This is a genomic window from Ferrovibrio sp., from assembly GCF_025869515.1.
In the GTDB taxonomy this organism is placed as follows: domain Bacteria; phylum Pseudomonadota; class Alphaproteobacteria; order Ferrovibrionales; family Ferrovibrionaceae; genus Ferrovibrio.
This window is the reverse complement of sequence record NZ_JAOZVR010000053.1, coordinates 1-56576: the sequence shown is the minus strand read 5'-3', so window position 1 is coordinate 56576 and position 56576 is coordinate 1. Positions and strand designations below refer to the sequence as shown.

Sequence of the window (56576 nt, the reverse complement as noted above, 5' to 3'; positions counted from 1 at the left end):
CCATCTCGACCGCCTGCTGCCGGCGGTGATGGCGCAATACGAAAGATGGAACCGCCGCATCCCGACCGCGCAGCTCAACCGCTGGCTCGAAGAGATGACCCAGCGCCTGGCGCCGCCGCTGGCCGGCGGACGCACGGTGCGCATCCGCTATGCCACCCAGGTGAAGGCGCGGCCGCCGACGATTGCACTGTTCGCGCCGCGCGCCGAATACATCCCGGAATCCTACCTGCGCTACCTGATCAACGGTATCCGCGAGGTCTTCGACATGCCGGGCGTGCCGGTGCGCATGCATCTGCGCAAGGGCAAGAATCCCTACGCGCCCGACGAGGACTGAGTCCGTCAGGCGAGCAGCAGCCCGGCCCAGGCGGCAAGCGTCACCAGCATCAGGCCGGGAATCACCCGCAGGGCATAGGCCATACCGCCGCCGACCCAGGCGAACACCGCCTTGCTGACCGAATTGGCGGTGAAGGCGGCCAGGATTGGTATGGCTGCCGCCCGGGCGTCGATCTGCAGCGAGGCGACCGAGATCGCCGCGGCATGGGTATCGGCAAAGCCGGCCAGCGCGGCTGCCGCCAGCACGCCGGCGGCACCGAAAGAATGCTGCAGGGCCGCCGAGGCGAACAGCACGATCGCCAGCATGCCGGCGAAGACCAGTGCACCGCTCAGCCGGAAGGCGCGGCCGGGTTCCTCGTCGGTTTCGTGCGCCTGACGCAGGGCGAAAAGCGTGAAGACCACACCATAGGCGACGGCCGCGATGCCGGCCAGGCCGAGCGGCAGCGCCAGATGCTGCAGCACCGGCAGGCTGGTGGCCGCCAGCACCAACGCCATCTGGATTACCGTGGCGACGGTGGAGAGCACCGCACCGGCGACGGCGCCGGCGACCGGGGCGCTGCGGGCCTCGGCATTTTTCGCGCGGTTGCCCATCGCGCCGATGGTGGCGGTGCTGGACACGAAGCCGCCGGCAAAGCCGGCCAGCGGCAGGCCGTAACGCGCACCGAGCGCGCGCACGGCGATATGGCCGAGGCCGCCGATCGCCATCACCAGGATCACCACGATCCACAGCTTGGCGGGATTGAAGGCGCCGAACGGCCCCATCGCGCGGTCGGGCAGCAGCGGCAGGATCACCAGCGTGGCGCCGGCGAACAGCAGCGCGTCGCGCACCTCGGCCTCGGTCAGCACCTGGCGCACGAAGACATGCATCGATGTGCGGGCCGCCAGCAGCATCGCGGCGGTGACGCCGATGCCCGCCGCCAGTGCCGGCTGCAGCATGCACAGCCCGCCCAGCAGCACGGTCAGCACCAGGGCGATTTCCGAGGTCAGGCCGTAATTGCCGTCTTCGACCCCATCCTCCGCTTCGCCGGCCTGCCGGTAATAGGCGACGGCGCAGAGCAGGGCGGTGCCGGCCACGGCGACGGCGAGCAGCAGCGCAGCGCCGATGCTCTGGGCAGCCGCGCCGGCCAGCGCCGCCAGGGTGAAGGTGCGGATGCCGGCCGCCGAACGGGCGTTCTTGCGCCTTTCGCGTTCGGCGCCGATCAGCAGGCCGATGCCCAGCGCGGCGGCGAAATGGATGATGACCGGATCGATCATGGCGGGTCCTGCAGGTTGACAGCGCAACGGTAGCGGCCGAGCCTTTGTTCCGCAAACGAAAGGACGCCGTCATGATGCTCGACTGGAACGATTACCGCCGCCAGCTCAAATCCACCACCGGCGACCTGGGCAAGCTCAGCCCGGGGACCATGGACGGCTACCGCGCGATGGCCACCGCCTACAAGGACAGCGGCCATCTCGATGCCAAGATGCGCGAGCTGATGTCGATCGCGGTGGCCGTGGCGCTGCGCTGCGACGGCTGCATCACCGTGCACACCGATGCGGCGATCCGCCATGGCGCCACCCGGGAAGAAATCGCCGAAGCCTGCAACGTGGCGATCTCGATCAGCGCCGGCGCGGCGGTGGTCTATTCCGCCCGCGTGCTGGATGCCCATGCGATGCATCCGAGCGTCGCCAAGCCCGCGACCTGACCGCCCGCCGATTGACAGGGAGCTAAGTCCGGCCTGAGACTGCGCCCATGGGCGACCGTTACTTCGATACCCGCCATCCCAACCTGGAGTTCATGCTCCGGCGGCCGGACTCGATCCTGCCCGGCATCGGCCATAACGGCGGCCCGCCGCTGCTCGACATGTCGTGGAATGCCTGGGTCTGGCGCAAGGCGGTGCAGAAGGCCTGGGCGACGCCGCCGCGCGAGGTGGCGCTGCGCCGTCTGCAGCGGGCGGAACGGCTCGGTGTCAGCTATCGCGACTATACCGCCGCTCTGCTCGATACCGGCGTCAATCTCTCCACGGCCCTGCTGCCGCTGCATCATCTTTACGACGGCGCCGGCTGCCACCCGGCGGTGGCCGCCGCCGTGCGACGTTTCGAGGGCCGGCTGCTGCTGCTGGCTGACGATGCCGTCTCCGGCCAGCTGGATGCGGCGACGCGCAAACGCCTGCTGGCACGGCTCAATGCGGATTTCGGCGGCAAGGCCGAGGCGCTGCTGGTGCTGCCGTTCCGGCCGCAGGACGGCGAGGCGGCGCGCGCGCTGCATCTGCGCCGGCTGCTGAAGAAACACAACGCGCCGCGCAGGGAATGTTTCTGGCTCGGCGCCACACCGGCGGAAAGCCGGCTCGCCGAACAGGCCGGGCTCGGCTGGTTCAAGCCGGTTGCGCACTGGTTTCTCGAAAAGGATACCGCATGACTCTGCCCGGCATCATCGTCACGGCGCTGGTGGCGGCGCTGCATGTCTGGATCCTGGTGCTGGAGATGTTTCTCTGGACCAGGCCCGCCGGCCTGCGCGCCTTCCGCAACACGCCCGAGAAAGCCCGCGACACTGCCGTGCTCGCCGCCAACCAGGGGCTTTACAACGGCTTCCTCGCGGCCGGGCTGGTCTTCGGCCTGCTGTATCCGGCCCAACCCGCCGCGCTGCACATCACCAGCTTCTTCCTCGCCTGCGTCGCGGTGGCGGGCGTCTACGGCGCGGCCACGGCGGCACGCAAGATTCTCTATATCCAGACCCTGCCGGCGGTCTTCGCGCTCGGCCTGCTCTGGCTGGGGTGAGGCAGAAAATGGGATTCCCGCTTTCGCGGGAGCGACGAGAATGAAGTGAAACACTTCGGCCGGCGCCGAAGCATCCGTGTCGCCTTTGCTGCCATGCTGCAGCCCCATCCCCCGACGCGGAGTTTTCTCAGTGATAGTCGACGACCATCTTCTGCTGCTGTGGATCGGCGCGGTGTTCCTGCTCGCCGGCACGGTGAAGGGCACCATCGGGCTCGGCCTGCCCAGCATCTCGCTCGGCCTGCTGGCGGCCACCATGGACCTGCGCGTGGCGATGATCCTGCTGCTGGCGCCCAATGTCGTCACCAATCTGTGGCAGGCCTGCACTGGCGGGCATCTGGCGCTGCTGCTGCGCCGGCTCTGGCCGTTCCTGCTCTGCGCCGCCGGCGCCATCTGGCTCGGTACCGCCGCGCTCAATACGGTGGATACGAAGACGCTGGCCGCGCTGCTCGGCTTGCTGCTGGCGCTCTATGCGGTGATCGGCCTGACCCGGCCACCGCTCAGCCTGCCGGCGCGGCATGAGATCTGGGCCGGACCGCTGCTCGGCCTGGCCAACGGCGTGCTGACCGGCCTGACCGGCAGCTTCGTGGTGCCCGGCGTGCCCTACCTGCAGGCGCTGGGCCTCAGCCGCGACCAGCTGGTGCAGGCGATGGGCCTGCTGTTCATGGCCTCGACGCTGGCGCTCGGCGCCAGCCTGGGCGGCCGCAGCCTGCTGACCGGCGAACTGCTCTGGCTGTCGCTCGCCGCCGTGCTGCCGGCGCTGGCCGGGATGGGGCTGGGCCGCCGCCTGCGCCACCGCCTGTCGGAAACCGGCTTCAAACGCGCCTTCTACGGCGCGCTGCTGCTTCTCGGCGGCTATATCGTCGCAAGATGGATCGTCAGTTAGGCAAACGATAGATCGCCTTCACATTGTCGACCGCCACGCGCTGCGCCAGTTGCGGCGGCAGCTGCGACAGCAGGGTCTGCGCCGCCGCGGTCATCGGCACGGTGCGTTCGAGGAAGATGCTGCCGGCCGAAGCCCGCTGGTTCGCGTTGCCGCCGCCGGCCTTCATCCCGGTGGCCGACGAGCCGTAGAAGCGGTCGGTGCCGATCACGAAGCGGGTCGGGAATTCGGCCACCAGCTTGCGCCAGTCCGGCCGCAGCCGGCCTTCGCGGGCCAGCGTCGCATTCGGCTCGGGCGACTGCGGCAGCGCCTTGATGCTCATGTACAGATTGGGATGCGTGGTCATCATGCGGCGGATCAGCTCGACGCTCAGCACGCCGGTATGGTCGACGCCGGCATGGGCCCAGACGATGCGTGCGCCGCGATCATGCGCCAGCAGCGCTTCGAACTGCGCCAGGTTCGGCGTCAGCACCGGCGGATTGCGTTGCGACATCTCCTTCATCTTCGGCGGCAGCGGGGTCGGTTCGATCACCGTATCCATGTGGAAATCGATCACCACGTTGCGCTTCGCCGCGATCTCGGCCAGCAGCAGGAACAGCGGATGGTCGGGGCGCGAGCGGTGATAGGAATGCGCGTCGTTGACCGACAGGTGATTGGCCGACATCTCGCCGAAGCCCAACGCGCCGGCATCGATGATGCCGTTGGCGATATTGGCGAACTTCTGCCGCGTCGCGTCGTCCACCTTCTCGGCATCGGGCTCGATGTGGATCATCGGATTCAGCGTGCCGCCGCCGCCCAGGAAGGCGAAGCGGCCGGGATGCTTGCGCAGCGCGTCGGTGAAGTCGGCGATATCGTAGAGTGACTTGCCCGGCGGCTGCGGCGTCGGCATCACGATGGCCAGGCCGATATTGTTCTTGTCCATGTCGGCAATCGCCGCGCGCACCGCGCCGGGCCAGTCGCCGGTGGTGTTGGTGACGCCGCTGACCAGATGCACATGGGTGTCGATCCAGCGCGGCACTTCGCCCCGCGGGCCTTCGCCGCCCTGGCCTTCTGCACGCGGGCTTTCGCCACGCTGGCCTTCGCCGCGCATGCCCTGGCCCTGCTGCGCAGCTCCACCGCCCTCGGGCCGCATCTCGGCGGGACCGCGCCGCTGCCCGGGCTGTGCCGCGGCCTGCGGCAGTATGGCCAGTGCGACGATACCGAGACCCAGCGCCGCCGCCAGCCCGGCGACGGCACGCGGCTTCACCAAACCGAACATGCAGCTTCCCCCTCGAAACCGGTCTGCCTCCCGGCGACTCAGGACCCACCCCGGCGCCGGCTGCGCCATGCTGGCGCAGCCAGGGCGGCCAAGGCAAGCTGCCGCGGCGTCATTTCGTCGGGCTGCACTGCCGACCGCTGCCTTCAGTAATAGCGCGCGATCGGCGGTCGACCGGAGGTAGCGGCAGCCGGCCGGGTTTCGGCCATGTCATGGCCGTGGTCGCGCAGCACCTGGCAGATCTGCACGCGATACCAGGCGAAGAACTCGGCGCGGCCGGCCGTCTTGGCCTGTGCATGCGCGGCATCGCGCGCCCAGATGCGCACGGCCGCCTCGGACTCGTATTCCACCAGGGTGACGCGTTCGCCGTCGGGCGCGGTATAGGCCTTGTGCGCGAGATAGCCGGGTACCGCCATGGCGAGCGGACCGATCTGCTGCGCCATCGCGGCATAGGCTTCGGTGGCTTCGGGCCGCAGGCGGCTGCGGAAGGCGACGAGGATGGTCATGGGGCGGGTCTTTCCGGCTGGGGAGGAGCGATGCATGCCATCTTGCGCCGGGCGGTATATCCCGTAAAATGAATAATAATGATCTGATTCATCTCGAAATGAGATATAGCCATGGACCTGTCCGACCTGCATGTCTTCCGCACCGTGGTGGAAGCCGGCGGCATCACGGCCGCCGCCGGCCGACTGCATCGCGTGCAGTCCAATGTCACGGCGCGCATCCGCAAGCTGGAAGACGATCTCGGCACGCCGCTGTTCGTCCGCGCCGGCAAGCGGCTGCAGATCACGCCGGCCGGCCGCACGCTGCTGGATTACGCCCGGCGCCTGCTGGCCCTGGCCGACGAGGCGCGCGCCGCCTTGAACGACAATGCGCCGCCGCGCGGTATTCTGCGCCTCGGCACCATGGAAAGCACCGCCGGCGTGCGGCTGCCGGCGCCGCTGGCCGAGTATCACCGGCGCCATCCCGCCGTGCGCGTCGAGCTGCATACCGGTTCGCCGCGCGACCTGATGGCCATGGTGCTGGCCGGCGAGAGCGACGCCGCCCTGGTGGCCCGGCGGGTCTGCGATGCGCGGCTTGCCGCGCTCGCCGTGTTCGACGAGGAACTGGTGCTGGTGACGGCGGCCGACCATCCGCCGGTGCGCCGCCCGGCCGACTTGCGCGAGGGCAGCATGCTGGCTTTCCATCCCGGCTGCCCGCATCGCGAAAGGTTGGAACGCTGGTTCGGCCAGGGCGGTCGCGAGATCGCCCGCACGGTGGAGCTGGCTTCCTATCACGTCATGCTGGGCTGCGTGGCGGCCGGCATGGGCGTGGCGCTGATGCCGCGCAGCGTGCTGGCCGGCTTCGTCGACCGCGACCGCCTGCGGGAGCACCGGCTGGCGCCGCCGTTCCGGCAGGTGAAGACGCTGCTGGTCTGGCGCCAGGATCAGCCGCAGGCCAAGGTGGCGGCGCTGGCGCAGATTCTGCGCCGGGGCGCGGCGAAGCTGCGGACGGCCTGAACGCGCCGCCGCCGTTCAGGCGAAGCCGAGATTGTAGCCGCGGAAGTCCATGTAGTAGAGCGGATAATGCGTCCAGCGGATGTTGCGCCGCTTGGCGAAATATTCGCGCACCGGATAGAGGATCAGCGCCGGCGCCTCGGCCTCGTATTCATCCAGCAGCGCCAGCCACAGCCGCCTGCGTTCGTCCCGGTCGGTGGCGGTGGCCAGCGCATCGCTGATGGCGTTGAACCGGTCGGGCTGCCAGAAGCCCTGCTTCTGCAGGAAATAGTCGCGCGACAGATGCACCATCAGTCCGCCGCCGAGCGGGTCGGGGAAGCGGAAGGCGATCGAGGTCGGCCGCACATCGGCGCCGGGCTGGGCCAGCAGCGACAGATTCTCGCGCGTTTCGATCCGGCTGTTGACGCCGACCGCCAGCCACATCTGCTGCACGATCTGCACCGCCTGCAGCATCTGCAGGTAATAGGCCGGCGCGATGCGGATCACGATCTCCTCGCCGCCATAGCCGGCCTCGCGCAGCAGCTGGCGCGCGCGTGCGGGGTCGTGCTCGAAGCCCTGGCGGCCGGCGTCGTAGAGGGCCCCGAAGGCCGGCACCTGCAACGCGGCCATGCGGCGATAGCCCGGACCCCAGAGCGAGCGGCCGAGCAGGTCGCAGTCGACCGCGTGATTCAGCGCGCGCCGCACCCGCACATCGCGCAGCACCGGCCGGCGCGTGTCGTAATAGAGGATATGGGCGAAATCGAGCGGCACATCGACGCCTTCCAGCTTCGGATGCCCGGCCAGGCTCTCGGCCTGCTCGGGCAGCAGGTTGGTCACCAGGTCGAAATCGCCGGCCTGCAGTCCGGCCAGCCGCGTCGAGGCTTCGGGCACCACGCTGAAGATGATCTGCTTCGCCGGCGGTCGGCCCATCCAGTAGTCGTCATGCGAGTCCAGCACCACGCGCTGGTCGCGCGCGAAACTGGCATGGCGATACGGCCCGCTGCCGACCGGCTGCTTGCGCATGCCCTCCAGGCCGCCGGCGGCACAGGCCTTCGCCGAATGAATCCAGCCGCCATAGGCGGCGAGGCGATGCGGCATCGCCACATCGGGACTCCGCGTGCGCAGCAGCACGGTATAGCGGTCCACCGCGTCCACGCCGGCGAGATGGCCGAAATTCACCTTGCCCTCGAAAGCCTGCACCTGCGGACCCCACATGCGTTCGGCCGAGAAGGTGGAGAGCACGTCGTCCGCCGTCAGCTCGCCGCCATCCTGCAGCCGCACGCCCGGACGCAGCGCCGCCTCCCAGGTCAGCGGATCGCGCTGGCGCAGGCTTGTGGCCAGATGCGGCACCAGGCTGGAGCCGCCGCCTTCGCCTTTCGCTTCCGCGAGGAAGTCGCGGCGCAGCAGGGTGTCGAACACATTGTAGGTCAGGCGCAGCCCGACATTGGAAATCGATTCCAGCGGCTCGAGCGTCGGCGGCAGGGCCTGCACGGCGATGCGCAGGCTCGGGCGGTCGTCGCTCTGGGCGCGCACGAGGCGCGGCAGCAGGGCGGGCGCGGCGACGGCGGCCGCGGCGGCCGGCGCGGCGGCAGCGAGCAGGGCGCGGCGGGAGAGGGACTTCGGCATGGCGGGACTCCGACAGCGGATGGGCCGCCAAGCCTGCGACCGCCGCGCAACAGTCCGATGACCGCCGGGTGACAGTTCGGGGTCGCCAGGCCATGCCGCACCGCTACACGGGGTGGCGAGGCTGTGGTAAAAGCGGAATCGTCGCGACGGCGCCCGGAGCGGGCATGAGGGAGACGACATGACGGAGACAGGCGAAACCACCGACAGCTGCCTGATCTGCCGGTCGCCGACCGATCCCTATTTCTCCAAATCCTACGACGGCTATCCCGGCAGCCCGTTTCCGCAGGGCCTGAAAGTCGACTACCGCCGCTGCGGCCAGTGCGGCTTCGTGCTGTCGCAGACCCACCGCGCCCTGACGCCGGCGCAGTGGGAACAGCTGAATGCCAGCTGGCACCACCATTTCGAAAGCGGGCCGGAGGCGCGTATCGTCAACCAGCCGCCCTATGCCGACCAGGCGCTGGCGCTGCGGCTGCTCGGCGCCAACGGCCTGGTCGATACCGGCGATGCGCTGGATTACGCGGCGGGCTACGGCACGCTGGCCAGGCTGCTGGCGAAATATTTCGCCACGCCGATCGCGATTTTCGACCGCTATGTGCAGAGCGCCGCGCCGGGCCTGACCTATGTGGCCGAGGCCGATCTGCGGCGCTACCGCCTGGTGATCAACAGCGCGATGTTCGAGCATGTGCTCACCCGCGCCGCGCTCGACGAGGTGAATGCCCTGGTGGCCGAGGACGGCGTGCTGATGCTGCACAGCGTGGTCTGCGAGCGCGTGCCGCCCGATCCCGACTGGTTCTACCTCAAACCCATCGTGCACACGGCGTTTCATACCAACCGCAGCATGGAGATTCTGATGCGGCAATGGGGCTATGCCGCCTCGCTCTACGCGCCGCAGGCGAAAAGCTGGTTCCTGTTCAAGGCCGGCCATCCGCTGCTGGCATCGCTGGCGCAGCGCGCCGCGGCGCTCAACGCCGAGCTGCAGACGCGCTACCTGCATCACAAACCCGGCTTCGTCGATTACTGGAAGGGCTTCTGAGGCGGCGGCGCTGTCTCGTCATCCACACCGACACCCCCAACACACGTCATCCTCGGGCTTGACCCGAGGATGACGATGGTGGGGTAGAGAGAGCCGGCCCTGAACGCCCGGGGATGACGAGTGCAGAGGTGGCGCCGGCGATGCGTGTTGGTGGGCGCGCCCTACGCCGCCGCCGCCTTCGCCGCCTGCACCACGCGGTCGGCGCGGGCCTGCGCCTCGGGCGCGTGGTCGGCATGGGTGAGGATGTAGAAATCGTCGCGCTCGATGCCGGCCAGCACGATCCCGGCCAGCTCGTCCGCCGGCATCGGATCGCGCATCAGCTGCTCGAAGGCGGCCTTGATTTTCGCCAGCAGCTCGGGCGGCGTGCGCGGCGCCACTTTCAGCTCGGCCGGCCGGTTGCGCTCCGACTGCATGATGCGCGTCTGCACGCCGCCGGGACAGACCACCGAGACGCGGATCTGCGGCCCCATATATTGCAGCTCGGCGGCCAGGCTCTCGCTCATGCCGACCACCGCATGCTTGGCCGCCACATAGGGCGACAGAAACGGCGGCGCGGTCAGCCCGGCGATGGAGGCGATGTTGACCACATGGCCGGCGCTGCCCTGCTGCTGCAGCATGGCGGGTACAAAGGCGCGGATGCCGTTGGCCACGCCGAAGACATTGACGTTCATCACCCACTGCCAGTCCTGCGGCTGGCTCAGCCATTGCGGCCCGAGCGCGCCGCCGACGCCGGCATTGTTGACCAGCAGGTCGACGCGGTTGCAGCGCGACAGGATTTCGTTCGCCGCCGCCTGCATGGCCTCGGCATCGCTCACGTCGCAGCACAGCGCCTCGACGCGCGGCGGCCCGAACGGCGTGTGCAGCGCGCGCAATCTTTCGGCGGCGGCATCCAGCGCCGGCTGCTCCACATCCAGCAGCGCCAGATGCAGGCCGCGCTGCGCCAGCGCGGCGGCGAGGGCAAAGCCGATGCCGCTGGCGCCGCCGGTGATGACGGCCACCTGGTGGGGTTCGAGTTTCATGGGGCTATCCTTGTCGTGAGTTAGTCGGTGAGGTCGCCGGGCAGCGCGGCGGTGAAGCGGCCGAGCAGGGACGACAGCTGCGCGATATCCTTGTCGCTCCAGCGGTCGCGGAAAATCTCGGCCGCCATACGGCTGAACGTGGCCTCGGCCTCGGCCGTGCGGGTGCGGCCGGTTTTGGTCAGCGTCACATAGGCGACGCGGGCATCGCGCGGATCGGCCTCGCGCTTGATGAGGCCGATCTTTTCCAGCGGCAGCGCCATGCGTGTGATGGTCGACTGGCTGGTATGCAGGCGCTGGGCGAGGTCGACGCGGCGCAGCCGCTGCAGCGGCGCGCGGCTCAGCTGCAGCAGGAACAGCAGTTCGTTCAGCGCCAGGCCATGCACCGAGCCGAGCCCGGGCGACAGGCGGGATTCGAGATAGGCGGTGCTGCGGAACAGCCGCAGCAGGGCGGAAAGGGGATGATCGGCGGAGGTCATGCGGCAGGATATATGCCGAAATGCTTCCTGACGCAAGTATAATCTTCTTGTTTTGAATAACATGCGACGATGCGCACGGCATTGCCATACACGAAACGGTGCAACCGCCTAGAAGTAAAAGGCTGCAGACACCTTCATCGCGCAGGAGCGCTGAAGGCGTGGCGCAACAAAGCGCCAATTCGAAGGTGGCATCTGGGCTGCAATATGAGGTGTTGTTAATGAGCGACCAAATATTTGAGCGCACGCATCCTGTTGGTCGGAATGATTGCGCAGCGTGAGACGCTGAATACGATGGTGTTCATCGACCGGGCGATATGGCGAGTATGCCGTATGCGAATAATGAAATTGGATCGCGATCCGCATATGCAGTCGACTTGTTCTAGATGAGGCGGTCCATGTGCGTTACGCTCTACATAATACTTGGGGAGCAAAAATGGCAGACGTGCCGGCAGACTACTTCGCCGAGCTTTGGGCCGCGCTTGATGCGGATCATGGTTTGCTTTCTTCGTCTCCGAGTGCCGACCGCATTAATTTGATTGCCGCCGCAAAGACCGCTCTTGGCAGTGCCGGGATCACATCGGATTTGCGAAAGTGGGTCGGAACGAATAAAGATCGCTTCATATTTGCAGCAATCGCAATCGATAATTGGTACGAGCCGATTGGGCGGTGCAAAGGCAATCGGGTCGGCCTGCCACTTCATATGAGCGAAGTGTTTGACGACTATATCGCGACAAGCAGGCTTAATGGTCCGGGGGGCGCGCGTGTCATTTTGCGCCGGCCATTCTGGGGCTCCTGGGCTGATTCAGCGGTGGATATTCCGCTTCCCGGCGAACTGTCGGCCTATTTTGTTTCGCTGATGTCCCTGCCGGATGAAATCGCTTCTACATGCCCGGACGATTCAACAGCTCCGAGCAGTGTGCGCCTCAAATTTCGAATTGGCAGGTCCGCTGATTCGAAGGCAATAGGCGGGGCGACCTGGAAAGTCGGTATAGCGCCGCTCGCACAGCTTTCTGGCGATATCAAGTTCGAAAGGAATCTTGATGGAACGCTTGCTTCTTATGACGCTCAAGTCGCGGATTTCTCAAACCGGATTCAGGAGGTCATCGACACATTATGCCGGGCAGGCTGCCATATTATTGCATTCCCCGAAATGGCCGTTCACGAAAATACATTTGCCTCCCTTGGCGCCATCATCCGTAAATTTGGTGCTGATTCTAATCTGTCTCTGGTTTTGGCCGGAACTACGAGAACAACGAATGGAAGCGGAAAACCATATAACAGATGCACGATATTCAATCACCGGGGCGACATCGTCCTTCAGCAGAATAAGCTGACGAGATGGAATCTCGATGCATCATTATGCAGCCGCTTCGGCTTCGACCCTGGTGGCGATGGTATGTACTACGAGCACATAACCGTCGGTAGCGAGGTGCACATTGTCGAAGAGCGCGATATTGGCCGCTTCGCCGCATTGATCTGTGAGGATTTGAGCCGGACGCAGCCTGGGCAATGGCTCAGGAACAATATGTTGCTGGATCTTCAATTTACGCCGGTCCTAGATGCCGATTTGCATCATGACAAATGGGAAGCGAATTTTGGCGGGAAGGCCGTATTGGCGGGTGGCTGCAGGGTAATTGTCACGAACAGCATGCCTTTGACGTACTGTCAGAACGAGACGAACCGCAAGAACAAGGCGATGAAATACGTTGTGACCGATTCTGGTATTGGACTGGCGGTTGACCGAGTCGGGGACAAAGTTCGTGTGAAAGTTTTAAGGGCGCCCTTGGGGTCTGCAGGGCATGAAGCCCAATATTTCGATTGGGAACCGACGAAATGGCAGGATTTGGCCTAAAAAGTCAATTGACCGTCAATTGACTTTTAACCTATCGCCACTATATTTTGATGTCAGATTCGACGTAAAGGAACAGCATATGAGCGATTTCGATGTTGCTCTTACAAAGCAAATCGGGAAGTTGAAAGATGCGATCAGCCAATTGGATTTCAACTTAGCTGACGCGCGTATCGAAGCACTGCTCGCCTCAGTGTCGGCTTCATTAGTTAAAGGCGAAAGCTTTATTCTGGAAAAATATCGCCCCGAAATTGAAAAGACATACTCAGGATTATTGACTAAAGAAAACCCTACTAACGAGGATCTTGTTCTACGCGGACAACTCCGTGCTATTACGACGTTGTTCTCTGTGGGCGCCAGGCAAAAAGCAGCGGTATCCGTCGCGAAAATTCCCATACGCTGGGAAAAGGTGATCGAGACGTTATTCAATGCTAACGAACTTCTCGATAATAAAACTGTTGCAAAAAGAGTCGGCGCTGCCGACGGGACGATGGCCAGGCTTTTGCCTGAAATGAGAGATGCTGGGATCATTGCGTATGAGACGGAGTGGCGGCGGCATTTGAATAAACTGACCGACGAGGGCCGCGCGATTGCAGCGCAGCTGGCGGACAGAAAGCGGGCGAACGCTGAAAAAGCGAAAGAGCGGCAGACTACGGCGATGCGTCCGGTCAACGACAGCGCCGGAGGCAGAGATATTATTCTATCTGCAATTAAACGCGCTGACTTGGAAGCTAAAGGGGGCGTGGCCCCCGCTTCCGATCAGCAACCCGCCATTCGTCACCTCTGGTCTAAAACCCGGCGGTCTCAAGTCGGCGTTCCCGAAGAACTCCGTTCGACGGTTCGCAGTTTGGCGAGCGGGAATATCGAGGCTATCTACCAAGCTGGTTCACCGCGGCATTTCTCACACGACATGCCAGTGAGCGTGGCGCATCAGGACAAGTATGTGGCGGTACTCTTCTCCAATGTGGCGGTGCTTTTTCACAAAGCCGATGTGGATCGAGCGGCGGGCGTGGAGGCGATCATTAAATCTATTCCTTGGTTGTCGCAGGCTCAGGGGCAAAAATGAAATTTTATTCTTGGTGTTTTAGCCGCTCCAAATCCTTCCCGTCCATGCTGCATTCCACGCGAACAACGCCCTATCCATCTCCAGCTGTTGGAGCAGGATAAAGATTGCCTCGCCGCCACCATTGCCGATCACACACCGGCGCCTGCGGCCCTAAAACTTCTTGTCGCCGCCGGGCAAGTCACGGTGAATGTCGAACTGGGCGCGTTTCTCGATCTCGGTCACGATGGATCTCTGGCTGTCGCCCTGTCCCGATGTCTCGGTGGTCCTGACGATGGTGGTGGTCTCGACATGCCAGACTTTCGCCAGCGCGATCGCGGCGACCAGCACAAGCCCGCCGACGGGCAGGCCATAGGCCTCGAGCGCGTCATATTTGAGATAGGGCAGGGTGCCGCCCGCGCCGGCATAGAGCATCAGGCAGCCGGCCAGGGCCAGCACAGCGACAAGCAATCCCTTGATGACCATCGCCCCCTCCATCCGTTTCCGGTGCAGGGGCGCAGTATATCAGCCTTGAGCGAAAAGCCCGGCCAGTTTCTCCAGGTCCTGTTTCACCCATGCCGCATCCCGCGCAAACATCGCGTCGTCCATCGTGGGTATGCGGAACAGGGTGAAGATCACCTCGCAGCCATCGCCATTGGCGATCACGCGCGCCGGCATATAAATCTCGCTGCCATCGGGCAGCGTCACGCGATGATCGAGCACGCCGAAATCGTTCGGCGGAGTGAATACGATGGTCACCACGCCGACGCCGTCCTGCTGCGCCGTCCAGCGGCCGGTCGCCGCATCCTGCTGCATCTGCCCAAGCCCGCTGGCCCAGTGTTTCCAGTTGGCCGGGTCTTTCAGGACAGCGTAGACCGCCGTGAAGGGGCGGGGGATCGAGACCGAGAGATGTTTGCAGGGCAGGACGGTATGGGGTGCGGCGGTCATGACGGTTTTCCTCCGGCTTGCCGAAATCCACAGTTCATGATATGTTCTCATAAGCCGGGTGCGAGATTATCCCCTTGACCTAGGTAAGGTGAAGGCTTATATTCATGGCATAGGAGATCAGCCATGGCTAAGACCTTCACCTTTCAGGACTTTACGACCCGCTTCCCGAACGACGATGCGTGTCTGGAGCATTTGATGAAGGTCCGCTACGGCAGCCGCACGGAATGCCCGAAATGCGGCAAGACGGGGCGCTTTGTCCGCCTGCGGAACGAGCCGGCCTTTTGCTGCCCGACGCCCCGCTGCGGCCATCACATTCATCCGATGGTCGGCACTCCGTTTCATCGGACGCATACGGCCTTGAGCAAGTGGTTTTATGCCATGTACCTGTTCACCACCTCGCGGCATGGCGTACCCGCCAAGGAGCTGCAGCGCCAGCTTGGCGTCACCTACAAGACGGCTTGGCGCATGGGCCATGAAATCCGCAAGTACATGGCTGCCGTCGATGGCGACAGCCCGCTGGGTGGCAATGGCATTGTCGAGGCTGACAAGGCTTTCATCGGCGGCAAGGACAAGCGCGGCTTGGATGACAAGACCATCGTTCTGGGCATGGTCGAGCGCGGCGGCGACTTGATGACCCGCATCGTCCCGAACCGCCACGAATTCAACGTGGTGCCGCATATCACCGAGAACGTAATCGCGGGCAGCCGCGTGGCGACCGATGAAGGCCGCACCTTTATGAACCTGCGTCACGAGGGTTTCGATCACGGTAAGGTCAACCACTCCAAAAAAGAGTACGTTCGCGGTGACATTCACACGAACACCATTGAGTCGTTCTGGAGCCGGTTGAAGGCCAGCATCCGTGGTACGCACGTCCATGTCTCGCCGCAGCATCTGTCCAAGTATCTCGGCGAGTTTGAATTCCGCTTCAATCTTCGGAAGCAGCCGGCTTTGATGTTTGACGTTTTGCTTCTAGCTTTCCCGAAGCCATAGCCTCTAGAAGAGCGTTAAAACGGTCCTCGTCTGCGTCGGGAATGTCTTTGGGCAGATGACTTTCATTAAGTTGATTCTTTTCCATTTTAGTTGCCTTTCGAAAAAGTAAGACCTCTCATGGCCGCGCGATTCTTCCTCCTGCTTGCCCACTCAGAAGCCTGAATAGCTACCTGCTTGCTAGTGGCGGTTCTTTCAATTGCCCTAATTTCTCCAGTGCTTAGCAATCTCAGAAACTCTTCCAAACGCTCAGCTCTAAGCTCTGCCAACCGCTCGCTCGCACCAACCCCGGCCGTAATATAGCTCATACGGCTTGAAGCTTCTCCTTTGGCCTGGATTTCCAACTCGGTAATCTGTGCGTTCAATTTCTTGTCAGTGAAATGACGAACAGCATCATCAAAGGGCAACCCGGAAAACTGCGTCCATTTTTGAATTTCCAGTTGCTTGCCAAACTGAACCAGCAAAACCGCAACAAAAAAAATCGCCGGAGGGGCCAGCGCAAACCATGTGGCAGCGGATTCTTTCATCATCGCGTTGACGACAGGTAGCGCGATGGACGAGAGGAAGAACCATGCAAACTCTCGTGCCGAACAAAACCAAAGTATCGCGTCTTTAAACGCCTGCGAAAAAGCGCGCCCCAGAAGCCCCACGACATGCTCCCCCGATTCCCGTTTCGGGGAGAATAGCATGAGTGGGGGAGACTACCTAGGCGAAAGGGATAATCTCGGCCGGGTGGCCTGTCCAGTGAGGGAAAGGTCGCTGTTCGGCGGGCGCAGACGACATACCATGGTATTTCCCCGTCCGGTGGCAGACGGCGCCGGGATGGACAGGGAGAACGGGAACGAAGCGAAATACGCCGGAATAAGGTTCCGATAAGCGGACATAAGCCCGGGATAAGCCGGAATAACGCCCGGATTAACGCGCTTAAGTCCCGGATCGGCCTGGATAAGCCCGGATTGCGACGGGCGGGAGACAGCAGGATGACCGCATCCGGATCGGCACCGCATGGGACGTATTCGGCACCCAATGGGACGCATTCAGCACGCAATGGGACTCTTTCGGTACTCAACGGGACTCATTCAGCACCCAATGGGCCTCATCCGGCATCGGCCGGGTCCGGAGCATTCGGCGCCGCTGAACTTGCCTCGCCGCCGCCGGGCGCTATAGTCCCGCCCGCAGAAGGACCCGCATACAGAATGACCGCCGCCGACCGCACCGCCGCGCCCGCCTCTCAGGGGCTGAACTCCCAGGAGTGCAATTCTTTGGGCTTCGCCAAAGCCCCGGCGCAGACGCGCGTGGTGGTGGCGATGTCGGGCGGCGTCGATTCCTCGGTGGTCGCCGGCCTGCTGAAGCGCGAAGGTTACGACGTCATCGGTATCACGCTGCAGCTTTACGATCACGGCGCGGCCATCGCCAAAAAAGGCGCCTGCTGCGCCGGCCAGGATATCCACGATGCGCGGCAGGTGGCCGAACGGCTCGGCATCCCGCATTACGTGCTGGATTACGAAAGCCGCTTCCGCCAGGCGGTGATCGACGAATTCGCCGAGAGCTATGTCAACGGCGAAACGCCGATCCCCTGCATCCGCTGCAACCAGCGCGTCAAGTTCCGCGACCTGCTGGAGACCGCGCGCGACCTCGCGGCCGACTGCCTCGCCACCGGCCATTACGTGCAGCGCAGCGTCGATCCCGCCACCGGCCGCGCACAGCTGCTGCGCGGCGCCGATCCGCGCCGCGACCAGAGCTATTTCCTGTATACGACGACGCAGGACCAGCTCGACTATCTGCGCTTCCCGCTCGGGGCTATGGAAAAGCCGGCGGTGCGCCAGCTGGCCGAAGAGTTCGGGCTGATCGTGGCCGACAAGCCGGACAGCCAGGATATCTGCTTCGTGCCCAATGGCGATTACGCCTCCGTGGTGGCGAAGCTGCGGCCCGAGGCGGCCGAGCCGGGCGAGATCGTGGATCTGCAGGGCACTGTGCTGGGCAGACACGACGGCGTGATTCATTTCACCGTCGGCCAGCGCAAGGGCCTGGGCATCGCGGCATCTGAGCCGCTGTATGTCCTGCGGCTCGATGCGGCCGCGCGCCGCGTCGTCGTCGGGCCGAAGCAGGCGCTGGCGCGTCGCGACGTGCTGCTGCGCGAACTGAACTGGCTGGCGGAACCGATCCCGGCCGATGGCCTGGAAGTCAGCGTCAAGCTGCGTTCGGCGCAGCCGGCGGTCGCCGCGCGACTCTTCGCGGCGGGCGAGGGGCCGGAAAGCCATCTGGCGCGGCTGGAGCTGTCGCATGCCGAATTTGGCGTGGCGCCGGGCCAGGCCGGTGTGGTCTATGCCGGCGAACGCCTGCTCGGCGGCGGCTGGATCGCCCGGGCTGAGGGCAGGGCCGACGCGGCCCGAACTGCCGGATTAGCCGCGTAGAAACAACGGCTTGCCCGGCAGCGGCAGGCCGCTTGACAGATCGGGGCGCTGCCCGTATTCCATGCGCCTCTTTCGGGTCTCCCGGAAGTTTGCCCGCCGGCCCTGCCGGCAGGCGGATGGATGTGGCTGGATAGCTCAGTTGGTAGAGCAAGGGACTCATAAGCCCTGGGTCGGCGGTTCAAATCCGCCTCCAGCCACCATCCGCCCCTTTCTGCCCCACATCTCCGAAGCTTAACTTTCGCGGGGCCGGTCGCTCCGGTACGCATCTTGCTACAGGGATGGGTAAAACACCTGTCCGCCAGCATCGCAACCATGTCGCCCGCACCCGTGATCCGTATCCTGTTGATCGACGAAGACCCAGACCGCGCCGTGGTGCTGGCCGAGGCGCTGCAGGGCAAGGGCTATACGCTGGTGGCGCAGATCGCGCCGCGCGAACTGTCGGCCAAGCGCGTGCAGGAGATCGCGCCCGACGTGATCATCGTCGACATGGAAAGCCCGTCGCGCGACACCATCGACAGCATGCGCCAGATCAACGCCGACCGGCCGCGCCCGATCGTGATGTTCGTCGACCAGAGCGACGAGACGATGATCCAGGAAGCCATGCAGGCCGGGGTTTCCGCCTATGTCATCGACGGCATGAACGTGAAACGCGTGAAGCCGATCCTCGATGTCGCCGTGGCGCGCTTCCGCGAATTCCAGGCGCTGCGCGACGAGTTGAAAAAGACCAAGGCCACCCTATCTGAACGCAAGCTGATCGAGCGGGCCAAGGGGCTTCTCATGCGCGAGCGCAAGATCGGCGAGGACGAGGCCTATGCGGCCCTGCGCAAGCTCGCGATGGACCGCCAGCAGCGCCTGGTGGATGTCGCCGAAGCGCTGCTGGCCTTCGCAGACGTGCTGAAGAAGAAGTAAGGCGCCGTTACAACCGTCTGCACAGGCGATACGCAGGGTGTCGAAGCATTCGCCCGTATTTTGTGCAGCGCACCAATTTTGCCTCGAATCGGGCATACCCTGTAAAATCCTGAAAAACCTGGGAAATCCAGTCTGGCCGGCGGCTGGCACGGTTGATGCTTAGTTAAGGTCGAACCTCCCGCTGCAATGGCGCAGCGGGTTTGACCGGCCTCCCAGCAAGCCTCCCCAGGTCTTCGCTGCTCACCGGTCCCGGATCGGACAATGGCGTCCCGCAATGCGGCCTCGTTTCGAGGCTCGGCATTGAGGGGCGCTTTTTTTATGGCCGCAACGACGGTCAGACAGGGAAGAGGGGTAGACCATGCAGACCAAGTTCAACCGCCGCCAGCTCATCAAGGGTGCCGCCGGCACCGCTGCATTGCTCGCCGCCGCCCGGCTGCAGCTGCCCGCCGGCGCGTTTGCGCAGGCCGCCGGCCCCGAAGTGAAGGGCACCAAGCTCGGCTATATCGCGCTGACCGATGCCTCGCCGCTGATCATCGCCAAAGAGAAGGGCATGTTCGCCAAATACGGCCTGCCCGACATGAGCATCGAGAAGCAGGCCTCCTGGGGCGCAACGCGCGACAATATCGAACTGGGCGAAGCGGGCGGCGGCATCACCGGCGCGCATATCCTCACCCCTATGCCGTATCTGATTTCCACCGGCAAGGTCACCAAGACCAAGGTGCCGATGAATATCCTGGCCCGGCTCAACACCAACGGCCAGTCGATCTCGGTCTCCAATACCTGGGCCGGCAAGGGCGTGACCACCGATGCCAAGGCGCTCGCCGCCGGCTTCAAGAAGGCCAAGGCGGAAGGCAAGGACATCAAATGCGCCATGACCTTCCCGGGCGGCACGCATGACCTGTGGATCCGCTACTGGCTCGCCGCCAACGGCATCGATCCGGACAAGGATGTCTCGACCATCACCGTGCCGCCGCCGCAGATGGTGGCCAACATGAAGGTCAACACCATGGACGCCTTCTGCGTCGGCGAGCCGTGGAACTCGCAGCTGGTGCACCAGAAGATCGGCTTCACCGCACTGACCACCGGTGAATTGTGGAAAGACCATCCCGAGAAGTCGCTCGGCCTGCGCGCCGATTGGATCGAGAAGAATCCGAAAGCGGCCAAGGCGCTGCTGATGGCGGTGCTGGAAGCCCAGCAATGGTCCGACAAGATGGAGAACAAGGCCGAGCTGTGCAAGATCGTCGGCGGCCGCGACTGGTTCAAGGTGCCGGTGGAAGACATCCTCAACCGCCAGACCGGCGACATCGATTATGGTGATGGCGGTCGCAAGGTGAAGGTCGGCCTCGACAGCCCACTGGTGATGAAATTCTGGCGCGACTTTGCCTCCTATCCGTTCCAGAGCCATGAACTGTGGTTCCTCACCGAAGATATCCGCTGGGGCTATCTGCCGGCCGATACCGACACCAAGGCGCTGATCAAGCAGGTCAACCGCGAAGACCTGTGGCGTGACGCGGCCAAGGCGATCGGCGTGGCTGATGCCGATATGCCGAAGTCGGCCTCGCGCGGCAAGGAAACCTTCTTCGACGGCAAGGTCTTCGATCCGGAGAACCCGATGGCCTACCTGAAGAGCCAAGCCATCACCCGGGTGTAATCCGATGTCCGCTCACGACAAGGAGCTTTCCATGGCTGTGAAAACCGACGTTCTGAGCAAGGCAGAAATGGGTGGCGAGAGTATTCTCGCCACCCTGGCGCCGCGCGTGGTAAACGGTCTGCGCATGTTTGCGGCGCGCGTGCTGCCGCCGATCCTGTTCCTCGCCCTGCTGCTGGCGATCTGGGAGATCGCCTGCTCCAGTCCGGGCGCCACGCTGCCGCCGCCATCCACGGTGCTGTCCGATACCTGGGAACTGATCGTCGATCCGTTCTACGACAAGGGCAATCTCGACAAGGGCTTGTTCTGGCATCTCGCCTCCAGCCTGAAGCGTGTTGCCATCGGCTTCTCGCTCGCAGCCATCATCGGCATTGCGCTCGGCGTGCTGATCGGTCAGTCGACGCTGGCGTTTCGCGGCCTCGATCCGATCTTCCAGGTGCTGCGCACGGTGCCGCCGCTGGCCTGGCTGCCGCTGTCGTTGGCCGCCTTCCGCCATGCCGACCCATCGGCGATCTTCGTCATCACCATCACGGCGATCTGGCCGATCATTCTCAATACCGCGGTCGGCATCCGCAATATCCCGCAGGATTACCGCAACGTCTCGCGGGTACTGCGGCTCAACGGCTTCGAGTTCTTCTTCAAGGTGATGCTGCCGGCCACTGTGCCGTTCATGTTCACCGGCCTGAAGATCGGCATCGGCCTGAGCTGGCTCGCCATCGTGGCGGCCGAGATGCTGATCGGCGGCGTCGGCATCGGCTTCTTCATCTGGGATGCCTGGAACAGTTCGCTGATCAGCGAAATCATCCTGGCGCTGATCTATGTCGGTCTGGTCGGCTTCATGCTCGACCGCCTGATCGGCTTCATCGGCAACCGCGTCGGCGGCTTCGCGTCGCAATAGGAAGCACAGCATGCCCCGTCGTCCCACCAAGGCAAAGACCGTGAGGGCCGCCACGCCGGCGACCCTCACGCCGATGCGTATCGGTTTCATCGCGCTGACCGACTGCGCGCCGCTGATCGTGGCGAAGGAGAAGGGTTTCTTCGAACGCCACGGACTGGATGTCACGCTGGTGCGCGAGCCGAGCTGGGCCAATATGCGCGACAAGGTGGCGCTCGGCGCGCTGGATGCCGCGCATATGCTGGCGCCGATGCCGCTGGCGGCCACGCTGGGGGCCGGCGGCTGGAAGAAACCGCAGGTCACCTCCTTCGTGCTCAACCTGAACGGCAATGCCGTTACGATTTCATCGAAGCTGTGGAACCGCCTGCTGGAAGCCGAGCCGGCGCTGCTGCATGACCGGCACGAGGCCGGCAACGTGCTGCGCCGGGTGATCGCCGCCGACCGCAAGGCCGGCCGGCCGACGCTGACCTTCGCCACCGTGTTCAATTTTTCCTCGCACCAGATTCAACTGCGCTACTGGCTCGCCTCGGCCGGCATCGACCCGGACCGCGACGTCAATCTGGTGATCGTGCCGCCGCCGCAGATGACCGACCGGCTGGCTGCCGGCGAAATCGACGGCTTCTGCGTCGGCGATCCGTGGAACTCGCTTGCCGTGCTGCGCGGGGTGGGGCGCATCCTGATCTCGGGCTACGAGATCTGGAATAACCGCATCGAAAAGGTGATCGGCACCAACCGCGACTGGGTCGAGCGCAATCCGGTCACGCACAAGCACATGCTGATGGCGCTGCTGGAAGCGGCCGAATGGCTCGACCGGCCGGAAAACCGTCTCGAAGGCGTCGAGATCATGGCCAGGCCGGACTACATCGGCCCGCATGCCGCCGAGGCGATCCGGCTCGGCATGCTGGGCGTGGTGCGCTACGGCCTCGATGTCAGCCCGGAGCACATGCCCGATTTCTTCGTCTTCGGCCGCTACAGCGCCAACTTCCCGTGGCGCAGCCAGGCCGAGTGGTATCTCACCGAGATGCAGCGCTGGAAGCTGATCGATCCGGCCACCGACATTGCCGCCGTGGCGGACTGCGTTTATCGCACCGATCTCTATCGCGAAGCCGCCGCCGCGCTCGACAAGCCGTTCCCGCTGATCGATCGCAAGCCGGAAGGTCTGCATGCCGGGCCATGGACGCTGGCGCAGGCCAGTGCGCCGATTCCGATGGGCGCCGACCTGTTCTTCGACGGCTCCTACGTTTCATCCGCCCGTCCCGTCGCGCCGGCCATTCGCGAAACCAAATCCGGCGCCCCCGCCACGCCGTCATCCCGCGCCACCGTGCGCCGGTAATCCAAGGAGCCAGCCATGACCGCCTATCTCAGCATCGAAAACGTCGGCATGACCTTCAAGGGCGCCAATGGGCCTTTCATCGCGCTTCGCGATATCCAGCTGCAGATCGACAGCGGCGAATTCGTCGCCCTGATCGGCCACAGCGGCTGCGGCAAGTCGACGCTGCTCAATATCGTGGCCGGCCTGACGCGGGCCACCACCGGCGGCGTTCTGCTGCAGGGCAAGGAAGTCTCCGATCCGGGTCCGGACCGCGCCGTGGTGTTCCAGAACCATTCGCTGCTGCCCTGGCTCACGGTCTACGACAACGTGCGCCTGGCGGTCGACAAGGTGCATTCGAAAACCAAGGCCAAGGCCGAACGCGACGAGTGGACGCGGCATAACCTCGCGCTGGTCGGCATGGATCACGCGCTGGACAAGCGCCCGCATGAAATTTCCGGCGGCATGAAGCAGCGCGTCGGCATTGCCCGTGCGCTGGCGATGGAACCCAAGGTGCTGCTGCTGGACGAGCCCTTCGGTGCGCTGGATGCCCTGACCCGGGCGACGCTGCAGGACACGGTCATGGAGTTGCATGCCAAGCTGAAGAACACCGTCATCATGATCACCCATGACGTGGACGAAGCCGTGCTGCTGTCGAACCGCGTGGTGATGATGACCAACGGGCCTGCCGCGACCATCGGCGAAATCCTGACCGTGGATCTGCCGCGTCCGCGCAATCGCCTGACGCTGGCCGGCGACACTGAATATGTGCGCTGCCGCAAGGAGATCATGGAATTCCTGTATGCGCGCCATCGTGCGCCGGCCGTGCACGCGGCCTGAAAAAGAAAGTCGGGAGGACGTCGTAGATATGCGGCGCGAGAGTGGGAGTGCGGATCATGGCTGAGAGACTGCTGATCGTCGGCAACGGCATGGCGCCCGGGCGCATGCTGGAAAACCTGCTGGAAAAGGCGCCCGGCCGGTATGACATCACCATCTTCAACGCCGAACCGCGGGTGAATTACGACCGCATCATGCTGTCGCCGGTACTGTCGGGCGAGAAGAGCTACGAGCAGATCGTCATCCATGGCGATGGCTGGTACATCAACAACGGCATTACCCTGCACAAGGGCACCAAAGTCACCGGCATCGACCGTGCGGCCAAGACGATCACCACCGATAACGGTCTGACCGAGTCCTATGACAAGCTGGTGATTGCCACCGGCTCTGTGCCCTTCATCATTCCGGTGCCGGGCCATAACCTGCCCGGCGTGCTGAGCTATCGCGATCTGGATGATGTCGATGCCATGATCCTGGCCGCCAAGGCGCGCGGCAGTGCGGTGGTGATCGGTGGAGGCCTGCTCGGCCTGGAGGCTGCGGCTGGCCTGTCGGAACAGGGCATGGATGTCACCGTCGTGCATATCATGCCGACGCTGATGGAGCGGCAGCTCGATGCCTCGGCCGGCTATCTGCTGAAAAAAGCCATCGAGGAACGCGGCATCAAGGTTCTGACCGGCGCCAACACCAAGGCCATCGTCGGCAACGGCAACGGCAAGGTCGAGGGTGTGGAGCTGGAAGACGGCACGGTGATCCCGGCCTCGCTGGTGGTGATGGCGGTCGGCATCCGGCCGAACGCGGCGCTGGGAAAGCTGGCAGGACTCACAGTCAACCGCGGCATCGTGGTCGATGACCAGATGCGCACCTCCGACCCCGATATTTTCGCGCTGGGCGAATGCGTCGAACATCGCGGCGCCACCTATGGCCTGGTTGCGCCGCTCTATGACATGGCCGGCGTGCTGGCCAAAACGCTGATTGACGAACCTGCGGCCTATAACGGCTCGGTCACCGCCACCAAACTCAAGGTCACCGGCATCAGCCTGTTCTCGGCCGGCGATTTCGCCGAGGCCAAGGACCGCGAGGAAATCGTGCTGCGCGATGCGGCACGCGGCGTCTACAAGCGGCTGGTGCTGAAGGACAACAGGATCATCGGCACCGTGCTGTATGGCGAAGTGGAAGACGGCGCCTGGTTCTTCCAGCTGCTGCGCGAGAATGCCGACATCGCCGAGATGCGCGAGACGCTGATTTTCGGCCAGGGTTTTGCGGGGGGCACCCCCCTGGACCCTATGGCGGCCGTTGCAGCCTTGCCGGATGAGGCAGAGATCTGCGGATGCAACGGCGTGTGCAAGAGCAAGATCACCGGTGCGATCACCTCCAAGGGCCTCACCAGCCTGGAGGAAGTGCGTGCCGTCACCAAGGCTTCGGCCTCCTGCGGCTCCTGCACCGGCCTGGTCGAGAAGCTGATCGGCCTGACGCTGGGCGACGGCTATGCGCCGAAGGCGTCGAAGGCCGCCTGCGGCTGCACCGATCTGGGCCATGACGATATCCGCCGCCTGATCGTGGCCAAGGAACTGAAATCGATCCCCGCCGTGATGCAGGAGCTGGAGTGGAAGACCTCCTGTGGCTGCAGCAAATGCCGTCCGGCGCTGAATTACTATCTGCTCGCCACCTGGCCCGGCGAATATGTCGACGACAACCAGTCTCGCTTCATCAACGAACGTGCCCATGCCAATATCCAGAAGGACGGCACCTACTCGGTGGTGCCGCGCATGTGGGGCGGCGTCACCAGCGCCAAGGAGCTGCGCGCCATCGCCGATGTGGCCGACAAGTTCAACATCCCGACCGTGAAGGTGACCGGCGGCCAGCGCATCGACCTGCTGGGCGTGAAGAAGGAAGACCTGCCGGGCGTCTGGGCCGATCTCAATGCCGCCGGCATGGTGTCGGGCCATGCCTATGCCAAGGGCCTGCGCACGGTGAAGACCTGCGTCGGCACCGAATGGTGCCGTTTCGGCACCCAGGATTCGACCGGGCTTGGCATCAAGCTGGAGAAATTCACCTGGGGCAGCTGGACCCCGCACAAGGTCAAGCTCGGCGTCTCCGGCTGTCCGCGCAACTGCGCCGAGGCCACGATCAAGGATATCGGCATCATCTGCGTCGATTCCGGCTACGAATTCCACATTGCCGGCGCCGCCGGCCTCGAGGTCAAACAGACCATCCTGCTGTGCAAGGTGGAGACCGAAGACGACGTGCTGGAATATACCGGCGCGCTGATGCAGCTCTATCGCGAGCAGGCGCATTACCTCGACCGCATCCACAAATGGCTGCATCGCGTCGGCCTTGACAGCGTGAAGCAGCAGATCGTCGAGGATGCCGAACGCCGGCGTGCGCTGTTCGCGCGCTTCGCCCATGCCCAGGTCTTTGCCCAGGTCGATCCCTGGGCCGAGCGGGTCAAGGGCGCCTTCGGCCATGAATTCAAGCCGCTGGCCGATCTGCGGCTGGCCCATGCGGCAGAGTAGGGCGGGAGCCATGAAGATGGACAGTGACTGGCTCGATATCGGCACGCTGAACGATATTCCCAAACGCGGCGCCCGCGTGGTGAAGACCGCGCGCGGCGACATTGCCGTGTTCCGCACCATGGACGACCGGGTCTTCGCGCTGGACGACAAATGCCCGCACAAGGGCGGCCCGCTGTCACAGGGCATCGTGCAGGGTGATTTCGTCACCTGCCCGTTGCACAACTGGATGATCAGCCTGGCCACCGGCGAAGCCCAGGGCGCCGACCAGGGCTGCACACGCACCATCGCGGTGAGGCTGCAGGAGGATCGCATCCTGCTGTCCTGGCCCGGCCTGGCCGTCAAAGCGGCGTGACATGACAGTCGCCACCGAAACGCGCACCACCTGCCCATACTGCGGCGTCGGCTGCGGTCTGAAGGTGGTGCGTGATGACAGTGGCGCCGTCGATGTGAAGGGCGATGCCGGGCATCCGGCCAATTTCGGCCGCACCTGCTCGAAGGGCTCGGCGCTGGGCGAGACGCTCGGCCTCGATGGCCGTCTGCTGCATCCGGTTGTCGATGGAGCCCGGGTCGACTGGAATACCGCGCTGGATCGTGTTGCATCCGTCTTCTCCGATACGATTGCCAAGCATGGCCCGGACTCGGTGGCCTTCTATGTCTCGGGCCAGCTGCTGACCGAGGATTACTATGTCGCCAACAAGCTGATGAAGGGCTTCATCGGCACCGGCAACATCGACACCAATTCGCGGCTCTGCATGGCCTCGGCCGTCGCCGGCCACAAGCGCGCCTTCGGCACCGATACGGTGCCCGGCATCTACGAAGACCTGGAACAGGCCGATCTGGTCGTGCTGGTCGGCTCGAATCTCGCATGGTGTCATCCGGTGCTGTTCCAGCGTCTGGCGGCGGCCAAAGCCGCGCGGCCGGAACTGACCGTGGTGGTGATCGATCCGCGCCGCACCATGACGGCGCGCGCCGCCGACCTGCATCTGGCGCTCAATCCCGGTTCCGATGTGGCACTGTTCAACGGGCTGCTCAGCCATCTGCAGGAGGCCGGCCGGCAGGACGCCGCCTTCGTAAAGGATCACACCAATGGCCTCGATGCGGCGCTGACGGCCGCACGCGCGCTGTCGCTGGCCGAAATCGCCGGGATCACCGGGCTCTCTCAGGCCGAGCTGCGCCGCTTCTACGATCTGTTCGCCCGCACCGAACGCGTCGTCACCGGTTTCTCGCAGGGCGTCAACCAGTCGAGCGCCGGCAGCGACAAGGTCAATGCCATTCTCAACTGCCACCTGTTCACCGGCCGCATCGGCCAACCGGGCATGGGGCCGTTCTCGATCACCGGCCAGCCCAATGCGATGGGCGGCCGCGAAGTGGGCGGCCTGGCCAACCAGCTCGCCTGCCATATGGAACTGGGCGACGCGGATCATCGCCGCATTGTTCAGGGGTTTTGGAATTCGCCCCGCATAGCGGAGAGGCCGGGCCTCAAGGCCGTCGACCTGTTCCGCGCGGTGAAGGACGGCCGCATCAGGGCGGTGTGGATCGCCGGCACCAATCCGGTCGACAGCCTGCCCGATGCCGACGACGTGCAGGCCGGGTTGAAGGACTGCCCCTTCGTGGTGGTCTCCGATGTCATGGCGGCGACGGATACCGCGCGTCATGCCCATGTGCTGCTGCCGGCCGCCGCCTGGGGCGAGAAGGACGGCACGGTGACCAATTCCGAACGCCGCATCTCGCGCCAGCGCCGCTTCCAGCCCTGGCCGGGCGAGGTGCGGGCCGACTGGTGGATGTTTGCCGAAGTGGCCCGGCGCATGGGCTGGTCGCGTGACTTCGATTATGCCGCGCCGGTCGATGTGTTCCGCGAATTTGCGCAGCTCAGCGGCACTGAAAACAACGGCAGCCGCGATTTCGACATCTCGGCCTTCGCCGATATCACGGCAGAGACTTATGACGCGCTGCTGCCGGTGCAGTGGCCCTGCCCGAAAAGCGAAACGCCGCGCAGCGAGCGCCGCTTCTTCGCCGACGGGAATTTCTATACGCCGGACCGCCGCGCGCGCTTCGTCGCCACGCCATACCGTGCGCCGGCCGAGGCCGTGTCGGACGATCTGCCGCTGGTGCTCAACACCGGCCGCGTGCGCGACCAGTGGCACACCATGACGCGCACGGCGCTGTCGCCGCGCCTGATGGGCCATATCGCCGAGCCCTTCGTGGAACTGCATCCCGACGATGCCGCCGCCTGCGGCATCGCCCCGGCCAGGCTGGCGCTGCTGCGCAATGCGCGCGGCAGCATCGTGGTGCGGGCGCTGGTCAGCGACGACCAGAAACGCGGCAGCGTCTTCGTGCCGCTGCACTGGACCGACCAGTTTGCCGCCAATGCCCGCGTCGATGTGCTGGTGAATCCCGCCGTCGATCCCATCTCGGGCCAGCCGGAACTGAAATTCTCCGCCGTTGCCGTGCAGCCTTATGCGGCCGCCTGGTACGGCTTTGCCGTGACGGCCGATGCGCCCGGCGCGCTCGACACCGGCTACTGGGCGAAGGCGCGGGCGAAAGGCGGCTGGCGCATCGAACTGGCCGATGCCGCCGTGCCGGAGGACTGGACCGGCTTTGCCCGCAGGCTGCTGGCGCTGACCGAGGATGCCGAACTGCTCGCCTATCACGATACGGCGACGGCGCAGCATCGCTTTGCCGCCTTCCGCGGCGACCGGCTGATCGGCGCGCTGTTCGTGTCGCCCGATCCGGTGGCGGTATCGCGCGCCTGGGCGGCCGACCAGCTCGGGCGCAGCATTGCCGCATCGGATCGCCTGCGTCTGCTGGCCGGCCGCGCCAGCGCGGCACAGCCCGATCGCGGCGCGCTGGTCTGCTCCTGTTTCGATATCGGCGCCGGCCAGATCGCCGCTGCCGTGACCGGCGGCTGCCGCACGGTGGAAGCGGTCGGCGCGGCCTTGCAGGCCGGCACCAATTGCGGCTCCTGCCGCAGTGAAATCCGGAAGATCATCGATGCTGCCCCCGGTGAGAGCGATGTCCAGAAAGCCGGCTGAAGCCCAACGACATCAGCGCATCGGCGCGCTGGCCAAGCTGCCGGTCTTCCTCGACCTGCAGGGCAGGCGCGCCGTGATCGCCGGCGGCACGGCGGCGGCGGCCTGGAAGGCCGAGCTGCTGGCGGCGGCCGGCGCCGCTGTCACCGTCTATGCCGAAGACTCCAGCGCCGAGATGCAGGCGCTGGATATGAAAATCATCACGCGCCGCTGGCAGCCGGCCGATCTGAAGGACGCCACGCTGGCCATCATCGATGCGGAGGACGCAGACGCGGCAGCCGCGTTCCATGTCGCCGCGAAAGCCGCCGGCGCGATCTGCAGCGCCATCGACAAGCCCGATCACTGCGACGTGCAGTTCGGCGCCATCGTCAACCGGTCTCCTGTCGTCATCGGCATTTCCACCGATGGCGCAGCCCCCATCCTGGCGCAGGCGATCCGCCGCCGCATCGAAACCCTGCTGCCGGCCACGCTGGGCGCCTGGGCGGCGGCGGCCAAACGCATCCGTAAAACTGTGGCCGAACGCCTGCCGGTCGGCGGCTTGCGCCGCGCCTTCTGGGAGCGCTTCGCCGAGCGCGCGTTCCTTGAGGCGCAGGTGCCGGCTGATATCGAAATCCAGCCGGCCAAAGCCGCCGCCAATCGTATTGGGGGCCATGTCACGCTGGTGGGCGCCGGCCCCGGCGATGCCGAGCTGCTGACGCTGAAGGCGATGCGCGCGCTGCAGGCGGCCGATGTGATCCTGTTCGACGATCTGGTGTCGGACGAGGTGCTGGAACTGGCGCGCCGCGAGGCCAAACGCATGATGGTGGGCAAGCGCGGCGGCCGGGCCAGCTGCAGACAGGAAGACATCAACGCGCTGATGATAAAACTCGCGCGCCAGGGCAAGCGCGTGGTGCGGCTCAAGGCCGGCGACCCGATGGTGTTCGGCCGCGCCGGCGAGGAGATCGCCGCACTCGACGCTGCCGGCATTCCGGTGGCGGTGATCCCGGGCATTACCGCTGCGCTGGCGGCTGCCAGCAGCCTCGGCGTGTCGCTCACCCATCGCGATGCGGCGCATTCGGTGCGTTTTGTTACCGGGCATTCGCGGCAGGGCCATCTGCCCGATGACCTCGACTGGCGCGGCCTGGCCGATCCGGAAACCTCGCTGATGGTCTATATGGGCGGGCGCACCGGCGGCGCGTTTGCCGCGAAACTGATCGCCGAGGGGCTGGCGCCAGCCACGCCGGTGGCGGTGGTGAGCGCGGTGTCGCGCGCCGACGAGACGCGCTGGTGCGGGCGACTGTCGGACCTGGGCGCGGCCCTGCTGGAGATCGGTGTCGAGCAGCCGGTGCTGGTCGGCATCGGCCAGGTGTTTGCCGCCGCGCGGGTGCAGGCGGCCGGCGGCGCGATCGAACGGGTGGCCTAGAGCAGCGGGCCTTCCACCAGCACGCGGCCTTTGCCGTCTTCCACCTCGATCACATAGACATCCGGATCGCGGCTGATCGCCTTGGCGATGGCGGCTTCGGCATCGGCCTCGCGGATGCGCTCGCCGCCGAGTCGCAGCCAGCCGGCGCGGCCCTCGGCATCGCGCGCCTGGCCCAGCAGCATGGCATCCTGCGGCCCGAGCGCGATTTTCAGGATCACCGTGCCGGCATCGGGATCGCCCTTGCGCCGGATATAGGCCGGAATCGCTTCCAGGTCGTAGCGGCGCAGGATGGCCTGCACCAGCAGGCTGGCCTTCAGGCGGGGCTCGGTCATGGCTGTGGTTGACGGGGGGTGTCGCTCATGGCCGTCACCCTGCCCCGGAACGGCCAGGGTCACAACGGCGCCGGCCGGCTTATTGCGCGGTGGTGGCTTCGGCGGCCATGGTGGCGGCCTGGCGGTCCGGCTGGTAGAGTGGGGGCAGTTCCGGAGCGCCAGATGAACCAGTTGAAACCGGAAAGCGACCTCGACCTCGCGGGCAAGCAGACGCGGGCCGGCAGCCTGCGCCAGCGCATCGCCGACGAGATCCTGTCCGGCCGCCTGCCGCCCGGCACGCGGCTGGAGGAGCAGGAGCTGGCCGACCGTTTCGGCGTGTCGCGCACCCCGGTGCGCGAGGCGCTCAAGGCGCTGGTCGAAACCGGGCTGGTGGAAATCCGCCCGCATCGCGGCGCGCTGGTGGCGATCCCGTCGCGGCAGCATATGCACGACCTGTTCGAGGTGATGCGCGAGCTGGAAGCCATCTCGGCGCGCTATGCCGCCCAGCGCATGACGGCGGCCGAACGCAAGAAGCTGCAGGATTTCCACGACCGCACCCGGATTCTCGTCCGCGACGGCGAGATCGACGCCTATGCGGCGATGAATGTCGGCTTCCACACCCTGATCTACGAAGGCACGCATAATACCGCGCTGGTGGAAAACACCATGGCGGTGCGCCAGCGGCTCTCGCCGTTCCGCCGCGCGCAGTTCAGGCTGGTCGGCCGCCTGGCGAGTTCATTCGCCGAACACGATGCGGTGGTGCGCGCGATTTTGCAGGGCGATGCGGCGGCGGCAGAAGTGGCGATGGCGCATCACATCGGCACGGTGGATACCGTGTCAGAAGAGTTTACGCGGTAATAATATGGCGAGCATACAGCATAACTGCCCGCACTGTCTGACTGCCGCCGCAGGTTTTAGCATTCAGTATCAGTATACGATCGGGTCTTCATCTCCGGTGGGGCACAATTATATGTGCTTTGCCAAATGCGGCCGATGCGAAACAGGAATAGTTATTCAGTACGCTCCGACTAATAACAAAAGAACCGCGAGCCCAATGGAAGTTTCTGGCGATCCCGCTCTTAATGGCTGGATAGCTAAAAAAATTTGGCCCGAAGAAGAAGCGGTCGATATCCCTGATTTTCTTCCTGATAACGTACGTGTCCCGTTTCAGCAGGCTTTAGATAATCTGACTCGAAAAAATTGGGACGCTGCGGGGATGATGTTTAGAAAAGCCTTGGAAGTTGGAACTAAGGCAATTGATCCGTCATTAGCATCGAAGAAACTTGTCGTGCGTATCGACGAGCTCGCCGCTCGATATGCAATTACGCCTGATTTGAAAGATTGGGCTCATAAGATTCGTATTGGCGGTAATGATGCCGCACACGATGATGACCCCTTTGAAGAGACCGAAGCAGTAGACTTGGAGTATTTCTGCCGCCTCTTTCTGACATATGTATTTACATTGCCTGCTAAGCTGAAACAGAGAGTGGACTCGAATCCATAAATTAAGACTAATAAGTGAATATCACTCCACCGACACCGTCTTCGCCGCCTCGTCGCGGCCGCGCAGATGTTCGCGGTGCAGCACGTAAAGCCCGCTGGCCACCACGATGACGATGCCGGCCCAGGCCAGCAGGTTGGGCATGTCGCCCCAGATCAGATAGCCGGCCAGCAGAGCCCAGATCAGGCCGGTGTAGCGGAACGGGCCGACCGTGGCGAGATCGCCATGGCGGAAGGCATCCACGATCAGCAGATAGCCGATGATCAGGAAGGCGCCGGCGCAGGCCAGCAAGGTGTATTCCCGCCAGCCGATGGCGACCCAGCCCTCGAAGGCGGAGAGCACCAGCGCGCCGCCGGTCACGAAAACCGAATTGGTTGTGGCCACGATCAGGGAGGGAATGTCATGGCCGATACGCCGCGTGCTGAGGTCGCGCGCCACGACGAAAATCGTGGAGCAGAGCGCGACCAGTGCATAGGCGTTGAAGCCTTCGGCGCGCGGCTGCACGATCAGCATGATGCCGCCGAAGCCGACCGCCACCGCGGTCCAGCGCCGCCAGCCGACCGGCAGATTCAGAAATACCGCCGCCACGGCGGTCATCATCAGCGGCGAACTCATGTTGATCGCGGTGACATTGCCGATCGGCATGTGGAACAGCGCCGCGATGAAGAGCAGCGTGGCGATCAGGTCCAGGCTGCTGCGCGTCATCACCGCCGGATTGACCGCGCGACGCAACTGGCGGGCCTGGCCGGTGGCAAAGACCAGCGCCAGCAGCAGCAGGGTGGCCATGGCATTGCGCAGGGTGATCAGCTGGCCGGTCGGCATGCTGCTGCTGGCCAGCTTCACCAGGCTGTCATTGGCGACGAAGACGGCCATGCCCAGCATCATCGACGCAACGCCACGGCGGGTGCCGGTGCCGATCAGGCGGGTGTAAAGCGGGAAAGCGGGCACGATCAGTTGCGGATAAGGGGGGCGAAACGCGGGGTTGTGATTTTGATTTCCTTGGGCAGGCACACTACCTTGTATGGCAACCGCTGCAAACCGGAGGCGCCGCAGGGCAGGGCTGTGCAGAACGCAGTCCTCTCCTGACGCTTCCGCACCACGTCCGGAGGAAGCCATGTGGTTCCAGACCCCGCGTCACAAGACCGAAATGCCGCCGCGCGACAGGGCGCTGCCCGGCCGCGCCACCGCGATGCCGGTGCCGCCAAAGCATTACGTCAACGGCAATCCGCTCAAGGGGCCGTTCCCCGCAGGCATGGAGGTCGCGATCTTCGGGCTGGGCTGCTTCTGGGGCGCCGAGCGCAAATTCTGGGAAGCCGGGCCGGGCGTCTACAGCACATCCGTGGGCTATGCCGCCGGCTATACGCCGAATCCGACCTATGAAGAGGTCTGCACCGGCCTGACCGGGCATAACGAGGTGGTGCAGGTGGTGTTCGATCCGGCGAAGATCGGCTACGGCGCGCTGCTGAAACTCTTCTGGGAAAGCCACGATCCGACCCAGGGCATGCGCCAGGGCAACGATAGCGGCACGCAGTACCGTTCGGGCATCTACACCACCACGCCGGCGCAGCAGCAGGCGGCCGAGGCCTCGCGCGACGCCTACCAGGCGGCGCTGACCAAGGCGCGGCGGGCGAAGATCACCACCGAGATCGTCCCGGCGCCGGCCTTCTATTATGCCGAGGCGGATCACCAGCAGTATCTGGCGAAAAATCCCAATGGGTACTGCGGGTTAGGGGGCACCGGCGTGTCCTGCCCGGTTGGCCTGGAAGTTGCGCAGTAGATTTTCTTGAGTTTTCTCCATTATTCGGCATAAATTGCCGGTATGGATGAATTCGACAGGAAAATACTAGAGCATATACAGGTTTTCGGCCGATCCTCCTATGGCGAGATCGGCGCGGTGGTCGGCCTGTCGGTCTCCGCCGTCAACGAGCGGCTGAAAAAGCTGGAGAAAAGCGGCGCCATCGCCGGCTGGACCGCGCGGGTCGATCCGCTGGCGGTCGGCAGCCCGGTGCTGGCCTTCGTCTATGTGCTGATCGAGCGGCCCGAGCATGAGGCCGCCTTCCTGGCGCTGGTGCGCGAGGAGGCCGCGATCCAGGAATGCCATCATGTCGCCAGCGACTGGTCGTATCTGCTGAAGGTGCGGGCGGCCAGCCTGCTGGCGCTGGAGCAACTGGTGGCGCGGCGCATCAAGGCGCTGCCCGGCATCCCGCGCAGCCAGACCGTGATCGTGCTGTCGACCGCCAAGGAAACCGCCGCGGTGCCGGTTGCCGTGTCGCCGCCATGACGCCCGCCGTCGAACTTTTTCTGCGCGGCATCCTGCTCGGGCTGGCGGTCGCCGCGCCGGTCGGGCCGATCGGCGTGCTGTGCATCCAGCGCAGCCTGGCCGGCGGTTTCTGGATGGGGTTCAGCGGCGGCATCGGCACGGCGGTGGCCGATGCGGCCTATGCCGCACTGGCTGCGGCCGGCTTCGCCATGCTGGCCGGCAATCTCGGTTCCGTGGGCCCGGTGCCGGTGCAGCAGATCCTGCAATGGGGCGGGGCGCTGTTCATCGCCTGGCTCGGCTGGCGCACCTTTTCGGCGGTGCCGCCGGCGGAGGCCGCGACGGGCGCGGCCGAGCAGAATCGCCCGCTGCGGCTGTTCGCCGTCACCTTCGCGCTGACCATGAGCAACCCGGCGACGATTCTCTCCTTCGCCGCGCTGTTTGCCGGGCTGGGGCTGGCGGCCGATCCGGGCCTTGCGGCAGCGGCCAGCGCGGTTGCCGGGGTTTTCATCGGTTCGCTGCTCTGGTGGGCGCTGCTGAGCGGCAGCATCGCTGCGTTGCGGCGGCGCGTCGGCCCGGAATTGCGCCGCTGGATCAACCGCGTCGCCGGCCTGGTGCTGATCCTTTTCGCAATCGCACTCGTGACCTAGCCGGCTCTTGTTTCGTTTCGCCTGAATCGGCAAGCTGCCTCCCAGTTTTTGCGGGCGCAACGACGCGCCATTGAGGGGAGATCAATCCGATGATGATGCGATGGAAAACGCTGACGGCTGCTGTTGCGCTGTCGGCCGGCATGTTTGCGATGCCGATGCTGACCGCCCAGGCCGTGGCGCAGGAACTGAAGATCGGCATTTCGACCGAGCCGAGCGCGATGGACCCGCACTATCACAATCTCGGTCCGAACAATCAGATCGCCTTCACGATTTTCGATACCCTGATCCTGCAGGACGAAACCCAGAAGCTGACGCCCGGCCTGGCCGAGAGCTGGAAGTCGATCAACGACACCACCTGGGAATTCAAGCTGCGCAAGGGCGTGAAGTTCCATGACGGCTCGCCCTTCACCGCCGCCGACGTGGTCTTCTCGCTGGCGCGTCCGGCCAAGGTGCCGAACAGCCCGTCGCCGTTCACCCTGTTCACCCGCAGCTTCAGCGAAGTGAAGGTGATCGACGACTTCACCGTCCAGTTCGTCACCAAGGCGCCGGCGCCGCTGCTGCCGACCGATCTCAGCCGCGTCGCCATCATGTCGTCCAAGGCCGCCAAGCCCGATGTCGCCGAAGGCATGACCACCGAGGCGCTCAGCAAGGGCGAGGGCCTGATCGGCACCGGCCCCTACAAGTTCGTCGAATGGACGCGCGGCAACCGCATCGTGCTGGCCGGCAATGCCGCCTACTGGGGCGACAAGCCGAAATGGGAAAAGGTCACCTACCGCCCGATGTCGAATGACGCGGCGCGCGTGGCAGCCCTGCTCGCGGGCGATGTCGACATGATCGAGAACCCGCCGCCGGCCGACCTGAAGAAGCTGCGCGAGAATCCGAATGTGAAGATCAGCCAGGCCGTGTCCAACCGCCTGATCTACATCCATCTCGACAGCTTCAGCACGCCGACCACCGTGGGTATCCCCGATGCGGATGGCAAGAATCCGCTGAAGGATGTGCGCGTGCGCAAGGCGCTGTCGATGGCGATCAACCGCGAGGCGATCACCAGCCGCATCATGGAAGGCCTGGGTCAGCCGACCGGCGACTTCCTGCCCAGCCCGATGTTCGGCACCCGCAAGGATGCCAAGCCGGAGGCCTATAACGCCGATGCCGCCAAGAAGCTGCTGGCCGAGGCCGGCTATCCGAACGGCTTCTCGATCACCCTGGGTTCGCCGAACAACCGCTACATCAACGACGCCGAAGTGGCGCAGGCGGTGGCGTCGCAGTGGACGCGGATCGGGGTGAAGACCAAGGTGGATGCCACCACGGCGACGGTGTTCTTCAAGAACCGCGACTCCTTTGCCTATTCGGCCTATCTGGCCGGCTGGGGCGCCGGCACCGGCGAAATGTCGGATCCGCTGCGTTCGCTGGTGGCCACGCCGGTCAAGGAAAAGGGCTTCGGCGGCACCAACAAGGGCCGTTACTCGAACCCGCAGCTCGACGCGATCATCGAACAGGCGCTCGGCACCGTCGACAACGCCAAGCGCGAAGCCCTGCTGCAGCAGGGTTCGAAAATGGCGATGGACGACCAGGCGCTGATCCCGCTGCATATCGAGGTAACGCCCTGGGCGACCCGCAAGGGCCTCAGCTACAAGGCGCGCGCCGACCAGTATACGATTGCCAATGGCGTGACCCGCGACTGACGCGGTGTGAAAGCCAGGTACAAACGCCGCGGAAGCAATTCCGCGGCGTTTTTTTATGTCAGGACGGGGCCGCGGAAGCAATTCCGCGGCGTTTTTTTATGTCAGGAACTGTTCGCTGAGGATGCGCTCTTCCAGGCTGTGCCCGGCATCGAACAGCAGGATCAGGTCGATTTCCGGCGCCTCGCGGATTTCGACGCTGGCCACGTCGCGCACCTCGTTGAAATCCGCGGTGGCCGAGACCGGCCGCTTGGCGGTTTCCAGCACGTCGATCTTCACCGTGGCGTTGCGCCCGAGCAGGGCGCCGCGCCAGCGCCGGGGCCGGAAGGCGCTGATCGGCGTCAGCGCCAGGGCGCCGGCCGAGAGCGGCAGCACCGGGCCATGGGCGGACAGGTTATAGGCCGTGCTGCCGGCCGGCGTCGCCACCAGGGCGCCGTCGCAGACCAGTTCCTCCACGCGCACGCGGCCATCGATCGAAATGCGCAGCTTGGCGGTCTGGCGGGTCTGGCGCAGCAGCGCCACCTCGTTGATCGCCAGCGCCTCATGCTGCTCGCCGTTGAGGGTGACGGCGCGCATGCGCAGGGGATGCACGGTGGCGGCCTGCGCTTCGGCCAGCCGTTCCACCAGGCTGTCTTCCCGGTATTCGTTCATCAGGAAGCCGAGCGTGCCCTGGTTCATGCCGTAGATCGGAATCCGGCTGGTCATATACTGGTGCAGGGTCTGCAGCATGAAGCCGTCGCCGCCCAGCGCCACGATGACATCGGCCTTTTCCGGCGCCGCATCGCCATAGCGCGAGGCCAGCCTCGCGCGGGCGGCTTCGGCGGTATCGCCTCTGGCCGCGACAAAGGCGATCTTGCTAAACTGCGTCATGCGAATACGTGCCCGCCAGCCAGGATGGGAAGACGTCAGACCTGAAATCCCCGGCAGTATAGCCAGTGGGACAGGGGGCGGACAGTCCCGGATGACACTGCCGGCTGGACGGGGCGATACCATGGGGGACCGGGGATGCCGACACGATCTGTTATGCCGCGCGTCATGCTGCAGGTGCGGGCCGCGCTCCTGTTGACGGCCACTTTGCTCGCCGGAGCGGCCGGCGCACAGGACGCCGACCGCCATGCCGGCTATTACTACCCGCCGATCACCTCGCAGGAGGACTACGCGACGCGCGCGGCGGTGATGCCGCAGGCGACCGGCGAGCTGCGGCTGGGCTTCGTCACCGGCCTGGCCTACCAGCAGAATGCGCGGCCCTATGCGCCGCCGTTTGTCGTGTTCGCCAAGGGCGAGACCTCCGAGCGACTGATCATCGTTGCCATCGGCCAGAACGGTTTCCAGGGTCTGTACCAGGCCCGCGCCGTGCTGGCGCATATGACCAGCATGGCGCGCGGCACGCCGGTCTTCCGCGAGAAGGGCCTGCAGGACGTTTTGACTTTCCTCGACCTGGTGCGCATGCTGGGTTTCGAGGAGCTGACCATTTCCGACGGGCAGAGTTTCGCGCATCGGATCACGCTCAAATAGTGACTGTAAAATAGAACAGAGGATTGCGTCATGACGATGTCGGGTTGGAAGGCGGCGGTTGCCGCGGCGGGTCTGGTGTTCGGTTTCGGTGCGGCGGCGCAGGCGCAGGAGCTGCGCATCGGCCTGTCGACCGAACTGAATTCGCTCGATCCGTATTATTTCAACCTGACGGTCAACAACCAGATCGCCTATTCGATCTTCGACACGCTGATCCGCCAGGACGAGACGCAGAAACTGACGCCCGGCCTGGCGGAAAGCTGGAAGACGCTGGACGACACCACCTGGGAATTCAGGCTGCGCAAGGGCGTCAAATTCCACGATGGCTCGCCGTTCACCGCGGCCGATGTGGTCTTCTCGCTGGCGCGCCCGGCCAAGGTGCCGAACAGCCCGTCGCCCTTCACGCTGTTCACCCGCACGGTCAGCGAGGTGAAGGTGATCGACGATCATACCGTGCATTTCCTCACCAAAGCCCCCACGCCATTGCTGCCCAACGATCTCAGCCGCGTCGCCATCATGTCGTCCAAGGTGGCCAGGGCCGATGTCGCCGAAGGTGTGACCACCGAGGCGCTCAACCGCGGCGAGGGCCTGGTCGGCACCGGGCCGTATAAATTCGTCGAATGGACGCGCGGCAACCGCCTGGTGCTGGCCGGCAATCCGGCTTACTGGGGCGGCAAGCCGACCTGGAGCCAGGTGATCTACCGGCCGATGTCGAACGACGCGGCGCGTGTCGCGGCCTTGCTGGCCGGCGATGTCGACATGATCGAGAATCCGCCGCCGGCCGACATGAAGAAGCTGGGCGAGAATCCGAATGTGAAGATCAGCCAGACGGTGTCGAACCGGCTGATCTATATTTCACTGGACCAGTCGGAGCCGACCGCCGGCATCCCCGATACCGATGGCAAAAACCCCCTGCGCGACGTGCGCGTGCGCAAGGCGCTGTCGCTGGCGATCAACCGCGATGCCATCACCAGCCGCATCATGGAGGGCCTCGGCAAGCCAGCCGGCGATTTCCTGCCCAGCCCGATGTTCGGCACCCGCAAGGATGCCGTGCCGACATCGTATAATCCGGATGCCGCCAAGAAGCTGCTGGCCGAGGCCGGCTATCCGAACGGTTTCTCGATCACGCTGGGCTCGCCGAACAATCGCTACATCAACGATGCCGAGGTGGCGCAGGCCATCGCCTCGCAATGGACGCGCATCGGCGTGAAGACCAAGGTGGATGCGGTGAATGCCACGGTGTTCTTCAAGAACCGCGACGAGTTCAAATATTCCGCCGGCCTGGTCGGCTGGGCAGCCGGCACTGGCGAGATGTCGAATCCGCTGCGCTCGATCGTCACCACGGTGAACAGGGAGAAGGGCTTCGGCGCCGCCAACAAGACGCGTTATTCCAATCCGGCGCTGGATGCCGTGGTCGAGGAGGCCCTGCGCACGGTGGATGCGGGTCGGCGCGAGATGCTGCTGCAGCAGGGCTCCAAGATGGCGCTGGACGACCAGGCGCTGATCCCGCTGCATATCGAGGTGACGAGCTGGGCCCTGCGCAAGGGTTTCAGCTACAGGGCCCGCGCCGACCAGTACACGCTGGCCAACGGCGTGACGAGGGACTGAATTCAGCTGCCGGTCTTAATCAACCGCCGGTCTTAATCAACCGCCCGTCACGCTCATGTGGCGCGGTACCGCCGTGGGGGCGTGGCGGCGGTCGATGATGAAGTCATGGCCCTTGGGCTTGCGGGCGATGGCGGCGCTGATGGCCTGTTCCAGCGGCGCATCGCTTTCCGACATGCGCAGGGGGCCGCGCAGGTCGGCGGCGTCGTTCTGGCCCAGGCACATATAGAGCGTGCCGGTGCAGGTGAGCCGCACGCGGTTGCAGCTTTCGCAGAAATTATGAGTCAGCGGCGTGATGAAGCCCAGGCGACGGCCGGTCTCGGCAACGGTGTAATAGCGCGCCGGACCGCCGGTCTTGTAGTCGGTCTCTTCCAGTGTCCATTTGCGCTGGATCTGCGCGCGCGCCATCGACAGCGGCATATACTGGTCGATACGCGCGGCCTCGCCGATCTCGCCCATCGGCATCACCTCGATCAGCACGAGGTCGAAGCCTTCATCGCCGCACCAGGCGATCAGGTTGTCGAACTCCATGTCGTTGACGCCGCGCAGCGCCACCGCATTGATCTTGACCTGCAGGCCCGCCGCCCTGGCGGCCTGCAGCCCGGTCAGCACCTTGTCGAGCTTGCCCCAGCGGGTGAGCTCGGTGAACTTGTCGCTATCCAGCGTATCGAGCGAGACATTGATGCGTTTCACGCCGGCCGCGGCGAGGCCGGCGGCATATTTCTCCAGCTGGCTGCCGTTGGTGGTCAGCGTCAGTTCGTCCAGCGCACCCGTCTTCAGGTGGCGGCCGAGGCTGTCGATCAGGGTCATGATGCCGCGCCGCACCAGCGGCTCGCCGCCGGTCAGCCGCAGCTTGCGCACACCCATGCCCACGAAAGCCGAGCAGAGCCGGTCGAGTTCTTCCAGGCTCAGCACGTCGGCCTTGGGCAGGAAGGTCATGTCTTCCGCCATGCAGTAGACGCAGCGGAAGTCGCAGCGGTCGGTGACCGATACGCGGAGGTAGGAAATCGAACGGCCGAACGGATCGATCATCTCTGGACGATCATCTCTGGAAACAGGGGCACAGTCACCGGGCCGGTCGCCCGGTGCGGATTACCGGTTAAGATAGAGAGGGGGGCGGGCCGCGGCAACCCCACCGGAACCCTGGGACAGAAAACCCTGGTGAAAAGTCGACAAAGGTCAGGTTTTCAGCCCTGCAGGGGCAGGCGCACCTCGATCACATCCATGCCCTGACCGCCCACGGTCTGGAAGCCCAGTTCGGCGGCGAGCGTCCGCATCGGCTGGTTTTCGCGCAGGATGTCGCCAACGATCTCGCGGGTGCCGCGCTGGCGGCAATAATCGATGATCTTGCGCATCAGGAATTCACCCAGCCCCTGGCCCTTCATGTCGGTGCGGACCAGCACGGCGAATTCGGCGCGCAGGTTGTCGGGATCGGTGATGGCGCGCACCACGCCCAGCGTCTCGTCATGGCTGTCGCCGCCGGCCGGACTGGGCCGCGTGGCGATGAAGGCCATCTCACGTTCGTAATCGATCTGGGTGAAACGCGCCATTTCGGTATGCGGCAGGGCGCGCATCGGCGAGAAGAAGCGCAGGCGGAAATCCTCGGCCGAGACGCTCTGCACGAAATCCTCATGCGCCGGTTCGTCCTCTGGCCGCACCGGGCGCAGCAGCACGGTTTCGCCGTTGCGCAGCGTGACGGTCTCTTCCAGGCCGCTGGGATAGGGGCGGATCGCCAGCCGATCATGGCCGGTCACCGTGCTGGGCCGGATCACCATGCGGGCATCCAGCGCCATCATGCCCTGGTCGTCGGCATAAAGCGGGTTGATGTCGAGTTCGGCGATCTCGGCATGATCGGCGATCATCTGGGCGACGCGGATCAGCAGCGCGGCCAGTGCATCGCGGTCCACCGGCGGGAAATCGCGATAGCCGGCCATCAGGCGGCTGACTTTGGTGCGGTCGATCAGATCATGGGCCAGATGCATGTTGAGCGGCGGCAGGGCCACGGCGCGGTCGCCGATGACCTCGACGCCGACACCGCCCTGGCCGAACATGATGGCCGGGCCGAAGATCGGATCGGTGAGCGCGCCGACGATCAGCTCATGGGCGCGCGGGCGGCGGATCATCGCCTGGATGGCAAAGCCGTCGATGCGCGCTTCCGGCCGGCGCTGACGCACGCGGGTCAGCATCGCTTCCGCCGCTGTCACCAGCTCGGCCTCGCTGCTCAGGTTCAGCGCCACTCCGCCGACGTCGGATTTATGCGTGATGTCGGGCGAGAGTATCTTGAGCGCGACCGGATAGCCGATGCGCTGCGCCGCCGCCACGGCGGCGGCCGGATCGGCTGCCGCCTCGGTCGGCACTGCCGGGATGCCATAGGCCGCGAGAATCCGTTTGCCCTCGATCTCGTTCAGCATGCTGCGGCCTTCGCCCAGCGCCGTGGCAATCACGCTGCGCACGGTGGCATGGTCGGGCTCGAAATCGACCGGCAGTTCGGCCGGGATTTCCATCAGGTTCTGCATGTTGCGGCGATAGTTCACCATATGCATGAAGGCGCGCGCCGCCGCATCGGGCGTTTCGTAGGAGACGAGGCCGGCCTCGGCAAAGGCCTTGCGCGCCGCCTGCACGGCTTCGCCGCCCGACCAGCAGGTCAGCACATTCTTGGGCGAGCCGCGGGCCGCCTCGATCACCGCCAGCGCCGGCGCCAGCGACGGCACGATTGCGGTCGGCGCATGCATCACCAGCACGGCATCGACGCCGGGATCGGCCAGCACGATCTTCAGGGCTTCGGCATAACGCTCGCTCGGTGCATCGCCGATGATGTCAACCGGATTGCCGTGCGACCAGGTCGGCGGCAGCACGCGGTCCAGCGCTGCCAGCGTGGTCGCCTGCAGGTCGGCCATCCGGCCGCCGCGTTCGATCAGGGTATCCACCGCCATCACGCCGGGGCCGCCGCCATTGGTGACGATGGCGAGCCGTTCGCCCGGCAGGCGACGGCTGCGCGCCAGCGTCTCGACGGTGCCGAACAACTCCTCGACGCCGTCCACGCGCAGGATACCGGCGCGTTGCAGGGCGGCGGTGTAGACATCGTCGCCGCCGGCCAGCGCGCCGGTATGCGAGGCGGCGGCCTGGGCGGCGCGCGCATTGCGGCCGGATTTCACCGCGACGATCGGCTTGTTGCGGGCGGCCGACCGCGCGGCCGACATGAATTTGCGCGCGTTCTTCACCGACTCGATATAGAGCAGGATGGCGCGGGTCTGCGGATCGGTGGCGAGGTAGTCGATGATGTCGCCGAAATCGACGTCGGCGGAATCGCCCACCGAAAGGAAGTGGCTGAAGCCGATGCCGTGCTGTTTGGCCCAGTCGAGCACGATGGTGCAGAGCGCGCCCGACTGGCTGACGAAGGCGAGTTGGCCGGGCTGCGCATCGGTATGCGCGAAACTGGCATTCAGCTTCAGGCCGGGAATCAGCAGGCCGATGCCGTTGGGACCGAGAATGCGCAGCAGGTAGGGCTTGGCGGCATCCAGCATGGCCTGCTGCAGGCTGCGGCCGTCTGCGGTTTTCTGTGATGACAGTCCGGCGGTCAGCACCACGGCGGCGCGGCAGCCGAGCGCGCCGAGCTGCTCGATCTGCTCCGGAACGGCCTCGGGCGGCACGGCAATGACGGCAAGGTCGGGAATGCCGGGCAGGGCGCGCACGGATGCGTAGCAGGGCAGGCCCTGCAGAATCTTGTATTTCGGATTGACCGGCCAGATCGCACCGATGAAGCCGCCGCGGACCAGATTGTCGAGCACGACGCTGCCGACGCGGGCGGGCGTGCCCGAGGCGCCGATCACGGCGACCGACTTCGGGGCGAAGAGTTTGTCGAGATTACGAATCGTCATGCGGCACCACTATAGCCCATACTGCTATAATACAGGGATGACGCGGGCATGACGGCATTGATGCAGCGCAATTGCGGCGGCTGCAACCAGAAGCATGCTCCAGACCACCAGCGGAAGATCGCCGAAAACCAGCATGGCGGCAGCGGCGCCTCCCAGCAGGGCGGTCAGCATCCAGGCCTGCGGCTGGATTTGCTGCGGACAGAGCGGCCGGGCAATCAGACCGAGACGGATGCTGGCGAACAGATTGGCGGCAAGCAGTGCGGCGGCGGCGCCGGTGGCCCCGGCGAGGTATGCGGCCGGCCAGATGGCGGCGAGGAACAGCGCCAGTGCGAGGGCACTGTTGCCGACCGCCCAGCCGGTGCGGCCATCGCGCAGCATGCCAGCCGTGAGCGGCGAGCGTACCGTCATCACCAGCCGGGACAGCAGCAGTAACGCGAACATGCCGGCACTCCCGGGCAACAGATCATGCGCCAGCACCAGGAACAGCGGTTCGCGCAACGCCAGCAGGAGGAGTGCGAAGCTGGCGCCGGCGGTCAGCATCACGCTGCTGATGCGGCCGAGAATCCGCGCGGCATCGGATTGGCGCAGGGCGTGATGCACCAGGCTGCCGAAGGCCATCAGGAAGGGCATTGCCAGCAGGCTCTCGAACAGCGAGGCGATGCGATTGACCACCAGGAACAGGCCGGCCGCCTCGATCGAAACCAGGGCCGCAATCAGGAAGCGGCAGATCGTATCGAGCGCATAGCGCAATGTCAGGCCGCCCATCATCGGCAGGCCATAACGCAGCAGCCGTTGCGATCGCGCGATATCGAAATCGAATGTCAGCCGCGGCAGCAGCAGGACCAGCGCGACCAGGGTGGCGATGCCCTGCGCGATCAGCTGCGCGCCGAGCAGGCCGGGCAGGCCGTAACCCTGCTCCACCACCATCCAGTAGCTGCAGCCCAGCAGCAGCACGAGCTGTGCCGCGGCGATCACGCCGGACAGTTTCACATGGCGCGCGGCGCGCAGTTCGGTCAGCAGCACCACCTGCGCCGCGCCGGTGAACAGCAGCGGCATCAGCAGCCAGGCCATCGGCAGCGGCGCGGCATCGAACTGCGCCATGACGGCCGCGTTGCCGAACAGGCCGGCCAGCAGGGCCCCGACGACAAGGCTGCCCGCGCCGCTCAGGATCAGGGTATTGCCGAGCAGCATCGGACGTTCGCCGGCCGGCAGGTGGGCATAATAGTAGAGATAGGAAAATTTCAGGCCGAGCAGCCCCAGCGTGAGGCCCTGCGTCAACGCGGTATCGACCAGGCTGAACAGGCCCAGTTCGGCCGGCGTCAGGCTGACGGTGATCATCGGCAGCAGCAGAATGCCGCCGAGGCTGAGCAGGCCGAGAGAGAGGAGATAACCGCCGAAGTCCTGCAGCAGGGCGCGGGTATAGGCGGCGGCTCCGGCCAGCCGTTCCGGTGCCGTATGCGTCATGGCGCCGGAATCCGATTCGGCCGGCTCGGGGGCTATCCGGAGAAAGGTCACATCTGCACTCCCGGATCGCCGGGGATTACCAATCCATTAACGCTCATGGCATAACAGTCGGCAGAATATCATGCAGCCCGACAGGATCGCCCAGAAAATCCGCCAGGCGCTTGCCACCGCCAAGAAGCTCCAAGCGAGCGGTCATTTTGGCGATGCCCGGCGAGCCTGCGAACTCGTGCTCAAGCTGGATGCCGGCAATGTCTGGGCGCATATCCGGCTGGGACTGATTGCGCGACAGGAGCGGCAGGGCGAAGCGGCGATCGCGCATTTCACCGCCGCGGTCGAGGCGGCACCCAACCATATCTATGCCATACAGCTGCTGGCGCGGACGCTGCGTGAAAAACGCCGGCTGGATGAGGCCGAGGCCCTGCTGGACCGTATTCTGCCGGTGTTGCCGCGCCCGGTGCTGAAATACGAGAAAGGGCGCTGCCTGCTCGACCGCGACGCCACAGCCGAAGCCGTGGTCTGGTTCGAGGAAGCGGCGGCAGAGGACCCGAAGAATGCGGAAATCCGCAGCATGCTGGGTATCGCCCGGCGCCGCAACGGCGACAAGGCCGGCGCGGTGGCGGCGTTCCGGACGACGCTGGACCTCAATCCCGAGGATGTCGCGGCGCTCAATGGCCTCGGCAATGACGCGCTGGAGCATGAAGACTTTGCCGAGGCGGCAAACTGGTATCGCCGCGCACTGGCGATCCAGCCCGGCTTTGCCAAGGCACAGAAGAATCTCGCCTATACGCTCAGTCTGACCAACGACACCGCTGCGGCGCGCGCGGCCTTCGAACGGATTTTCGAAATCCGGCCCAACCTGGCCGAAGCCCATATGGATTATGGCCTGTTCCTGCTCTCCATCGGCGACTACGCCCGCGGCTGGCAGGAATACGAACATCGTTGGCGCTTCGATGGCTTCGGCGAACAGGACTGGGGTGGCGGCTTGCCACGCTGGGATGGCACATCCCTGCAAGGGCGCCATCTGCTGCTGTGGGGTGAGCAGGGCATCGGCGACCATATCCTCTACGGCACCATGTTGCCCGATGCGATCCGGCGCGCTGCCGGCACGGTGACCGTTGCCGTGGAGCCGCGCCTGGTGCCGCTGTTTGCCCGTGCGCTGATGCAGGAGGGCGTGACCGTCGTGGAACGCGGCGCCACTGTTCCGGCGGACATGCAATGCCCCTTCGGCAGCCTGGGCCAGTGGCTGCGGACGGACCCCTCGGCCTGCAGCGATGGCCGATATCTGAAGGCCGATGCCGCGCGCAGTACAGAGCTGCGCCGCCGCTATGCGGCCCTGGGCCGCCCGGGCGACAGGCTGGTCGGCCTGTCCTGGCGCAGCGCCAACTGGCATGTCGGCCACTACAAGAGTCTCAGCCTGGAAACCCTGCTGCCGGTGCTGCAGCGGCCGGGCCTGGTCTGGGTGTCGCTGCAATACGGCGATGTCGCAGCCGAGATCGCCGACTTTGCCAAACGCCACGGCGTCGCCATCCACCAGGATACCGAAATCGATGCGATGCGCGATCTCGATGGCCTGGCTGCGCAGGTCGCCGCCCTCAATGCCGTGGTCAGCAGCAGCAATTCGACCGTGCATATTGCCGGTGCGCTTGGCGTGCCCTGCGATATCCTGCTCTCGGTCGGGCGCGGCCGCATGTGGTACTGGCCCGCCTCCGGCACACGCTCGCCCTGGTATGACTCGGTGCGGCTGATCCGGCAGGCGCAGCCCGGCGACTGGAGCGCCGCCCTGCAGCAGCTCAGCCGTTTTCTGGATGCCCCATGACCGAAGCGCAGCCGGCAACACCGTCGCAATGGCTTCGTGCCGGGTTGCAGGCGCATGAAGCCGGTGCGCTGGCCCGTGCCGCCGACTGCTATCGCATTGTGCTGCAACTGGCGCCGGACCAGCCCGATGCGCTGCATCTGCTTGGCGTGCTGGCCGACCAGCAGGGCCGGCATGCCGAAGCGGTCGATCTGATCCGCCGCGCCATCGCGCGGGCGCCGCAGGCCGCCGATTTCCACAGCAATCTCGGCGTGGCGCTGCTGGGTCTGGACGAGAGGAGCGGTGCCATCGATGCCTATCGTGCGGCGCTGGCCCTGCAGCCGGATCACGCCGGCGCGCGCCGCGGCCTGATTCTGGCGCTGATGGCAGAACGCCGCATGATCGAAGCGCTGGAGCAGCTAGGCATCGCGGTCAAGGCCGAACCGCAGGCCGCCGATCTGCGCGATCTCGCCGGCCGGGCCCTGCGGGCCGGGCGGCGTTTCGAGGATGCGCTGCTGCATCATCGCAAGGCCATGGCGCTGGCGCCCGACGATGCCGATATCCGCGAGCATTATGCCGGCACGCTGGCCATGATCCAGCACCCGGACACCATGGCGGAAGCCGTGCGCGAGCTTCAGACACTGCTGGTGCAGCACCCCGGTCATCTCAATGCCCTGCTGCTGCTCGGGGTGCTGCTGATCAAGCAGCAGCGCGCGGCAGAGGCGCTGGTCCGTCTGGATCGCGCGGCGGCCCTCGATCCCGCCCGTATCGAGATGCTGGTCAATCGCGCCGTCGCGCTGCAGCTGCTGGGGCGCCATGACGAGGCCAGCCACGATATCGACCGCGCCATGCTGCTGGCCCCCGACGACTGCATCGTATTCGGCGGGCGCGGCACGCTGCGCGAACAGACCGGCGACTATCAGGGCGCGCTCGCGGATTACCAGGCGGCGCGTGCCGCGCAAGGCCATCGCACCGACGAAGCGGTTGCCGAAGTGGAATTGAAGCTCGGCCTGCTGCTGCTCTCGCTCGGCCGGCTCGCCGAGGGCTGGCCGCTCTATCGCATCCGCATGCAGACCGGCGTGCATGATCCGCGCGGCGCCACATTCCGCGAACGTCTGCCGGACTGGGATGGTGCGATCCGTCCCGGCCAGCGCGTCCTGGTCTGGGGCGAGCAGGGTATCGGCGATCAGGTGATCTATGCGCAGATGCTGCCCGAACTGGCGGCGCGCGGCGCGGTGCCGGTCTGTGCCTGCGACGCGCGGCTGGTGCCGCTGCTGCGGCGCTCCTTCCCCGATTTGCAGATCGAAGCGATGAATGCCGGGCGCGACAAGGAGATCGCCGCCATGGCCGGGATGCAGACCGGCATCGGCGGCCTGGGGGCGGTGCTGCGGCCGACGCTGGCGGAGTTTCCGCCGCCGCGCGCCTATCTGAAACCCGATCCGGCGGCAGTGGCCGAATTCCGCGCGCGCTATCGCGGCCAGTGTGACGCCCGGGGCAAGCGCCATGTGGTCGGCCTCACCTGGCGCAGCCGCAATGCGCTGTTCGGCGATTTCAAGTCGGTGCCACTGACCGCCTGGGGCGCCATCCTGAACCAGCCGGATGTGCTGTTCGTCGATCTGCAATACGGCGACACGGCGGACGAGCGCAACGCCGTCGCCGCGCAGCTGGGGATCGACATCCTGCATGACGACAGCGTCGACCAGCTCGCCGATATCGACCGCTATGCGGCACAGGCGGCCGCGATGGATCTGGTGATCGGCACCAGCAACAGCGGCCTGCATATTGCGGCCGCCGTGGGGCGGCCATGCTGGGCCCTGCTGCCGGCCGGCGCGGGCCGGCTGTGGTACTGGTTTCTCGACCGTGAGGACAGTCCCTGGTATGCCGATATGCGCCTGTTCCGTCAGGCGGCAGGGCAGGGCGACAACTGGGCGGCGACCATTCAGCGTGTTGCTGCGGCCTTCGGGCAGTGGCGCGGAGAACGCCGCCGATGAGCGACACGACGGCAACCCTGTTGCGGCAGGCCGTGGCATGTCATCGCGCCGGCGATCTGGCGGCGGCGCGCGCCGGTTACGAAGCCGTGCTGGTGCAGGATCCGCGGCAGGCCGATGCGCTGCACCTGCTCGGCGTATTGCAGGACCAGGCCGGCGATCATGCCGGCGCGGTGGCGCTGATCGAACGGGCGATTGCGGTGCAGCCGGCCGAAGCAGCCTTCCATGGCAATCTGGCGACCGCCTTGCTGGCACTGGGCCGCAGCGACGATGCGGCGGAGCGGTATATGCACGCGTTGTCGCTCGACCCCGATTATGTCGAGGGACATTACAACCTGGCCAACCTGCTGCGTCGCGAGGGCGCCACGGCCAGCGCCTGGCGGCATTATGAGGAAACGCTCCGTCTGCAGCCTGACCATGTGCAGGCGCGCAACAACCTGGCCATGCTGCTGTGGGAAGATCTCGGCGAGACTGCCGCCGCCGCGCAGCAGTTCGAGCTGTTGCGCAAGACGGCGCCGGACTGGGCGGCCGGTCGCATGAATGAGGGCCTGCTGCGCCTTGCGGGTGGCGACTATGCCCATGGCTGGCGCGATTACGAATGGCGCTGGCGCAATCCGGATTACAGGGAGCGTGACTGGGGACTCGGTCTGCCGCGCTGGGACGGCAGGCCACGGCCCGGTGCGAGCCTGCTGCTCTGGGGCGAGCAGGGGGCCGGCGACCAGATTCTCTATGGCACCATGCTGGAGGATGCGCAGCGCGTGAGCGGCGCGCGTCTGATCGTGGCGGTGGAGCCGCGCCTGGTCGATCTGTTTGCGCGCTCTTTCGCCGGTCGCGAGGTCAGCGTGGTGGCGCGCGGCACGAAGGTGGCGGCTGCCGCGCAATGTCCCTTCGGCAGTCTGGGACATTTCCTGCGCCGCAGCGAGGCGGATTTTGCCGGCAAGGGCCGCTATCTCGTCGCCGATGCGCGGCGGGTGCAGATTCTGAAAACCGAATACCACCGCATCGCCGGACCGGACCGGCGTGTGATCGGTCTGGCCTGGCGCAGTGGCAATGTCAGCATCGGCGCGCAGAAGAGCATAGCGCCGGCGCTGCTGGCGCCGGCATTGGCGCGCCCGGATATTCTCTGGCTCTGCCTGCAATATGGCGATGTGGCCGACGATCTCGCGCTGCTGCGCGAACAGGGTGTCGCCATCCACCATGATCCCGCCATCGATGGCTTCGCCGATCTGGACGGGCTGGCGGCGCAGCTGGCCGCCCTGGACGGTGTGGTCAGCGTCAGCACCACGGCCGTGCATCTGGCCGGCGGGCTGGGCGTGCCGACCCGACTGCTGCTGCCGCGCGGTCGCGGGCGGCTCTGGTACTGGCCCGGCGAGGGCGCCGACAGCCGCTGGTACGACAGTGTTTCGATTTTGCGGCAGGAGCGGCCGGATGACTGGAGTGGGGTTTTAGCGGCGGTTAACCAAGCTTTTTCGTCGTAATATATGAAATGTTGTTATATTTCAGTCATATGTGCCGATTTCGGCCGGTAATCCGTAGGCGTCCAATTCGTTAACACCCCATTAAGGTATTTGAAAAATAATGGCTTTTAGCAACGGGCAGACGTGCTGACATAGTTTTTCTGATTGACACTTGTTGTCGCAATCTGCTTTAAAGCCCGTAGTCCTCAAAAGAGGACGTCCATCTGTGATCCTAGAATAGGAGCTATAACATGGCTAATTCCGTAAATACCAACGTTGGCGCGCTCGTCGCTCTGTCGTCGCTGCGCAGCACCAATGCCTCTCTCGACGTCACCTCGAAGCGGGTTCAGACCGGCTTCCGTGTTGCCGACGCGTCTGACGACGCCGCGGTGTTCGCGGTTGCGCAGGGCATCCGCGGTAACATCAAGGCCTATGCCTCGGTGCAGTCCTCGCTGGCTGCCGGTGAAGGCCTCGGTCAGGTTACCGCTGCCGCGCTGACCGGCATTTCGAACCTGATCGGTGACATCAAGGCGAAGTTCGCCAATCTGGCCGACGGCTCGCTGACCACGGATCAGCGCGTTGTGTACCAGAACGACGTGAACCAGCTGGTCACCCAGATCCAGAATTACATCGGCCAGGCTGCCTATAACGGCAAGAACCTGCTCACTGCCGACACCTCGGTCACCTTCGTGGCCGACGTGACCGGTACGACGCTGACCCTGCAGACCAGCTCCTCGCTGTCGGCTGCTGCGTCGAGCTTCTCGAGCCTGTTCACCGGCGGCTACACCGCCGCGTCGAACTACAGCTCGGCGATTGCCGACCTCGGCACCCTGGAGCTGCTGGTCAACTCCATCTCGGCGCAGGTCGCGGCGCAGTCGCGCTCGATCGGTCTGCAGAAGGGCTTCGTTGACGACCTGGTCGACGCGACCAAGAAGGGCCTCGGCGCCCTGGTCGACGCCGACGTTGCCGCTGAAAGCGCCACCCTGCAGTCCCTGCAGGTCCGCCAGCAGCTCAACATCCAGGCGCTGTCGATCGCCAACCAGCAGCCCAACACCCTGCTCAGCCTGTTCCGTTAATAGAGTAACGAGACGCCGCCCCGTTCGCGGGGCGGCGTCTCTGTTTCTAAAACGCGTACACAGTCTTCGGTTCCGCTTCACACCCATTACATTGCTAACCGCCGCTTTCCTAGAAAAGGAAATGGAGTAGATCATGGCTAATTCCGTAAATACCAACGTTGGCGCGCTCGTCGCTCTGTCGTCGCTGCGCAGCACCAATGCCTCTCTCGACGTCACCTCGAAGCGGGTTCAGACCGGCTTCCGTGTTGCCGACGCGTCTGACGACGCCGCGGTGTTCGCGGTTGCGCAGGGCATCCGCGGTAACATCAAGGCCTATGCCTCGGTGCAGTCCTCGCTGGCTGCCGGTGAAGGCCTCGGTCAGGTTACCGCTGCCGCGCTGACCGGCATTTCGAACCTGATCGGTGACATCAAGGCGAAGTTCGCCAATCTGGCCGACGGCTCGCTGACCACGGATCAGCGCGTTGTGTACCAGAACGACGTGAACCAGCTGGTCACCCAGATCCAGAATTACATCGGCCAGGCTGCCTATAACGGCAAGAACCTGCTCACTGCCGACACCTCGGTCACCTTCGTGGCCGACGTGACCGGTACGACGCTGACCCTGCAGACCAGCTCCTCGCTGTCGGCTGCTGCGTCGAGCTTCTCGAGCCTGTTCACCGGCGGCTACACCGCCGCGTCGAACTACAGCTCGGCGATTGCCGACCTCGGCACCCTGGAGCTGCTGGTCAACTCCATCTCGGCGCAGGTCGCGGCGCAGTCGCGCTCGATCGGTCTGCAGAAGGGCTTCGTTGACGACCTGGTCGACGCGACCAAGAAGGGCCTCGGCGCCCTGGTCGACGCCGACGTTGCCGCTGAAAGCGCCACCCTGCAGTCCCTGCAGGTCCGCCAGCAGCTCAACATCCAGGCGCTGTCGATCGCCAACCAGCAGCCCAACACCCTGCTCAGCCTGTTCCGTTAATATCCGGTTTATACCGGGTGAGCGAAAGGGGGCCTTTGGCCCCCTTTCTTTTTGCCCGGTTACACAGGGTTTCTTGACGGGGCGGCGGAAGCGGGATAGCCCTGTCCCGGTGTCAACCCGATATGGAGGGAGGGGTCGCGATAATCCCCTCCGGATGCTGTGCCGCTCATTATTACCCTCAAGGCCGGTGAGAAATTCATCCTGAATCGCGCAGTACTCAGTCTGTCCAAGTCAGCCAGCATCATTATCGAAAATAAAGCTTCGTTCCTGCGCGAAAAGCACATAATGAAGCCGGAAGACGTGGATACCGGCGCTAAGAAAATCTACTACTACTGCCAGCTGGCCTATCTGTGGGAAGAGCAGTTCGACGAATATTATCCCCAGATCAAAGCGGCTTGTTTGGAGTTCGTTAAGGCCGCCCCGAGTACTCATGCTCTGATCGCCAATATAGGAGCCGCTTTGGTCCAGAAGGACTATTTCAAGCTCCTGAAACTGGCTCGACGCCTGATCGAGGTCGAGAGGAGACTGATAGATGTCGGGAAGAAACCCGTACCTGACGGCACAAAACACCCTTGAGTCGCCCCGGCAGCTGGAATACCGGCTGTTCTCTTCGGTCACGCGTGCCCTGCTGGATATCCGGCCGCTGATGCAAAGCAAGCAGCCATTGGATGTGGCGAAGATCGCCTCGGCGATCGGCTGGAATCGCGATGTGTGGAATCACCTGATGCCGGAAGTCCTGGACGAGGCCAATACCCTGCCCAAGGATGCCAAGGTCTCGCTGATCAACATCTGCATCTTCGTCAACAAGCATACCGACAAGATCACACTGGGCCAGTCGACCGATCTCGAGCCGCTGATCCAGATCAACCGCAACATCATGGACGGCCTGCGATAGCCGCCACAGGCGGTGTCGCTGAATTGCGCCGATGACCGGTCCTGCAATGGATTGGCGCAAACGTTTGCAGCATGCGGTCGCCCTGCACCAGGCCGGACGCCTGGCGGAAGCCATCACCCTCTATCGCGATGTTCTGACCGAGCGCGCCGATAACAGCGACGCCCTGCATCTGCTCGGCATGGCGCTGGAGCAGGCCGGCTTTGCCGTCCAGGGCCGCGCTTTCGTCGAGCAGGCCATCCGCAACGACCCGCAGGTCGCGGCCTACCGCAACAGCCTGGGCAATATTCTCCGCGCGCTGGGCGATACGGTCGCGGCGCGCGAGGCCTATCTGGCCGCGCTCAAGCGCGATCCGCATTCGGCCGAAGCGCATGACAATCTCGGCCTGCTCGATCAGGCGGCCGGTGACTGGCCGGCTGCCATCGCCCATTTCAAGGCCGCGCTGGCGATTGACCCCGCACTGCCCTCGGCGCAGTTCAACCATGCGGCCACCCGCTGGCTCGCCGGCGAACGCAGCGAGACGGCGGCGACGCTGGCCGGGCTGCTGCGTCGCATTCCGGCCTATACGGCGCAGGTGATTGTGCTGGCCAAGCGCTGCGCCGCGGCGCAGGACAGTGCCGGTACCGAACAGCTGGTTGCCCTGCTCGGCGATACGCTGCCCGCCGCAGAACGGCATTTCTTCGCCGGCATGCTGGCCCGCCTGCGCGGCGATGAGGTCATGGCTGAACATGAATTCGCGGCCGCGCTGGCCATCGATCCCGATCATGCCGAAGCCCTGCCGCTGCTGTCCGGCCTGCTGTGCGCGCGTGGCGCCTATGCGGAAGCCATTCCGCTGCTGCGCCGCCGGCTGGCGATAAAGCCCGACGATCACGCGGCGCTGACGGCGCTGGCCTCTGCCTGCACCCGGCTCGGCCAGTACGATGACGCACTTCCGTTACTGCAGCGCGCCCTGGCGGTCCGGCCGGACGACATGGCGCTGCTGGCCGATCTGGCGCAATGCTGCGACAGGGTGGAACGTCTCGACGAAGCCTGTGACGCGTATTACCGCATGATCGCGCTGCAGCCCGGCGAGGCGCTGGCCTATGCCAATGTCTCCGGCCTGGAGGTGCGGCGCGGCAATCTGGCCGCGGCGCGCAAGGCGGTCGATGCGGCGCTGTCGCTACAGCCGGACTCGGCCACGGCTTTAGGCAACCTGGCCAATATCTGCGGCCTGGAGAAACGCTTCGACGAGGCGATCGCCCTTTACCGCCGCCTGATCGACCGCAACCCCCAGGACGGCAACAGCCACAACAATCTCGCGCTCCTGCTGCTGCGGCTCGGGCGTTACGCGGAAGCCTGGCCGCATTTTTCCTGGCGCTGGCACAGCGCCACCTGGACCACGCCGGATCGCGGCCGCGGCCTGCCGCGCTGGGAGACCCGGGGGCAGCCGCCGGGACGGCTGCTGGTCTGGCGCGAACAGGGTATCGGCGACGAGATTCTCTATGCCAGCCTGCTGCCCGAGCTGGCCGCGCGGCCCGGCAGCGATCTCGTGCTGGCGAGCGATCCGCGGCTGGTGCCGCTGTTCAGCCGTTCCTTCCCGGGCATCCGGGTTGTGGCGGATGACGACACGCTGAATCCGCAGGCGCTTGGGCTGGCCTGCCAATGCCCGGCGGGCGATCTGGCGGCGCTGCTGCGTCCCGATGCGGCGGCTTTCACGCGCCATCCCCAAGCCTATCTCAAAGCGGATCCGGACCGCCGTGCGATGTTCCGTGCGCGGTATGCCGACCAGGAGGATGCAGAGGGGGGCAAGCTGCTGGTCGGTCTGTCATGGGCCAGCCGCAACCGCAGCGCCGGTCATCGCAAGTCGTTCTCGCTCGCTGCGATGGCACCGATCCTGCGCGAGCCGGGCTGCAGCTTCGTGTCGCTGCAATACGGCCCCAGCGTCGAGGATATCGCGGCCCTGCAGCGCGAAACCGGGCTGGACCTGCGGCATGATGCCGACGTTGACCCGTTGCGCGACATCGACGCGCAGGCGGCGCAGATTGCCGCCCTTGACCTGGTGGTGACGGTCAGCACGGCGGCGGCGCACCTCGCTGCGGGGCTCGGCATTCCGACGCTGATCCTGCTGCCCGACGACTGGGGGCAGTTGTGGTATTGGGGCGAGGAGGGCGAGCGCTCGCCATGGTATGCAGGGGTGCGGCTGTGCCGCAGCCAGGCGGGCCAGGACGGCGGCGAAATGATCGGCCGGGCCGTGGCGACGTTTCGCCGGATGCGTGCGGATTTGAAGCGGGAGGGGTTGTAGCCCCGAAGCGTCTCGGCAGACGCCGATTTCGTGCTAGAATTCCCCCGCTCCGCCGCAGCCGCGCCGCGTATTTACCTTCGATAAACCTAAATATGCGACCAAGGCGGTGGTTCAAACGACCGATTCGCAGAACAAGGGGGATATCCCATGGCGATGAACGAAGAAGAGCAGAGCAAGGTTACGCGGGAATCTTTCGTCGCGACGTGGGAAGCTCTGGTCAATGGCGGTATCAGCCGTGAGATCGTTGCCGCGATTGCGATGAGCATGGCACTGGCGGAACTGACCTCGCTGTTCGGCAAGGCGGTCACGGCGCATGGCCTGGAGAAGCTGCCCGACACGATCCGCTCGGGCGCTTTCGACGCCAGGAAGTAAGATCGCCTTACCTTCCGGCGCCTTGGCGCCGGACAACAAAAAACCGGCCACTGGCCGGTTTTTTTTGTGTCTGGAAGACAACTGCTTGCTCAGACCTTGATATCGAGCAGCTTGCCGGTACCGGGCGAGGTGGGGGCGGAGGCGGCCTGGATCTGCTTGATATTCTCAAGCCCGGCGGCAACGGCGCTCAGCACATTAAGCTGCGAATCGCGGGCAGCCCGAAGGCCCACGAACTACAGCTGCTGCTTGACGCCCGACACTTCC

52 protein-coding genes and 1 tRNA gene (1 of these 53 running past the window's edge) are annotated in these 56576 nt (G+C 65.1%); 38 read left to right on the top strand and 15 right to left on the bottom strand.

Annotated elements, in window-relative coordinates; all coding sequences use genetic code 11:
- Positions 1-334, top strand: the final stretch of a protein-coding gene (gene der, locus OJJ21_RS09335) for a ribosome biogenesis GTPase Der (RefSeq protein WP_297685452.1). It extends 1082 nt beyond the left edge of the window; 334 of the gene's 1416 nt are visible here — the last part of the coding sequence; its start codon lies beyond the left edge, outside the window; the stop codon is at positions 332-334.
- Between the two features lie 5 nt (positions 335-339).
- On the opposite strand, the gene OJJ21_RS09330 is transcribed toward der, so the two are convergent.
- Entirely contained in the window at positions 340-1587 is a 1248-nt protein-coding gene (locus OJJ21_RS09330; RefSeq protein ID WP_297685450.1) for a DUF4010 domain-containing protein, read from the bottom strand.
- 71 nt (positions 1588-1658) lie between these two features.
- On the opposite strand from OJJ21_RS09330, the gene OJJ21_RS09325 reads away from it, so the two are divergent.
- The 4 genes from OJJ21_RS09325 (at position 1659) to OJJ21_RS09310 (ending at position 3973) form a co-directional block, all read left to right on the top strand.
- The gene (locus tag OJJ21_RS09325) at positions 1659-2018 is read left to right on the top strand and encodes a carboxymuconolactone decarboxylase family protein (RefSeq protein WP_366092702.1); all 360 of its coding nucleotides are present in this window, start codon (positions 1659-1661) and stop codon (positions 2016-2018) included.
- A gap of 47 nt (positions 2019-2065) precedes the next feature.
- Complete coding sequence (locus tag OJJ21_RS09320; protein WP_297685448.1) at positions 2066-2731, top strand: hypothetical protein; 666 nt, start codon at positions 2066-2068, stop codon at positions 2729-2731.
- Positions 2728-3090, top strand: coding sequence for a DUF1304 domain-containing protein (locus OJJ21_RS09315; protein ID WP_297685445.1), 363 nt, complete (start codon positions 2728-2730; stop codon positions 3088-3090). The genes OJJ21_RS09320 and OJJ21_RS09315 overlap by 4 nt, the downstream gene beginning before the upstream one ends.
- A gap of 130 nt (positions 3091-3220) precedes the next feature.
- Complete coding sequence (locus tag OJJ21_RS09310) at positions 3221-3973, top strand: sulfite exporter TauE/SafE family protein (RefSeq protein WP_297685442.1); 753 nt, start codon at positions 3221-3223, stop codon at positions 3971-3973.
- Here the strand turns inward: OJJ21_RS09310 and OJJ21_RS09305 are convergent.
- Positions 3966-5228 (bottom strand): amidohydrolase family protein, encoded by a 1263-nt coding sequence (locus OJJ21_RS09305; protein WP_297685440.1) that lies wholly within the window; start codon positions 5226-5228, stop codon positions 3966-3968. The two genes, OJJ21_RS09310 and OJJ21_RS09305, sit on opposite strands and share 8 nt — an antisense overlap.
- A gap of 143 nt (positions 5229-5371) precedes the next feature.
- On the bottom strand, positions 5372-5731 hold the full coding sequence (locus OJJ21_RS09300) for an antibiotic biosynthesis monooxygenase (RefSeq protein ID WP_297685438.1): 360 nt from the start codon (positions 5729-5731) through the stop codon (positions 5372-5374).
- A 111-nt stretch (positions 5732-5842) separates the two neighbouring features.
- Between OJJ21_RS09300 and OJJ21_RS09295 the strand changes: the two genes are divergently transcribed.
- Positions 5843-6724 carry a LysR family transcriptional regulator gene (locus OJJ21_RS09295; RefSeq protein WP_297685435.1) on the top strand — a complete coding sequence of 294 codons (882 nt, stop codon included), beginning with the start codon at positions 5843-5845 and terminating at the stop codon, positions 6722-6724.
- Between the two features lie 15 nt (positions 6725-6739).
- Here the strand turns inward: OJJ21_RS09295 and OJJ21_RS09290 are convergent, their stop codons facing one another.
- Positions 6740-8326, bottom strand: a complete 1587-nt coding sequence (locus OJJ21_RS09290; RefSeq protein WP_297685433.1) for an ABC transporter substrate-binding protein — start codon at positions 8324-8326, stop codon at positions 6740-6742.
- 178 nt (positions 8327-8504) lie between these two features.
- Between OJJ21_RS09290 and OJJ21_RS09285 the strand changes: the two genes are divergently transcribed.
- On the top strand, positions 8505-9359 hold the full coding sequence (locus OJJ21_RS09285) for a class I SAM-dependent methyltransferase (protein WP_297685431.1): 855 nt from the start codon (positions 8505-8507) through the stop codon (positions 9357-9359).
- A 161-nt stretch (positions 9360-9520) separates the two neighbouring features.
- Here the strand turns inward: OJJ21_RS09285 and OJJ21_RS09280 are convergent, their stop codons facing one another.
- Entirely contained in the window at positions 9521-10378 is an 858-nt protein-coding gene (locus OJJ21_RS09280) for an SDR family NAD(P)-dependent oxidoreductase (RefSeq protein WP_297685428.1), read from the bottom strand.
- A gap of 20 nt (positions 10379-10398) precedes the next feature.
- A complete protein-coding gene (locus OJJ21_RS09275; RefSeq protein ID WP_297685426.1) occupies positions 10399-10854 on the bottom strand; it encodes a MarR family transcriptional regulator in 456 nt (151 codons plus the stop codon).
- A gap of 433 nt (positions 10855-11287) precedes the next feature.
- Here OJJ21_RS09275 and OJJ21_RS09270 point away from each other — a divergent pair, with 433 nt between their 5' ends.
- Both OJJ21_RS09270 and OJJ21_RS09265 read left to right on the top strand, forming a co-directional pair.
- The gene (locus OJJ21_RS09270; RefSeq protein WP_297685424.1) at positions 11288-12706 is read left to right on the top strand and encodes a hypothetical protein; all 1419 of its coding nucleotides are present in this window, start codon (positions 11288-11290) and stop codon (positions 12704-12706) included.
- 79 nt (positions 12707-12785) lie between these two features.
- A complete protein-coding gene (locus OJJ21_RS09265; RefSeq protein WP_297685422.1) occupies positions 12786-13769 on the top strand; it encodes a hypothetical protein in 984 nt (327 codons plus the stop codon).
- Between the two features lie 150 nt (positions 13770-13919).
- Here the strand turns inward: OJJ21_RS09265 and OJJ21_RS09260 are convergent, their stop codons facing one another.
- Positions 13920-14231: a hypothetical protein gene (locus OJJ21_RS09260; RefSeq protein ID WP_297685419.1), complete on the bottom strand. Its 312-nt coding sequence runs from the start codon at positions 14229-14231 to the stop codon at positions 13920-13922.
- A gap of 39 nt (positions 14232-14270) precedes the next feature.
- On the bottom strand, positions 14271-14693 hold the full coding sequence (locus OJJ21_RS09255; RefSeq protein ID WP_297685417.1) for an SRPBCC family protein: 423 nt from the start codon (positions 14691-14693) through the stop codon (positions 14271-14273).
- Positions 14694-14816: 123 nt separating this feature from the next.
- On the opposite strand from OJJ21_RS09255, the gene OJJ21_RS09250 reads away from it, so the two are divergent.
- Positions 14817-15683: an IS1595 family transposase gene (locus OJJ21_RS09250; RefSeq protein WP_297685415.1), complete on the top strand. Its 867-nt coding sequence runs from the start codon at positions 14817-14819 to the stop codon at positions 15681-15683.
- Positions 15684-15769: 86 nt separating this feature from the next.
- On the opposite strand, the gene OJJ21_RS09245 is transcribed toward OJJ21_RS09250, so the two are convergent.
- Positions 15770-16330, bottom strand: coding sequence for a hypothetical protein (locus OJJ21_RS09245; RefSeq protein ID WP_297685413.1), 561 nt, complete (start codon positions 16328-16330; stop codon positions 15770-15772).
- Between the two features lie 546 nt (positions 16331-16876).
- On the opposite strand from OJJ21_RS09245, the gene mnmA reads away from it, so the two are divergent.
- The 11 genes from mnmA (at position 16877) to cysG (ending at position 30636) form a co-directional block, all read left to right on the top strand.
- A complete protein-coding gene (gene mnmA / locus OJJ21_RS09240) occupies positions 16877-18094 on the top strand; it encodes a tRNA 2-thiouridine(34) synthase MnmA (protein ID WP_297685411.1) in 1218 nt (405 codons plus the stop codon).
- Positions 18095-18218: 124 nt separating this feature from the next.
- Positions 18219-18294 (top strand) — tRNA-Met (locus OJJ21_RS09235).
- Positions 18295-18406: 112 nt separating this feature from the next.
- Positions 18407-19003 carry an ANTAR domain-containing protein gene (locus OJJ21_RS09230; RefSeq protein WP_297685408.1) on the top strand — a complete coding sequence of 199 codons (597 nt, stop codon included), beginning with the start codon at positions 18407-18409 and terminating at the stop codon, positions 19001-19003.
- 358 nt (positions 19004-19361) lie between these two features.
- Positions 19362-20654 carry a CmpA/NrtA family ABC transporter substrate-binding protein gene (locus OJJ21_RS09225; protein ID WP_297685406.1) on the top strand — a complete coding sequence of 431 codons (1293 nt, stop codon included), beginning with the start codon at positions 19362-19364 and terminating at the stop codon, positions 20652-20654.
- Positions 20655-20685: 31 nt separating this feature from the next.
- On the top strand, positions 20686-21549 hold the full coding sequence (gene ntrB, locus OJJ21_RS09220) for a nitrate ABC transporter permease (RefSeq protein WP_297685403.1): 864 nt from the start codon (positions 20686-20688) through the stop codon (positions 21547-21549).
- Between the two features lie 10 nt (positions 21550-21559).
- Positions 21560-22879 carry a CmpA/NrtA family ABC transporter substrate-binding protein gene (locus tag OJJ21_RS09215; RefSeq protein WP_297685401.1) on the top strand — a complete coding sequence of 440 codons (1320 nt, stop codon included), beginning with the start codon at positions 21560-21562 and terminating at the stop codon, positions 22877-22879.
- Positions 22880-22894: 15 nt separating this feature from the next.
- Positions 22895-23695, top strand: coding sequence for an ABC transporter ATP-binding protein (locus OJJ21_RS09210; protein WP_297685398.1), 801 nt, complete (start codon positions 22895-22897; stop codon positions 23693-23695).
- 56 nt (positions 23696-23751) lie between these two features.
- Complete coding sequence (gene nirB / locus OJJ21_RS09205) at positions 23752-26205, top strand: nitrite reductase large subunit NirB (protein ID WP_297685396.1); 2454 nt, start codon at positions 23752-23754, stop codon at positions 26203-26205.
- A gap of 16 nt (positions 26206-26221) precedes the next feature.
- Complete coding sequence (nirD, locus tag OJJ21_RS09200; RefSeq protein WP_297685482.1) at positions 26222-26557, top strand: nitrite reductase small subunit NirD; 336 nt, start codon at positions 26222-26224, stop codon at positions 26555-26557.
- A 1-nt stretch (position 26558) separates the two neighbouring features.
- A complete protein-coding gene (locus OJJ21_RS09195; RefSeq protein ID WP_297685395.1) occupies positions 26559-29237 on the top strand; it encodes a nitrate reductase in 2679 nt (892 codons plus the stop codon).
- Positions 29218-30636, top strand: coding sequence for a siroheme synthase CysG (gene cysG / locus OJJ21_RS09190; protein ID WP_297685393.1), 1419 nt, complete (start codon positions 29218-29220; stop codon positions 30634-30636). Before OJJ21_RS09195 ends, cysG begins: the two co-directional genes overlap by 20 nt.
- Here cysG and OJJ21_RS09185 read toward each other — a convergent pair.
- A complete protein-coding gene (locus tag OJJ21_RS09185; protein WP_297685391.1) occupies positions 30633-30968 on the bottom strand; it encodes a DUF1491 family protein in 336 nt (111 codons plus the stop codon). The genes cysG and OJJ21_RS09185 overlap by 4 nt on opposite strands.
- Before the next feature lie 162 nt (positions 30969-31130).
- Here OJJ21_RS09185 and OJJ21_RS09180 point away from each other — a divergent pair, with 162 nt between their 5' ends.
- Complete coding sequence (locus OJJ21_RS09180) at positions 31131-31805, top strand: GntR family transcriptional regulator (RefSeq protein WP_297685389.1); 675 nt, start codon at positions 31131-31133, stop codon at positions 31803-31805.
- A 196-nt stretch (positions 31806-32001) separates the two neighbouring features.
- Complete coding sequence (locus OJJ21_RS09175) at positions 32002-32451, top strand: DUF4145 domain-containing protein (RefSeq protein ID WP_297685387.1); 450 nt, start codon at positions 32002-32004, stop codon at positions 32449-32451.
- 21 nt (positions 32452-32472) lie between these two features.
- On the opposite strand, the gene OJJ21_RS09170 is transcribed toward OJJ21_RS09175, so the two are convergent.
- The gene (locus OJJ21_RS09170; RefSeq protein ID WP_297685386.1) at positions 32473-33396 is read right to left on the bottom strand and encodes a DMT family transporter; all 924 of its coding nucleotides are present in this window, start codon (positions 33394-33396) and stop codon (positions 32473-32475) included.
- A 166-nt stretch (positions 33397-33562) separates the two neighbouring features.
- Between OJJ21_RS09170 and msrA the strand changes: the two genes are divergently transcribed.
- From msrA to OJJ21_RS09150, 4 genes are all read left to right on the top strand, one after another.
- Entirely contained in the window at positions 33563-34225 is a 663-nt protein-coding gene (gene msrA, locus OJJ21_RS09165) for a peptide-methionine (S)-S-oxide reductase MsrA (protein WP_297685384.1), read from the top strand.
- A gap of 42 nt (positions 34226-34267) precedes the next feature.
- On the top strand, positions 34268-34729 hold the full coding sequence (locus tag OJJ21_RS09160) for an Lrp/AsnC family transcriptional regulator (RefSeq protein WP_297685382.1): 462 nt from the start codon (positions 34268-34270) through the stop codon (positions 34727-34729).
- Complete coding sequence (locus tag OJJ21_RS09155) at positions 34726-35355, top strand: LysE family transporter (RefSeq protein WP_297685380.1); 630 nt, start codon at positions 34726-34728, stop codon at positions 35353-35355. Before OJJ21_RS09160 ends, OJJ21_RS09155 begins: the two co-directional genes overlap by 4 nt.
- A gap of 89 nt (positions 35356-35444) precedes the next feature.
- Entirely contained in the window at positions 35445-37040 is a 1596-nt protein-coding gene (locus tag OJJ21_RS09150; protein WP_297685378.1) for an ABC transporter substrate-binding protein, read from the top strand.
- Positions 37041-37136: 96 nt separating this feature from the next.
- Here the strand turns inward: OJJ21_RS09150 and OJJ21_RS09145 are convergent, their stop codons facing one another.
- Complete coding sequence (locus tag OJJ21_RS09145; protein WP_297685376.1) at positions 37137-37907, bottom strand: NAD kinase; 771 nt, start codon at positions 37905-37907, stop codon at positions 37137-37139.
- A 135-nt stretch (positions 37908-38042) separates the two neighbouring features.
- On the opposite strand from OJJ21_RS09145, the gene OJJ21_RS09140 reads away from it, so the two are divergent.
- Complete coding sequence (locus OJJ21_RS09140) at positions 38043-38552, top strand: molybdopterin-guanine dinucleotide biosynthesis protein A (protein WP_297685374.1); 510 nt, start codon at positions 38043-38045, stop codon at positions 38550-38552.
- Between the two features lie 30 nt (positions 38553-38582).
- Complete coding sequence (locus OJJ21_RS09135) at positions 38583-40157, top strand: ABC transporter substrate-binding protein (RefSeq protein WP_297685372.1); 1575 nt, start codon at positions 38583-38585, stop codon at positions 40155-40157.
- Positions 40158-40193: 36 nt separating this feature from the next.
- Here OJJ21_RS09135 and moaA read toward each other — a convergent pair whose 3' ends face one another.
- From moaA to OJJ21_RS09120, 3 genes are all read right to left on the bottom strand, one after another.
- Positions 40194-41186, bottom strand: a complete 993-nt coding sequence (moaA, locus tag OJJ21_RS09130; protein WP_297685370.1) for a GTP 3',8-cyclase MoaA — start codon at positions 41184-41186, stop codon at positions 40194-40196.
- Between the two features lie 155 nt (positions 41187-41341).
- Positions 41342-44032: a GNAT family N-acetyltransferase gene (locus OJJ21_RS09125; RefSeq protein WP_297685368.1), complete on the bottom strand. Its 2691-nt coding sequence runs from the start codon at positions 44030-44032 to the stop codon at positions 41342-41344.
- Positions 44033-44056: 24 nt separating this feature from the next.
- Complete coding sequence (locus OJJ21_RS09120) at positions 44057-45547, bottom strand: oligosaccharide flippase family protein (RefSeq protein ID WP_297685366.1); 1491 nt, start codon at positions 45545-45547, stop codon at positions 44057-44059.
- 70 nt (positions 45548-45617) lie between these two features.
- Between OJJ21_RS09120 and OJJ21_RS09115 the strand changes: the two genes are divergently transcribed.
- From OJJ21_RS09115 to OJJ21_RS09075, 9 genes are all read left to right on the top strand, one after another.
- Positions 45618-47312: a tetratricopeptide repeat protein gene (locus OJJ21_RS09115; protein WP_297685364.1), complete on the top strand. Its 1695-nt coding sequence runs from the start codon at positions 45618-45620 to the stop codon at positions 47310-47312.
- Complete coding sequence (locus OJJ21_RS09110; protein ID WP_297685362.1) at positions 47309-49279, top strand: tetratricopeptide repeat protein; 1971 nt, start codon at positions 47309-47311, stop codon at positions 49277-49279. The genes OJJ21_RS09115 and OJJ21_RS09110 overlap by 4 nt, the downstream gene beginning before the upstream one ends.
- Positions 49276-50754: a tetratricopeptide repeat protein gene (locus OJJ21_RS09105; RefSeq protein ID WP_297685360.1), complete on the top strand. Its 1479-nt coding sequence runs from the start codon at positions 49276-49278 to the stop codon at positions 50752-50754. The genes OJJ21_RS09110 and OJJ21_RS09105 overlap by 4 nt, the downstream gene beginning before the upstream one ends.
- 230 nt (positions 50755-50984) lie before the next feature.
- On the top strand, positions 50985-51809 hold the full coding sequence (locus OJJ21_RS09100; protein ID WP_297685358.1) for a flagellin: 825 nt from the start codon (positions 50985-50987) through the stop codon (positions 51807-51809).
- 133 nt (positions 51810-51942) lie between these two features.
- Complete coding sequence (locus OJJ21_RS09095; RefSeq protein WP_297685358.1) at positions 51943-52767, top strand: flagellin; 825 nt, start codon at positions 51943-51945, stop codon at positions 52765-52767.
- Positions 52768-52926: 159 nt separating this feature from the next.
- Entirely contained in the window at positions 52927-53343 is a 417-nt protein-coding gene (locus OJJ21_RS09090) for a flagellar biosynthesis repressor FlbT (RefSeq protein ID WP_297685356.1), read from the top strand.
- On the top strand, positions 53300-53662 hold the full coding sequence (gene flaF, locus OJJ21_RS09085) for a flagellar biosynthesis regulator FlaF (RefSeq protein ID WP_297685354.1): 363 nt from the start codon (positions 53300-53302) through the stop codon (positions 53660-53662). Before OJJ21_RS09090 ends, flaF begins: the two co-directional genes overlap by 44 nt.
- A gap of 31 nt (positions 53663-53693) precedes the next feature.
- On the top strand, positions 53694-55940 hold the full coding sequence (locus OJJ21_RS09080; RefSeq protein WP_297685351.1) for a tetratricopeptide repeat protein: 2247 nt from the start codon (positions 53694-53696) through the stop codon (positions 55938-55940).
- A gap of 147 nt (positions 55941-56087) precedes the next feature.
- Complete coding sequence (locus OJJ21_RS09075) at positions 56088-56312, top strand: hypothetical protein (protein ID WP_297685349.1); 225 nt, start codon at positions 56088-56090, stop codon at positions 56310-56312.
- Positions 56313-56576 lie beyond the last annotated feature (264 nt).

Bases quoted from the DNA above. Each gene is read 5' to 3' on its own strand.
- OJJ21_RS09330 (WP_297685450.1), bottom strand. From the start codon at position 1,587: ATGATCGATCCGGTCATCATCCATTTCGCCGCCGCGCTGGGCATCGGC.
- OJJ21_RS09325 (WP_366092702.1), top strand. From the start codon at position 1,659: ATGATGCTCGACTGGAACGATTACCGCCGCCAGCTCAAATCCACCACC.
- OJJ21_RS09320 (WP_297685448.1), top strand. From the start codon at position 2,066: ATGGGCGACCGTTACTTCGATACCCGCCATCCCAACCTGGAGTTCATG.
- OJJ21_RS09315 (WP_297685445.1), top strand. From the start codon at position 2,728: ATGACTCTGCCCGGCATCATCGTCACGGCGCTGGTGGCGGCGCTGCAT.
- OJJ21_RS09305 (WP_297685440.1), bottom strand. From the start codon at position 5,228: ATGTTCGGTTTGGTGAAGCCGCGTGCCGTCGCCGGGCTGGCGGCGGCG.
- OJJ21_RS09300 (WP_297685438.1), bottom strand. From the start codon at position 5,731: ATGACCATCCTCGTCGCCTTCCGCAGCCGCCTGCGGCCCGAAGCCACC.
- OJJ21_RS09295 (WP_297685435.1), top strand. From the start codon at position 5,843: ATGGACCTGTCCGACCTGCATGTCTTCCGCACCGTGGTGGAAGCCGGC.
- OJJ21_RS09290 (WP_297685433.1), bottom strand. From the start codon at position 8,326: ATGCCGAAGTCCCTCTCCCGCCGCGCCCTGCTCGCTGCCGCCGCGCCG.
- OJJ21_RS09285 (WP_297685431.1), top strand. From the start codon at position 8,505: ATGACGGAGACAGGCGAAACCACCGACAGCTGCCTGATCTGCCGGTCG.
- OJJ21_RS09280 (WP_297685428.1), bottom strand. From the start codon at position 10,378: ATGAAACTCGAACCCCACCAGGTGGCCGTCATCACCGGCGGCGCCAGC.
- OJJ21_RS09275 (WP_297685426.1), bottom strand. From the start codon at position 10,854: ATGACCTCCGCCGATCATCCCCTTTCCGCCCTGCTGCGGCTGTTCCGC.
- OJJ21_RS09270 (WP_297685424.1), top strand. From the start codon at position 11,288: ATGGCAGACGTGCCGGCAGACTACTTCGCCGAGCTTTGGGCCGCGCTT.
- OJJ21_RS09265 (WP_297685422.1), top strand. From the start codon at position 12,786: ATGAGCGATTTCGATGTTGCTCTTACAAAGCAAATCGGGAAGTTGAAA.
- OJJ21_RS09260 (WP_297685419.1), bottom strand. From the start codon at position 14,231: ATGGTCATCAAGGGATTGCTTGTCGCTGTGCTGGCCCTGGCCGGCTGC.
- OJJ21_RS09255 (WP_297685417.1), bottom strand. From the start codon at position 14,693: ATGACCGCCGCACCCCATACCGTCCTGCCCTGCAAACATCTCTCGGTC.
- OJJ21_RS09250 (WP_297685415.1), top strand. From the start codon at position 14,817: ATGGCTAAGACCTTCACCTTTCAGGACTTTACGACCCGCTTCCCGAAC.
- mnmA (WP_297685411.1), top strand. From the start codon at position 16,877: ATGACCGCCGCCGACCGCACCGCCGCGCCCGCCTCTCAGGGGCTGAAC.
- OJJ21_RS09230 (WP_297685408.1), top strand. From the start codon at position 18,407: ATGTCGCCCGCACCCGTGATCCGTATCCTGTTGATCGACGAAGACCCA.
- OJJ21_RS09225 (WP_297685406.1), top strand. From the start codon at position 19,362: ATGCAGACCAAGTTCAACCGCCGCCAGCTCATCAAGGGTGCCGCCGGC.
- ntrB (WP_297685403.1), top strand. From the start codon at position 20,686: ATGGCTGTGAAAACCGACGTTCTGAGCAAGGCAGAAATGGGTGGCGAG.
- OJJ21_RS09215 (WP_297685401.1), top strand. From the start codon at position 21,560: ATGCCCCGTCGTCCCACCAAGGCAAAGACCGTGAGGGCCGCCACGCCG.
- OJJ21_RS09210 (WP_297685398.1), top strand. From the start codon at position 22,895: ATGACCGCCTATCTCAGCATCGAAAACGTCGGCATGACCTTCAAGGGC.
- nirB (WP_297685396.1), top strand. From the start codon at position 23,752: ATGGCTGAGAGACTGCTGATCGTCGGCAACGGCATGGCGCCCGGGCGC.
- nirD (WP_297685482.1), top strand. From the start codon at position 26,222: ATGGACAGTGACTGGCTCGATATCGGCACGCTGAACGATATTCCCAAA.
- OJJ21_RS09195 (WP_297685395.1), top strand. From the start codon at position 26,559: ATGACAGTCGCCACCGAAACGCGCACCACCTGCCCATACTGCGGCGTC.
- cysG (WP_297685393.1), top strand. From the start codon at position 29,218: ATGTCCAGAAAGCCGGCTGAAGCCCAACGACATCAGCGCATCGGCGCG.
- OJJ21_RS09185 (WP_297685391.1), bottom strand. From the start codon at position 30,968: ATGACCGAGCCCCGCCTGAAGGCCAGCCTGCTGGTGCAGGCCATCCTG.
- OJJ21_RS09180 (WP_297685389.1), top strand. From the start codon at position 31,131: ATGAACCAGTTGAAACCGGAAAGCGACCTCGACCTCGCGGGCAAGCAG.
- OJJ21_RS09175 (WP_297685387.1), top strand. From the start codon at position 32,002: ATGGAAGTTTCTGGCGATCCCGCTCTTAATGGCTGGATAGCTAAAAAA.
- msrA (WP_297685384.1), top strand. From the start codon at position 33,563: ATGTGGTTCCAGACCCCGCGTCACAAGACCGAAATGCCGCCGCGCGAC.
- OJJ21_RS09160 (WP_297685382.1), top strand. From the start codon at position 34,268: ATGGATGAATTCGACAGGAAAATACTAGAGCATATACAGGTTTTCGGC.
- OJJ21_RS09155 (WP_297685380.1), top strand. From the start codon at position 34,726: ATGACGCCCGCCGTCGAACTTTTTCTGCGCGGCATCCTGCTCGGGCTG.
- OJJ21_RS09150 (WP_297685378.1), top strand. From the start codon at position 35,445: ATGATGATGCGATGGAAAACGCTGACGGCTGCTGTTGCGCTGTCGGCC.
- OJJ21_RS09145 (WP_297685376.1), bottom strand. From the start codon at position 37,907: ATGACGCAGTTTAGCAAGATCGCCTTTGTCGCGGCCAGAGGCGATACC.
- OJJ21_RS09140 (WP_297685374.1), top strand. From the start codon at position 38,043: ATGCCGACACGATCTGTTATGCCGCGCGTCATGCTGCAGGTGCGGGCC.
- OJJ21_RS09135 (WP_297685372.1), top strand. From the start codon at position 38,583: ATGACGATGTCGGGTTGGAAGGCGGCGGTTGCCGCGGCGGGTCTGGTG.
- moaA (WP_297685370.1), bottom strand. From the start codon at position 41,186: ATGATCGATCCGTTCGGCCGTTCGATTTCCTACCTCCGCGTATCGGTC.
- OJJ21_RS09125 (WP_297685368.1), bottom strand. From the start codon at position 44,032: ATGACGATTCGTAATCTCGACAAACTCTTCGCCCCGAAGTCGGTCGCC.
- OJJ21_RS09115 (WP_297685364.1), top strand. From the start codon at position 45,618: ATGCAGCCCGACAGGATCGCCCAGAAAATCCGCCAGGCGCTTGCCACC.
- OJJ21_RS09110 (WP_297685362.1), top strand. From the start codon at position 47,309: ATGACCGAAGCGCAGCCGGCAACACCGTCGCAATGGCTTCGTGCCGGG.
- OJJ21_RS09105 (WP_297685360.1), top strand. From the start codon at position 49,276: ATGAGCGACACGACGGCAACCCTGTTGCGGCAGGCCGTGGCATGTCAT.
- OJJ21_RS09100 (WP_297685358.1), top strand. From the start codon at position 50,985: ATGGCTAATTCCGTAAATACCAACGTTGGCGCGCTCGTCGCTCTGTCG.
- OJJ21_RS09095 (WP_297685358.1), top strand. From the start codon at position 51,943: ATGGCTAATTCCGTAAATACCAACGTTGGCGCGCTCGTCGCTCTGTCG.
- flaF (WP_297685354.1), top strand. From the start codon at position 53,300: ATGTCGGGAAGAAACCCGTACCTGACGGCACAAAACACCCTTGAGTCG.
- OJJ21_RS09080 (WP_297685351.1), top strand. From the start codon at position 53,694: ATGACCGGTCCTGCAATGGATTGGCGCAAACGTTTGCAGCATGCGGTC.
- OJJ21_RS09075 (WP_297685349.1), top strand. From the start codon at position 56,088: ATGGCGATGAACGAAGAAGAGCAGAGCAAGGTTACGCGGGAATCTTTC.